The organism is Nocardia sp. FDAARGOS_372, assembly GCF_002554515.1.
Classification (GTDB): Bacteria; Actinomycetota; Actinomycetes; order Mycobacteriales; family Mycobacteriaceae; genus Nocardia; species Nocardia farcinica.
Genome location: NZ_PDDW01000001.1, coordinates 386,747 through 444,417 on the forward strand (window position 1 = coordinate 386,747; position 57,671 = coordinate 444,417).

43 protein-coding genes, 3 rRNA genes, 1 pseudogene and 1 riboswitch (1 of these 48 cut by a window edge) are annotated in these 57,671 nt (G+C 70.3%); of the genes and pseudogenes, 22 read left to right on the forward strand and 25 right to left on the reverse strand.

Features of this window, described 5'->3' with window-relative positions; translation table 11 throughout:
• Window positions 1-2,941 carry the 3' portion of an arabinosyltransferase domain-containing protein gene (locus tag CRM89_RS02045; protein WP_172964607.1) on the forward strand. Its footprint begins 314 nt before the window's first position, so only the last 2,941 of its 3,255 coding nucleotides appear in the window; its start codon lies beyond the left edge, outside the window; it ends in the stop codon at window positions 2,939-2,941.
• 64 nt (window positions 2,942-3,005) lie between these two features.
• On the opposite strand, the gene CRM89_RS02050 is transcribed toward CRM89_RS02045, so the two are convergent.
• A complete protein-coding gene (locus tag CRM89_RS02050; protein ID WP_098083095.1) occupies window positions 3,006-3,941 on the reverse strand; it encodes an ADP-ribosylglycohydrolase family protein in 936 nt (311 codons plus the stop codon).
• 70 nt (window positions 3,942-4,011) lie between these two features.
• Window positions 4,012-4,944: an EamA family transporter RarD gene (gene rarD, locus CRM89_RS02055; RefSeq protein ID WP_041560824.1), complete on the reverse strand. Its 933-nt coding sequence runs from the start codon at window positions 4,942-4,944 to the stop codon at window positions 4,012-4,014.
• Between the two features lie 83 nt (window positions 4,945-5,027).
• On the opposite strand from rarD, the gene CRM89_RS02060 reads away from it, so the two are divergent.
• A complete protein-coding gene (locus CRM89_RS02060) occupies window positions 5,028-7,448 on the forward strand; it encodes an HAD-IC family P-type ATPase (RefSeq protein ID WP_098083096.1) in 2,421 nt (806 codons plus the stop codon).
• 98 nt (window positions 7,449-7,546) lie between these two features.
• Entirely contained in the window at window positions 7,547-8,365 is an 819-nt protein-coding gene (locus tag CRM89_RS02065) for a PhzF family phenazine biosynthesis protein (protein ID WP_086842492.1), read from the forward strand.
• A gap of 10 nt (window positions 8,366-8,375) precedes the next feature.
• Here the strand turns inward: CRM89_RS02065 and CRM89_RS02070 are convergent, their stop codons facing one another.
• Genes CRM89_RS02070 through lspA form a run of 3 tightly spaced genes read right to left on the reverse strand, consistent with a single transcriptional unit; the run spans window position 8,376 to window position 10,708 of the window.
• On the reverse strand, window positions 8,376-9,080 hold the full coding sequence (locus CRM89_RS02070; protein ID WP_098083097.1) for a hypothetical protein: 705 nt from the start codon (window positions 9,078-9,080) through the stop codon (window positions 8,376-8,378).
• A gap of 36 nt (window positions 9,081-9,116) precedes the next feature.
• Entirely contained in the window at window positions 9,117-10,043 is a 927-nt protein-coding gene (locus CRM89_RS02075) for an RluA family pseudouridine synthase (RefSeq protein WP_011208318.1), read from the reverse strand.
• Complete coding sequence (gene lspA / locus CRM89_RS02080) at window positions 10,040-10,708, reverse strand: signal peptidase II (protein ID WP_228821994.1); 669 nt, start codon at window positions 10,706-10,708, stop codon at window positions 10,040-10,042. The genes CRM89_RS02075 and lspA overlap by 4 nt, the downstream gene beginning before the upstream one ends.
• A gap of 122 nt (window positions 10,709-10,830) precedes the next feature.
• On the opposite strand from lspA, the gene CRM89_RS02085 reads away from it, so the two are divergent.
• The 3 genes from CRM89_RS02085 to CRM89_RS02095 all read left to right on the forward strand — a co-directional run bounded on the left by CRM89_RS02085 (window position 10,831) and on the right by CRM89_RS02095 (window position 13,051).
• Window positions 10,831-11,775, forward strand: coding sequence for a hypothetical protein (locus CRM89_RS02085; protein WP_011208320.1), 945 nt, complete (start codon window positions 10,831-10,833; stop codon window positions 11,773-11,775).
• Window positions 11,772-12,494: a hypothetical protein gene (locus tag CRM89_RS02090; protein ID WP_041560013.1), complete on the forward strand. Its 723-nt coding sequence runs from the start codon at window positions 11,772-11,774 to the stop codon at window positions 12,492-12,494. The genes CRM89_RS02085 and CRM89_RS02090 overlap by 4 nt, the downstream gene beginning before the upstream one ends.
• A gap of 89 nt (window positions 12,495-12,583) precedes the next feature.
• Entirely contained in the window at window positions 12,584-13,051 is a 468-nt protein-coding gene (locus CRM89_RS02095; RefSeq protein ID WP_098083099.1) for a VOC family protein, read from the forward strand.
• Window positions 13,052-13,143: 92 nt separating this feature from the next.
• Here the strand turns inward: CRM89_RS02095 and acs are convergent.
• From acs to CRM89_RS02135, 8 genes and pseudogenes are all read right to left on the reverse strand, one after another.
• Window positions 13,144-15,097 (reverse strand): annotated as a pseudogene (gene acs, locus CRM89_RS02100) (acetate--CoA ligase).
• A gap of 83 nt (window positions 15,098-15,180) precedes the next feature.
• Complete coding sequence (locus CRM89_RS02105; RefSeq protein ID WP_011208324.1) at window positions 15,181-16,815, reverse strand: cation acetate symporter; 1,635 nt, start codon at window positions 16,813-16,815, stop codon at window positions 15,181-15,183.
• On the reverse strand, window positions 16,812-17,168 hold the full coding sequence (locus CRM89_RS02110; protein WP_011208325.1) for a DUF485 domain-containing protein: 357 nt from the start codon (window positions 17,166-17,168) through the stop codon (window positions 16,812-16,814). The genes CRM89_RS02105 and CRM89_RS02110 overlap by 4 nt, the downstream gene beginning before the upstream one ends.
• A gap of 136 nt (window positions 17,169-17,304) precedes the next feature.
• Window positions 17,305-19,050 (reverse strand): cation acetate symporter, encoded by a 1,746-nt coding sequence (locus tag CRM89_RS02115; protein WP_086838738.1) that lies wholly within the window; start codon window positions 19,048-19,050, stop codon window positions 17,305-17,307.
• 1 nt (window position 19,051) lies between these two features.
• Window positions 19,052-19,417 (reverse strand): hypothetical protein, encoded by a 366-nt coding sequence (locus CRM89_RS02120; RefSeq protein ID WP_086838736.1) that lies wholly within the window; start codon window positions 19,415-19,417, stop codon window positions 19,052-19,054.
• On the reverse strand, window positions 19,414-20,205 hold the full coding sequence (locus tag CRM89_RS02125; RefSeq protein ID WP_041560015.1) for a LytTR family DNA-binding domain-containing protein: 792 nt from the start codon (window positions 20,203-20,205) through the stop codon (window positions 19,414-19,416). The genes CRM89_RS02120 and CRM89_RS02125 overlap by 4 nt, the downstream gene beginning before the upstream one ends.
• Before the next feature lie 47 nt (window positions 20,206-20,252).
• Window positions 20,253-21,443 carry a sensor histidine kinase gene (locus CRM89_RS02130; RefSeq protein WP_011208329.1) on the reverse strand — a complete coding sequence of 397 codons (1,191 nt, stop codon included), beginning with the start codon at window positions 21,441-21,443 and terminating at the stop codon, window positions 20,253-20,255.
• An 82-nt stretch (window positions 21,444-21,525) separates the two neighbouring features.
• Entirely contained in the window at window positions 21,526-21,975 is a 450-nt protein-coding gene (locus tag CRM89_RS02135) for a hypothetical protein (protein ID WP_228822211.1), read from the reverse strand.
• A gap of 271 nt (window positions 21,976-22,246) precedes the next feature.
• On the opposite strand from CRM89_RS02135, the gene dnaE reads away from it, so the two are divergent.
• Window positions 22,247-25,795, forward strand: a complete 3,549-nt coding sequence (gene dnaE, locus CRM89_RS02140) for a DNA polymerase III subunit alpha (RefSeq protein WP_086838731.1) — start codon at window positions 22,247-22,249, stop codon at window positions 25,793-25,795.
• Window positions 25,796-25,877: 82 nt separating this feature from the next.
• Here dnaE and CRM89_RS02145 read toward each other — a convergent pair whose 3' ends face one another.
• Together CRM89_RS02145 and CRM89_RS02150 are read right to left on the reverse strand one after the other, a co-directional pair.
• Window positions 25,878-27,071, reverse strand: a complete 1,194-nt coding sequence (locus CRM89_RS02145) for a Cmx/CmrA family chloramphenicol efflux MFS transporter (protein WP_098083101.1) — start codon at window positions 27,069-27,071, stop codon at window positions 25,878-25,880.
• Window positions 27,072-27,150: 79 nt separating this feature from the next.
• Complete coding sequence (locus tag CRM89_RS02150; protein WP_098083102.1) at window positions 27,151-27,723, reverse strand: TetR/AcrR family transcriptional regulator; 573 nt, start codon at window positions 27,721-27,723, stop codon at window positions 27,151-27,153.
• A 176-nt stretch (window positions 27,724-27,899) separates the two neighbouring features.
• Between CRM89_RS02150 and CRM89_RS02155 the strand changes: the two genes are divergently transcribed.
• The gene (locus CRM89_RS02155) at window positions 27,900-28,292 is read left to right on the forward strand and encodes a hypothetical protein (protein ID WP_060592499.1); all 393 of its coding nucleotides are present in this window, start codon (window positions 27,900-27,902) and stop codon (window positions 28,290-28,292) included.
• Window positions 28,293-28,325: 33 nt separating this feature from the next.
• On the opposite strand, the gene CRM89_RS02160 is transcribed toward CRM89_RS02155, so the two are convergent.
• A complete protein-coding gene (locus CRM89_RS02160; RefSeq protein WP_060592497.1) occupies window positions 28,326-28,940 on the reverse strand; it encodes a class I SAM-dependent methyltransferase in 615 nt (204 codons plus the stop codon).
• Between the two features lie 99 nt (window positions 28,941-29,039).
• Between CRM89_RS02160 and treZ the strand changes: the two genes are divergently transcribed.
• Entirely contained in the window at window positions 29,040-30,779 is a 1,740-nt protein-coding gene (gene treZ, locus CRM89_RS02165) for a malto-oligosyltrehalose trehalohydrolase (protein WP_060592495.1), read from the forward strand.
• 63 nt (window positions 30,780-30,842) lie between these two features.
• Window positions 30,843-32,060, forward strand: a complete 1,218-nt coding sequence (locus CRM89_RS02170; RefSeq protein WP_060592494.1) for a serine hydrolase domain-containing protein — start codon at window positions 30,843-30,845, stop codon at window positions 32,058-32,060.
• Between the two features lie 22 nt (window positions 32,061-32,082).
• Here CRM89_RS02170 and ilvA read toward each other — a convergent pair whose 3' ends face one another.
• A complete protein-coding gene (gene ilvA / locus CRM89_RS02175) occupies window positions 32,083-33,438 on the reverse strand; it encodes a threonine ammonia-lyase IlvA (RefSeq protein ID WP_098086857.1) in 1,356 nt (451 codons plus the stop codon).
• A gap of 63 nt (window positions 33,439-33,501) precedes the next feature.
• The gene (locus tag CRM89_RS02180) at window positions 33,502-33,936 is read right to left on the reverse strand and encodes a nitroreductase family deazaflavin-dependent oxidoreductase (RefSeq protein ID WP_011208339.1); all 435 of its coding nucleotides are present in this window, start codon (window positions 33,934-33,936) and stop codon (window positions 33,502-33,504) included.
• Window positions 33,937-34,023: 87 nt separating this feature from the next.
• Between CRM89_RS02180 and CRM89_RS02185 the strand changes: the two genes are divergently transcribed.
• Window positions 34,024-34,263, forward strand: a complete 240-nt coding sequence (locus CRM89_RS02185; protein WP_041560019.1) for a hypothetical protein — start codon at window positions 34,024-34,026, stop codon at window positions 34,261-34,263.
• Here CRM89_RS02185 and CRM89_RS02190 read toward each other — a convergent pair.
• Entirely contained in the window at window positions 34,249-36,933 is a 2,685-nt protein-coding gene (locus tag CRM89_RS02190) for an AAA family ATPase (RefSeq protein WP_098083103.1), read from the reverse strand. The genes CRM89_RS02185 and CRM89_RS02190 overlap by 15 nt on opposite strands.
• Before the next feature lie 147 nt (window positions 36,934-37,080).
• Here CRM89_RS02190 and CRM89_RS02195 point away from each other — a divergent pair, with 147 nt between their 5' ends.
• From CRM89_RS02195 to CRM89_RS02205, 3 genes are all read left to right on the forward strand, one after another.
• Window positions 37,081-37,437, forward strand: a complete 357-nt coding sequence (locus CRM89_RS02195) for a nuclear transport factor 2 family protein (protein ID WP_011208342.1) — start codon at window positions 37,081-37,083, stop codon at window positions 37,435-37,437.
• A gap of 31 nt (window positions 37,438-37,468) precedes the next feature.
• On the forward strand, window positions 37,469-37,891 hold the full coding sequence (locus CRM89_RS02200) for a hypothetical protein (protein WP_098083104.1): 423 nt from the start codon (window positions 37,469-37,471) through the stop codon (window positions 37,889-37,891).
• A 217-nt stretch (window positions 37,892-38,108) separates the two neighbouring features.
• Window positions 38,109-39,299, forward strand: coding sequence for a DUF2235 domain-containing protein (locus tag CRM89_RS02205; protein ID WP_060592486.1), 1,191 nt, complete (start codon window positions 38,109-38,111; stop codon window positions 39,297-39,299).
• Window positions 39,300-39,392: 93 nt separating this feature from the next.
• Here CRM89_RS02205 and treY read toward each other — a convergent pair whose 3' ends face one another.
• From treY to CRM89_RS02220, 3 genes are all read right to left on the reverse strand, one after another.
• Window positions 39,393-41,819, reverse strand: a complete 2,427-nt coding sequence (gene treY, locus CRM89_RS02210; protein ID WP_228791466.1) for a malto-oligosyltrehalose synthase — start codon at window positions 41,817-41,819, stop codon at window positions 39,393-39,395.
• A gap of 8 nt (window positions 41,820-41,827) precedes the next feature.
• Window positions 41,828-43,948 carry a glycogen debranching protein GlgX gene (gene glgX / locus CRM89_RS02215; RefSeq protein WP_011208346.1) on the reverse strand — a complete coding sequence of 707 codons (2,121 nt, stop codon included), beginning with the start codon at window positions 43,946-43,948 and terminating at the stop codon, window positions 41,828-41,830.
• 63 nt (window positions 43,949-44,011) lie between these two features.
• Window positions 44,012-44,545 carry a cupin domain-containing protein gene (locus CRM89_RS02220; RefSeq protein ID WP_060592483.1) on the reverse strand — a complete coding sequence of 178 codons (534 nt, stop codon included), beginning with the start codon at window positions 44,543-44,545 and terminating at the stop codon, window positions 44,012-44,014.
• A gap of 29 nt (window positions 44,546-44,574) precedes the next feature.
• Here CRM89_RS02220 and CRM89_RS02225 point away from each other — a divergent pair, with 29 nt between their 5' ends.
• From CRM89_RS02225 to CRM89_RS02260, 8 genes are all read left to right on the forward strand, one after another.
• Window positions 44,575-45,018 carry a MarR family winged helix-turn-helix transcriptional regulator gene (locus tag CRM89_RS02225; protein WP_098083105.1) on the forward strand — a complete coding sequence of 148 codons (444 nt, stop codon included), beginning with the start codon at window positions 44,575-44,577 and terminating at the stop codon, window positions 45,016-45,018.
• A gap of 97 nt (window positions 45,019-45,115) precedes the next feature.
• Window positions 45,116-46,399: an adenosylmethionine--8-amino-7-oxononanoate transaminase gene (locus CRM89_RS02230; protein ID WP_098083106.1), complete on the forward strand. Its 1,284-nt coding sequence runs from the start codon at window positions 45,116-45,118 to the stop codon at window positions 46,397-46,399.
• A 26-nt stretch (window positions 46,400-46,425) separates the two neighbouring features.
• Window positions 46,426-47,580, forward strand: a complete 1,155-nt coding sequence (locus CRM89_RS02235; RefSeq protein WP_098083107.1) for an 8-amino-7-oxononanoate synthase — start codon at window positions 46,426-46,428, stop codon at window positions 47,578-47,580.
• Window positions 47,577-48,308, forward strand: coding sequence for a dethiobiotin synthase (gene bioD / locus CRM89_RS02240; RefSeq protein WP_098083108.1), 732 nt, complete (start codon window positions 47,577-47,579; stop codon window positions 48,306-48,308). The genes CRM89_RS02235 and bioD overlap by 4 nt, the downstream gene beginning before the upstream one ends.
• A gap of 422 nt (window positions 48,309-48,730) precedes the next feature.
• A 16S ribosomal RNA gene (locus tag CRM89_RS02245) occupies window positions 48,731-50,245 on the forward strand.
• Window positions 50,246-50,567: 322 nt separating this feature from the next.
• Window positions 50,568-53,693 (forward strand): 23S ribosomal RNA (locus CRM89_RS02250).
• 118 nt (window positions 53,694-53,811) lie between these two features.
• Window positions 53,812-53,928 (forward strand): 5S ribosomal RNA (gene rrf, locus CRM89_RS02255).
• The 16S, 23S and 5S rRNA genes sit together here, the layout of an rRNA operon.
• A 190-nt stretch (window positions 53,929-54,118) precedes the next feature.
• Window positions 54,119-54,586: an SRPBCC family protein gene (locus CRM89_RS02260; protein WP_098083109.1), complete on the forward strand. Its 468-nt coding sequence runs from the start codon at window positions 54,119-54,121 to the stop codon at window positions 54,584-54,586.
• 8 nt (window positions 54,587-54,594) lie between these two features.
• Here the strand turns inward: CRM89_RS02260 and CRM89_RS02265 are convergent, their stop codons facing one another.
• The 3 genes from CRM89_RS02265 to CRM89_RS02275 are packed head-to-tail and all read right to left on the reverse strand — an operon-like array spanning window position 54,595 to window position 57,448.
• A complete protein-coding gene (locus CRM89_RS02265) occupies window positions 54,595-55,623 on the reverse strand; it encodes an ABC transporter substrate-binding protein (RefSeq protein ID WP_172964429.1) in 1,029 nt (342 codons plus the stop codon).
• A complete protein-coding gene (locus CRM89_RS02270; RefSeq protein ID WP_098083110.1) occupies window positions 55,620-56,420 on the reverse strand; it encodes an ABC transporter ATP-binding protein in 801 nt (266 codons plus the stop codon). Before CRM89_RS02270 ends, CRM89_RS02265 begins: the two co-directional genes overlap by 4 nt.
• Window positions 56,417-57,448: an iron ABC transporter permease gene (locus tag CRM89_RS02275; RefSeq protein WP_098083111.1), complete on the reverse strand. Its 1,032-nt coding sequence runs from the start codon at window positions 57,446-57,448 to the stop codon at window positions 56,417-56,419. The genes CRM89_RS02270 and CRM89_RS02275 overlap by 4 nt, the downstream gene beginning before the upstream one ends.
• A gap of 54 nt (window positions 57,449-57,502) precedes the next feature.
• A riboswitch (cobalamin riboswitch) is annotated at window positions 57,503-57,565 on the reverse strand.
• Window positions 57,566-57,671 lie beyond the last annotated feature (106 nt).

Genomic DNA, 57,671 nt, shown 5'->3' on the forward strand with positions numbered 1-57,671 from the left:
CGCGCCCGATCTCGAGCGCTACGGCTTCCTGGCCAGGGTCACCACCGCCACCGCCGACGAGCGGGCCCGCCTGGACGTGGTGCTGCGCAACAACGCCCTGTTCAGCGTCCCCGTCGAGCAACTGGCACCCGGCTGTGCACTGCGCGTGCACGCCGACGCCACCGCCGCCACCGCGGAGCTGACCGGCTACACCGGCGGTGCGAGCACCGTCCGCCTCGACGGGGACTACCGCCCGCAGCTGGTCGGCATCTACAGCGAACTCGCCACCCCCGACGGCACCGTCGTCACCGCCGAGATCGACTCCCGCTTCTCCTCCACGCCGACACCGCTCAAGCGCGCCGCCATCTGGCTGGCGCTGCTGGCCACCGCCGTGGCACTGGTGGCCCTGCACCGCATCGACCGCGAGGACGGCAGGCGCAACCGCAGGCTGCTGCCGCGGCTGCGCAGCCTCTCGGTGGTCGACGGCGTCGTGCTCGGCGTGCTGGTGCTGTGGCACTTCATCGGCGCCACCACCTCCGACGACGGCTACCAGTTCGGCATGGCGCGGGTATCCGGCGTCTCCGGCTACATGGCCAACTACTTCGCCTACTTCGGCGTGCCGGAGAACCCGATCGGCACCCCCTACTACGACCTCATCCGGATCATGACCGAGGTCAGCACGGCCAGCCCGTGGGTGCGGCTGCCCGCGCTGCTCGCCGGAATGCTGGTGTGGCTGCTGCTGAGCCGGGAGGTGGTGCCGCGGCTGGGCGTCCTGGTGCGCCACAACCGGCTGGCGCTGTGGACGGGTGCGCTGGCCTTCCTGGCCGTCTGGCTGCCCTACAACAACGGCCTGCGCCCGGAGCCCCCGGTGGCTCTCGGCCTGCTGCTGACCTGGTGCTCGATGGAGCGCGCGGTCGCCACCCGGCGGCTGCTGCCCGCGGCGGTGGCGATCCTGGTGGCCGCGTTCACCATCACCGCGGGGCCCTCCGGCGTGATCTGCCTCGCCGCGCTGCTGGCCGGCCTGCGCCCGGTGGCGCGGACGATCATGGCCCGGGTGACGGCGACGGCGACCGGCACCCGGCAGCGGGTGCTCGGCTACGCCACCCTGCTGGCGCCGCTGGCCGCGGCGGGCGTGCTGGTGCTCGCGGTGTCCTTCGCCGACCAGCCGCTCAGCGCCGCGCTCGAGATGCAGCGGGTGCACCACGCCATCGGGCCGGACGTGCCCTGGTATCAGGAGTATCTGCGCTACCAGTACCTGTTCCAGCCCGAGGTCGACGGGTCCATCGGACGCCGGATCGGCATCTTCCTGATGTTCGCCGGACTGTTCGTGAGCGTGGCGGTGCTGCTGCGCCGCGGTGGGCGCATCCCGCTCACCGCGCCGGGGCCCGCCCGCAGGCTGCTCGGCACCACCGCGGGTGCGCTGCTGCTGATCATGATCACCCCGACCAAGTGGACCCACCACTTCGGCGTCTACGCCGGGCTCGCCGGCGGCGTCGCGGTGCTGGCGGCGATGGCGGTGAGCCCGCGGGTGCTGCGCGCGCCGCGCAACCGCGCGCTGTTCGCCGCCGGGATCGCGTTCCTGCTGGCGCTGGTCTTCTCCGGCACCAACGGCTGGTGGTACGTGTCCTCCTACGGCATGCCGTGGTGGGACAAGTCGCCCGCGGTGGCGGGCATCGGGCTGAACCGGATGTTCCTGGCGCTGGCCGTGCTGTTGCTGGCCGTGGCCGCGTGGTGGCATGTGCGCACACCGGATTCCGGCGTGCCGCACCGGATCTCACGCCGCCTCTGGCGGGCCTCGGCGCTGCCGCCGTTGACCCTCGCCCTCGCGCTCGCGCTGGTCTGGGACCTCGGCTCGTTCGCCAAAGCCGCGGTCGCGCAAGGGGAGTCGTTCTCGCTGGCGCGCGCCAACATCGAAGCCGTCACCGGCAAGCCGTTCGGGCTGGCCGGGCACGTGCTGGTCGAGCAGGACCCCAACCGTGGCATGCTCGAACCGCTCACCGGCGACGCGGTGACCACCCTGGCGGGCACCGGCACCGGGTTCACGCCGGCGGGTGTCGCCGAGGATCTGCGCGCCGACGCCGAGGACAACACCTCGGGCAGCATCGCCGACGCGTTGACCACCAAGACCTCCGCCGAGGACAAGGCGGGCACCGCCACCGCGGCCCTGCCGTTCGGCCTCGATCCCGCCCGGGTGCCGGTGCTGGGCAGCTACCGGTCCGGTGACAGCGGCCCGGCCGAACTCACCACCGGCTGGTACCGGCTGCCTCGCCCCGAAGACCGGGCGGGCATCATCGCGCTGAGCGCGGCGGGCCGCATCCGCTCGGTGGACGCCGACGGCGTGGTCACCCCCGGCCAGTCCGTGGAGATCGAATACGGCGTCACCGAATCCGGCGAGACCGCGCGGCCGCTGGGCCGGGTCACCCCGATCGACATCGGGCCCGCGCCGTCGTGGCGCAACCTGCGGGTGCCTTTCGCCGACATCCCCGCCCAGGCCGACGTCATCCGGATCGTCGCCGCCGACCGCGACCGCAACCCCAAACAGTGGCTGGCCGTCACCCCGCCGCGGGTGCCGCAGACCGTGACGTTGGACGAACTGGTCGGCGCCGAACAGCCCGCGCTGGTGGACTGGATGGTCGGGCTGCAGTTCCCGCACCAGCGGCCCTTCGACCACCGCCACGGCATCGCCGAGATCCCCGCCTACCGCATCCTGCCCGATCGCGGCGGCGCGGCGGTGACGAACCTGTGGCAGAGCCACGACAGCGGCGGCCCGCTGGGCTGGACCGGCATGCTGCTGCACGCGCGCACCCTGGCCACCTATCTGAACGGTGACTGGGACCGCGACTGGGGCGAACTCCAGCAGTTCACCCGCATCGACGACACCGCCGTCGCGGCCCGACCCGACATCACCGAACGCGATCACTCCGGGCTGTGGTCGCCCGGGCACATCAACACCGCGTACTGAGACGGCACGGCGTACCGAGACCGACCGGTGACAGCCGCGCGGGACGGCTGTCATCGGTCCGAGTTCAGCCGCTCGTCGGCTGGCGGCGGTCGGCGCGCGTGATCCGCAGCGCCAGGTCCACCAGGTCCTCGCCGGTGAGCCCCGGGTAGCCGTGCAACATCGCGCGCCACTCGGCGGGCACCGCCGACGCGCCCCAGCGCGCGCCGAGCAGCCCACCCGCGATGGCGGCGGTGGTGTCGGTGTCGCCACCGGCGCGCACGCACAGCTCCAGCGCGGCGGGCAGATGCTCGGGACCGGTCGCGGGCGCGTGCGTGATCGCCCACCAGGCGGTCTGCAGCGCGTGCACCACCCAGCCGTTGTTCGGAAAATGCTGTGGCGAGAGCGTTTCCGCCTCGTCCAGCAGCCGGTGCCAGGTGTCGGCGGTGTCCAGGGTCGCGACCGCGGCGCGCACGCCCTGGAAATCGCCCGCGTGCACGGCGTGCCGGATGGCCAGGGACCAGATCCGGCAGGCCTGCTCGGCCTGCGGGTCGCGGTGGGTCAGCATGCTGACCTGCCCGGCGACGCGCGCGCAGTCGGCCGCGCTGTCCAGGTGCACCAGCGCGACCGGCGCGGTGCGCATGAGCGAGCCGTTGCCGCCGGTGCGCCCCTCGATCGCCATCGACTGCCGCCACATCGCCTCGGCCGATTCCGGACGCACCGAGAGCACCTTCGCGGTCTGCACCCCGATGTCCGGCGGCTGCGAGTCGTACCAGCGCACGAAGTTGGCCGCGACCACGTCCAGGTCGAGGCCGGGTGGGTTGGTGTCGGCGGCCAGCGCGATCGCCAGCGCCATCGATGTGTCGTCGGTCCATTCGCCCGGTGCGAAATTGCCGAGCCCGCCGCCGATCATCTCGATCGGCCGGTCCGGGCCGGGATGGGTGAATTCGTACCCGGCGCCCAGCGCGTCACCGGCCGCGGTGCCCAGCAGCACGCCGGCGATTCTGTCTTCGAATTCGTTCACGATCCCCCCTGTTCGCCTGTGCGGGGCTTCCCCGCGCCCACCGGTCAATCTACCGCCACCGGCGACGCCGTCAACCGGCCGGTCCCGCAACACCTTCCGGATCCTCGGCCCGGCTGCGGGCGGCCCGGCGCGTGCGGCGACCGCGAACCAGGGCATCGGCGGTGAACACGGCCAGCGCGAGCCAGATCAGGGCGAACCCGGCCCACCGCGAGGCGGGCATGGGCTCGTGCGCCACGCCGACCCCCCACGCCATCTGCAACGCCGGGGTCAGATACTGCAGCAGGCCCATCGTCGACAGCGGCACCCGCTGGGCGGCGACCGCGAACAGCAGCAGCGGCACCAGGGTGACGGGTCCGGTCGCGATCAGCAGAGCGGCGTGCGCGGGCCCGGTCAGCAGCGCGCTCGTGCCGGTGAGCAGCCCGGCGATCACGTAGGCCAGCGCGAACGGCGCCGACAGCAGGCCCTCGGCGGCGATACCGCGCAGCGCGTCGAGCCGGATCACCTTCTTCACCAGCCCGTACAGCGCGAACGAGCAGGCCAGCGTCAGCGCGATCACCGGCGGCCTGCCGTAGTCGACGGTGAGCACGGCCACCGCCAGCGCGCCCAGCCCCAGCGCCACCCACTGCGCCACGGCCAGCCGCTCGCGGAAGATCAGCACCCCGAACGCCACGGTGACCAGCGGATTGACGAAGTAGCCGAGCGCGCACTCCACCACGTGCCCGGAGGTGACGCCGTAGACGTAGACCCCCCAGTTGATCGAGATCGCGGCCGAGGCCAGCCCGGCCAGCCGCCACGTGCGGGCGTCGATACCGCGCAACTCACGCAGCCGGCCGGCCAGCGTGAGCACCACAAGCACCACCACCAGCGTCCACAGGATCCGCTGCGCCAGCACCTCGACCGCGCCGGTGAAGGCCAGCAGACCGAAGAAGGCGGGGAACAGTCCCCAGGCGAGGTAGGCGCTCGTCCCGAACACCACCCCCGGAACCGCCGTGACCGTTCGCACGCCCCCGACGGTACCCACCCGCGCCGACACGACCGGCGCGGGCCGGTTCGGCCGCCCGCGCCACCGGGCTTAGGCTGGCGATCATGACCACAACCGAGCAGCTGTCGGGGTCCGCCGGACTGTCCGCGGCGCAGGTCGAGCAGCGTCGTCGCGACGGGCTCACCAACGATGTCCCCGACCGGGCCAGCCGCTCGGTGCGCGACATCGTGCGCGCCAACGTCTTCACCCGCATCAACGCCATCCTCGGCGTGCTGTTCCTGCTGGTGCTGAGCACCGGCTCGCTCATCGACGGGATGTTCGGGCTGCTCATCGTCGCCAACAGCGCCGTCGGCATCATCCAGGAGGTGCGGGCCAAGCGCACCCTGGACCAGCTGGCGATCGTCAGCCAGGCCAAGCCCACGGTGCGCCGCGACGGGGTGGCGACCCAGATCTCGCCCAAGGACGTGGTGCTCGACGATCTGATCGAGCTCGGCCCCGGCGACCAGATCGTGGTCGACGGCGTGGTCGAGGAGTCCGAGCTGCTCGAGGTCGACGAGTCGCTGCTCACCGGCGAGGCCGATCCCATCGACAAACCGGTCGGCGCGCAGGTGATGTCGGGCAGCTACGTGGTCTCCGGTTCCGGCTGCTATCGGGCCACCAAGGTGGGCCGCGACGCCTACGCCGCGCGGCTGGCCGAGGAGGCCAGCAAGTTCACCCTGGTGCACTCGGAGCTGCGCAGCGGCATCGACCGCATCCTCAAGTTCATCACCGTGCTGCTCGTGCCCGCGGGCCTGCTCAGCATCTACAACCAGCTGTTCTCCAGCGGCGAGTCGTGGCGGCCCGCGGTCACCGGGATGGTGGCCGCGCTGGTGCCGATGGTGCCCGAGGGCCTGGTGCTGATGACCTCCATCGCGTTCGCCGTCGGCGTGGTGCGGCTGGGCCGGCGCAAGTGCCTGGTGCAGGAACTGCCCGCCATCGAGGGCTTGGCCCGGGTGGACGTGGTGTGCGCGGACAAGACCGGCACGCTCACCGAGAACGGCATGCGGCTGGCCGAGGTGCGGGTGCTCGACGACGAGGACGAGGCGCAGGTGCGCGCCGCCCTGGCCGCGATGGCCGCCGACGACCCGCGCCCGAACGCCAGCGTGCAGGCCATCGCCGAGGCGCTGCCGGACGCGCCCGGCTGGACGCACACCGCGGTCGCGCCGTTCTCCTCGGCCAAGAAGTGGAGCGGGCTGTCCTTCGGCGAGCACGGCGACTGGCTGCTCGGCGCCCCCGACGTGCTGCTCGACCGCGAGTCCGAGCACGCGCGGGCCGCCGAGGAACTGGGCGCGCAGGGGCTGCGGGTGCTGTTGCTGGCGCGCAGCGACCGGCCGGTGGACGCCCCCGACGCGCCCGGCGTGGTGCGGCCCGCCGCCCTGGTCGTGCTGGAGCAGAAGGTGCGCCCGGACGCGCGCGACACCCTCGACTACTTCGCCAGGCAGGACGTGGCGATCAAGGTGATCTCCGGCGACAACGCCGTCTCGGTGGGCGCGGTGGCCTCCTCGCTCGCCCTGCCCGGCGGTGAGCACGCCGTGGACGCCCGCACGCTGCCCGACGACCGGGACGAACTGGCCGACGTGCTCGAGCGCGAAACCACGTTCGGCCGGGTGCGCCCGGACCAGAAGCGTGCCATGGTGGGCGCGTTGCAATCGCGGGGGCACACCGTCGCGATGACCGGCGACGGCGTGAACGACGTCCTGGCGCTGAAGGATTCCGACATCGGGGTGGCGATGGGCTCGGGCAGCCCGGCCACTCGCGCGGTCGCCCAGATCGTGTTGCTGGACAACAAGTTCGCCACCCTGCCGTACGTGGTGGGCGAGGGCCGCCGGGTGATCGGCAACATCGAGCGGGTCTCCAACCTGTTCCTCACCAAGACGGTCTATTCGGTGCTGTTGGCCTTCCTGGTCGGCTTGGCCGGGGTCGGCTCGCAGGTGTTCGGCTACGAACCGATCGGCTACCCGTTCCTGCCTCGGCACGTCACCATCGCGGCGTGGTTCACCATCGGTATTCCCGCGTTCATCCTGTCGCTGGCACCGAACAACGAGCGCGCCCGTACCGGTTTCGTCTCCCGGGTGATGCGCCAGGCCATCCCCTCCGGCGTCGTGATCGGCGCGGCGACGTTCGTGGCGTACCTGATCGCCTACGCCGGGCCACAGGCCAGCGAGCAGCAGAAGGTGCAGGCGGGCACCACCGCGCTGATCACCCTCATCATGATCGCGGTGTGGGTGCTGGCGATCGTGGCGCGGCCCTATGTGTGGTGGAAGGTCGTGCTGATCGCGGTGTCGGTGCTCGCCTACGTTGTGCTGTTCACGGTGCCGTTCACCCGGGAGTTCTTCGCGCTCGATCCCTCGAACCTCGCGCTGACCGGGGCGGCGTTCGCCTGTGGTGCGGTGGGCATCGTGCTGGTGGAGATCGCGTGGTGGTTCGGCGCGGCCGAGGACGGGCGGCGCAGGCTGATCCCCGCCTCGCCCGGCGGCAGCGCCTGACCGGGCCGGCGCGGCGGCAAAGTGGTCGTTCGACCCGCCGCGCCGCGAGAAGCCTTGTGCGCGGCGGGCATTCGGTCGTGGAGTACCTTCTGGAGATCATGGAGGTCCTGCTGCACCAGATCGACGCGTTCGCCGACGCACCGTTCTCCGGCAACCCGGCCGCGGTCATGCCGCTGCTGTCCTGGTTGCCCGACGAGCTGCTGCAAAACCTGGCCGAGGAGAACAACCTCGCCGAAACCGCCTTCTACACCTCGCAATTACCGCCCGAGGCGGTCGCGCCGCCGCCGGATCGGCCGGTGTTCCACCTGCGCTGGTTCACCCCGCGCGCCGAGGTGGACATGTGCGGGCACGCGACACTCGCCGCGGCGGCGCAGATCCTCGCGGACATCCACCCCGGCGAGGATCGGGTCAGCTTCTTCACCCGCAGCGGCTGGCTGCACGTCGACCGCACCGACGACGACGAGTTCGTGCTCGACCTGCCCGCGGTGACCTCCGTCGAGATCGACCCCGACCCCGCCCTCGTCGCCGCGCTCGGCGTCCGTCCCGCGCGCGCCTACACCGGCACCGACGAGGTGCTCGTCGTCGAGTCGGAACGTGAAGTGCGGCAGGTGAATCCGCTGTTCGGTTCGTTTCCGCCGCTGGCGCGCGCGGTGATCGTCACCGCGCCGGGCGAGCAGGCCGATTTCGTCTCGCGGGTGTTCGCGCCCGCGGTCGGCATCCCGGAGGACCCGGTCACCGGATCGGCGCACGCGCAACTGGTCCCGCTGTGGGCGGCGCGCCTGGGCGGCACGAATTTCGTGGCGCGCCAGCTCTCCCGGCGCGGCGGCACACTGCGCTGCGAACTCGTCGGGGACCGGGTGCTGCTGCTGGGGCGCTGCCGCCGGTACCTGGACGGTGTGGTGACACTGCCGGAATGAGCCTGCGGCGCTACCGGTCCGGTACCGGCCCGTCGTCGGGGCCGGGGGCGACGACGTCGACGTGCTCGGGCAGCAACGGGACCACCCCGAAGCGTCCCGCGATCGCGTCGGCGGGCAGCGCTTCCACGGCACGAACGGCGGGATTCTCGGCGAGGGTGCGCAGCCGGTCCAGCGGCCCGCGCACGACCACCCCGACGGCGCAGGCGCAGCCGTCGGTCAACCGCTGCGCGGCGACGCCGAGGACGCGACGATAGCGCTCGTCGGCGGTGTTCCGGTCGATGGTGTCGGGGTCGAGGGCGTTGGGGTCGAGGGCGTTGGGGTCGAGGGCGTCGCGCAGCTGGGAGGCGGCGGCCTCGGCCGAGGCGAGCACCGCCGCCGCACCCGCCGGGACCGGCACCACGGTCAGTGGCGTGCGCACGCGCGGCATCGGCACCTGGTAGAGCACCTGCGCGATGCGCAGGCCGGCGCCGAGCCCGGTGAGCTGTCCCGGCGGCAGCGGCGCGGTGAACGAGACCAGTGCCCACCGCTCGGCGGTGTCCGCGCCGTCGAGTGACTGCCGGGCCCGGGCACGGTAGTCCGCGACCGCCTCGCCGTGCTCCGGCCCGAGGCGATCGGTCCCGACGCCGGCCTCACGCGGCGGCACCAGCACGCCGAGCACCGCGAAGAAGCCCACCAGCAGCGCGGCCGACACGACCACGCCGAACCCGCGCAGCATTGGCGCTACCGCCCACTCGCATGCCCGGCGGGGTGCTCACGCATCGCGCAGCACGTCCAAGGCATGACGCAGATCGTCCGGGTACTCGCTGGTGATCTCGAGCCAGCGCCCGTCGGCCGGGTGGTGGAAGCCGAGTGTGCGCGCGTGCAGCCACTGCCGTTGCAGGCCGAGCCGCTCGGCCAGGCGCGGGTCGGCGCCGTAGGTGAGATCACCGCAGCAGGGGTGGCGGATGGCCGAGAAGTGCACCCGGATCTGGTGCGTGCGGCCGGTCTCCAGGTGGATGTCGAGCAGGCTGGCGGCCTGGAAGGCCTCGATCGTGTCGTAATGCGTGACGCTCGGGCGGCCGTCGGCGGTCACCGCGAACTTCCAGTCGTTGCCGCGGGCGCGGCCGATCGGCGCGTCGATGGTGCCGCTGCTGGGGTCGGGATGGCCCTGCACCAGCGCGTGGTACCGCTTGGACACGGTGCGCTGCTTGAACGCGCGCTTGAGCACGGTGTAGGCGTGCTCGGACTGGGCGACCACCATCACCCCGGAGGTGCCGACGTCGAGCCGGTGCACGATGCCCTGGCGTTCGTGCGCACCGGAGGTGGAGATGCGGTACCCCGCCGCCGCCAGCCCGCCCACCACGGTCGGCCCGGACCAGCCGACGCCGGTGTGCGCGGCCACCCCGACCGGCTTGTCGACGGCGACGATGTCGTCGTCGGCGTAGAGGATCTTCATCCCCTCCACCGGCGCGGCCTCCACGGTCAGCTCGCGTTTGGGCTCGGGGAACTCGACCTCGAGCCAGGCACCCGCGGTGAGCCGGTCGGACTTGCCCGCGGGCACACCGTCCAACTGCACCGAGCCCTCGGCGGTCAGCGCCGCGACCGCGGTGCGGGAGAGCCCGAGCAGCCGGGACAACCCGGCGTCCACCCGCATCCCGTCGAGTCCGTCGGGGACCGGCATGGCTCTGGTCTCTCTCACGCGGCGTTCTCCTCTCCCTTGCTCTCGGATCCCTTGCTCTCGGAATCGGTGGGCGGCGGGCTCGGCCGGTCGGGCTCGGGGGCGGTGCCGTCCTCGCCCGCGGTGGCGGTGTCGGTGCCGTCCTCGTTCGCGGCGTCATCGTTCTCGTCGTCACGGCCGACCCGCGTCCCGTCCGGCTCGAATCCGAACACCGTGGCCACCACCAGCAGCGTGGCGCCGCACACGATCGCGGAGTCGGCGACGTTGAAGACCGGGAAATCGCCGACGGCGACGAAATCGACCACGTGCCCCTGCAGCGGGCCGGGGGAGCGGAACAGCCGGTCGGTCAGGTTGCCCAGCGCGCCGCCGAGCACCATGCCGAGGCCGATCGCCCACCACAGCGAGCGCAGCGTGCGGCCGATGCGGATCACCCCGATCACCACCGCGGTGGCGATCAGCGTCAGCAACCAGGTCATCCCGGTGGCCATCGAGAAGGCCGCGCCCGGATTGCGCACCAGCGCCAACCGGGCGAAATCACCGATGACGGGCACCGGCTCGCCCGGGTCGATCAATGCGACGGCGAGGCACTTGGTGAGCAGATCCAGCGCGTACAGACAGAACGCGATGATCAGCAGGGTGCGCAGGCGCAGCGGCGGCCGCTGGTCGTCATTCACGCCGATCATCATCTCTCGAGCGGACCGCGGCCCGTGCCGCGCCTCCGTTCCCGGCGTGTGCGGCACGCCGCGGCGGTGGCGGCGGACGTCCCAGCTGACACTCAGGAAGCGGTCGTACCCTGTTGCTCGTGACGGTGTTGTCTTCTCCCCACCTGCCCCGGATCGCGCGGCCGGGCGCGCTGCTCGTCGCGCTCGCGGTCGGCCTGTCCGCGTTCGGCGTCGGCTGTGCCGCCGACGACGTCGAGGCGCCCGTGAGCACCGACGGCACCGAGCCGCTCGGCATCGGCAAGGAGGTGACGGTGCCCATCTCGGTGGCCGCTGCCACGCTGGTCTCCCCGGGCGCGGAGCCGCGGGCCGTGCTGCGGCCCACCTTCGCTCCCGGCACCGAGCAGCAGGTGACGCTGCGCACCGATCACCGCATCCAGCAGCAGATCAACGACCAGCCCTCGCGCGACTTCTCCGCGCCCGCGCTGACCATCCCGATGACCGCGCACACCAGCGCCGACGGCGTCGACCTGACCCTCGGCGAGGTCACCACCCCCGACCCGCTGCTGAGCAAGGCGCTCACCGCCGCCGACGGCTCGCACGCGGGCTTCGACTTCAGCGACGACGGTGCGATCACCGCGCTGCGTCTCGCGCCCGGCCCGGACACCCCGAACGCGGCCCGCGCCGCCCTGGAGAACGCCTTCTACCAGGCGGTGTACCGCTCGATCATGTTCCCCGACGAGCCGGTCGGCGAGGGCGCGGTCTGGCGGGTGCACCAGGAGGTGACCGGCGGGGTGACCCTGGACCAGGTGACCACCGCGACGCTCACCCGCCGCGAGGGCGACCGGCTCACCATCGAGCTGGCCGTCACCCAGACGCCGAAATCCACGTCCTGGACGCTGCCCAACGACGCGGGCACGCTCGACATCGAGGACTACGTGATGGAGGGCAACGGCACCATCACCGTGGATCTGGGGCTGCCGCTGCCGGTGGCCGGGTCGATCACCGTCGGCGGGCACCAGTCCTACCGTGACCCGCGCAGCGTGAGCTTGCTGCGCCAGAGCATCACCACGCAGGTCTCGTGGGCCGAGTGAGGATCGGCGTCGCCGCGCTGGCCGTGGCGGGCGCGCTGCTGGTGACCGCGTGCGGCTCCGACACCGAGGACGCCGCCGCGCCGCCGCCTGCCGCCCCGCTCGGTACGGTCGTCCCCGCCGCGCCGGCGACCGGTGAGCCGTTCACCAGTCCCGACGCGCTGGCGCTCCGGCTGCTCGCCGACACCGAGTTGCCCGCGGGGATGACCGCCGCCTACGACCCGAGCACCGACGCCCCCGGACAGCAGGCGGGCGTGCCCGCACCGACCACCCCGCCCGGCTGCGGCAAGGTGCTCATGGAACTCGGCCACCAGCGGCCCGAGGCGCTGGCCTGGACCGCCGTGGCCTACAACGGCCCGGATTTCGCCAGCATCGACATCGACGCGGCCAGCTACCGGCCCGAGGCCGTCGGTCCGGCGTTCACCGCCGTGCAGGAGACGCTGCGCGGCTGCACCGAGTACTTCGGCGAGGACGCCGACGACGCCCGCATCGATTACCGCCTCGGTGCGCTGGCACAGCCGCCCGCGGGCGACGCCGCCACCGCGTTCGAACTGCGGATGACCAGCGAGGGATTGACGCTGGTCGCGCACGTGGCGCTGGTGCAGGTCGGCACCACCCTGGCGCAGATCTCGGTGACGGCGCCGGAATCCTCGGACCCGGCGCTGCTGGCCGAACTGACCGCCGCGCAGGTGCGCAAGCTGCGCGGCGTCACCGAACCGTAGCCTGCCCGGCGGGCCGATCCGGGGTCGCGGCCGGCGCGGCGGGCATAGGCTCGCCGTGTCCGACGAAACGCCTCGACCGGAGGTCTGTCATGTCCGATGTCAAACCCGTACCCGACGGATACCCGGCGGTGTCGCCGGGACTGGCGATCGACGGCGCGGCGGCCGCGATCGACTTCTACAAACAGGTGCTCGGCGCGACGGAGCGCATGCGCATGCCGCGCCCCGACGGCAAGATCGCCCACTGCGAACTGCTGGTCGGGGAATCGGTGGTCATGCTCGGTGACCCGGCCCCGGACATGGGGTTCTTCGACCCGAAAGCGGTCGGCGGGACACCGGTGAACCTGCACGTCTACGTCCGCGACGTCGACGAGGCGTTCCGCCAGGCGATGGAGGCGGGCGCCAAGGAGATCGCCCCGGTCGGCAATCAGTTCTACGGCGACCGCACCGGCTCCTTCGAGGACCCGTGGGGACACCGCTGGACGGTCGCCACCCATGTCGAGGACGTCCCACCCGACGAGATGGACCGGCGCATGGCCGAACTGTTCGGCGAATCTTGAATCCGCACAGCCGAATCGCCGCGGGCGGCGGACCCGATCCCCCTCATGAGACCGGGTACGCCGCCCGCGGCGGTTTCCTCGACCGACGTGTCTCAGCGCTTGGCGATCGCTTCGAAGACGGTGGGGTCGACGAGGGTGCTGGTGTCGCCGAGGGGGCGGCCTTCGGCGATGTCGCGGAGGAGTCGGCGCATGATTTTGCCGCTGCGGGTTTTGGGGAGTTCGGGGACGATGTGGATGTCGCGGGGGCGGGCGATGGGGCTGATTTCTTGGGCGACTTGGGTTTTGAGGTCGGTGATGAGTTGGTCGGGGGTGGTGTGGGGGTTGGTGGTGGTGTTGGTGATGACGAAGGCGACGATGCCTTGGCCGGTGGTGGGGTCGGTGGCGCCGACGACGGCGGCTTCGGCGACGGCGGGGTGGGCGACGAGGGCGGATTCGACTTCGGCGGTGGAGATGCGGTGGCCGGAGACGTTCATGACGTCGTCGACGCGGCCGAGGACCCAGAGGGCGCCGTCGGTGTCGATTTTGGCGCCGTCGCCGGCGAAGTACCAGCCGTGGGTGTGGTAGCGGTTCCAGTAGGTGTCGCGGTAGCGGTCGGGGTCGCCCCAGATGCCGCGGAGCATGGCGGGCCAGGGTTGGTCGAGGACGAGGTAGCCGTTGGCTTCGGTTTCGCCTGGGGTGACGGGGTTGGCGTCGTCGTCGACGACTTGGGCGCTGATGCCGGGTAGGGGGGTCATGGCGGCGCCGGGTTTGGTGTGGGTGATGCCGGGGAGGGGGGAGATCATGATGGCGCCGGTTTCGGTTTGCCACCAGGTGTCGACGATGGGGGTGGTGTCGCGGCCGATGACGTGGCGGTACCAGCGCCAGGCTTCGGGGTTGATGGGTTCGCCGACCGAGCCGAGTAGGCGCAGGCTGGTCAGGTTGTGGGCGTCGGGGATGTGGCGGCCCCATTTCATGAAGGTGCGGATGAGGGTGGGGGCGGTGTAGTAGATGGTGACGCCGTATTTTTCGATGATGTGGAAGTGGCGGTGTTCGTCGGGGGTGTTGGGGGTGCCTTCGTAGAGGATTTGGGTGGCGCGGTTGGCCAGGGGGCCGTAGACGATGTAGGAGTGGCCGGTGACCCAGCCGATGTCGGCGGTGCACCAGTAGATGTCGTGGCCGGGTTTGTGGTCGAAGACGTAGTGGTGGGTGTAGGCGGCTTGGGTGAGGTAGCCGCCGCTGGTGTGCAGGATGCCTTTGGGTTTTCCGGTGGTGCCGGAGGTGTAGAGGATGAACAGGGGGTGTTCGGCGGGTAGGGGTTGGGCGGTGTGTTGGGTGGGGGCGTGGGCGATGGTGTCGTGCCACCACAGGTCGCGGCCGGGGGTGAGGGGGATGTCGAGGTTGCAGCGGTTGACGATCAGGACGTGTTCGACGGTGTGGCCGGGTTCGGTGAGGGCTTCGTCGACGGCGGTTTTGAGGGGGTGGGGTGCCGCGGCGGTATTGGCCGTCGCTGGTGATGATCAGGCGGGCGGCGGCGTCGTCGACGCGTTGGCGCAGGGCGGCGGGGGAGAAGCCGGCGAAGACGACCGAGTGGGGCAGGCCCAGGCGGGCGCAGGCGAGCATGGCGATGATGGCTTCGGGGATCATCGGCAGGTAGATCGCGACGCGGTCGCCGGTGTTCAGGCCCAGTTCGGTGAGGTAGTTGGCGGTTTTGGAGACCTCGGTGAGCAGTTGGGCGTAGGTCAGGGTGCGGGTGTCGCCGGGTTCGCCTTCCCACAGGATGGCCGGTTGGTCGCCGTGGCCGTCGAGGACGTGGCGGTCCAGGCAGTTGTAGGCGACGTTGAGTCGGCCGTCGGCGAACCAGCGCGCCACCGGCGCCTGGGACCAGTCCAGCACCTCGGTGAAGGGGGTGTGCCAGTACAAGCGGCGGGCCTGCTCGGCCCAGAACCCCAACCGATCAGCCTGCGCCCGCTCATACAACGACCCATCAGCATTGGCCCCGGCAACAAACTCCGGCGACGGCGGGTAACTGTCGAGGGTGGGGATGTCGTGGTCGGTGGTGCTGGTCAACGTCGATCTCCTATCGGGTAGTCACGGTGTCGTCCCGGGCCCGGCGGGGTGCCGGGCCCGGGACAGCTCGGGTGGATGGACCGTCAGTGCACGACGGCCTTCTCCGCGCCCACACCGGTGAGCGAGCGAACTTCCATCTCCGCGGCCTTGGCCGGGTCCTCGGGCCTGCCGCCACCGACCAGGGTGCCGACGATGCCGAGGCCGAAAGCCAAGGGGATGGAGACGATTCCGGGGTTGGACAGCGGGAACCAGTCGAAGTCCATGCCCGGGAGCATGGCCGACTTGCTGCCGGACACGGCCGGGGAGAACACGATCAGCACGATGGTCGAGATCAGACCGCCGTACATGCTCCACAGCGCGCCGGTGGTGTTGAACCGCCGCCAGAACAGGGAGTACACGATGGTCGGCAGGTTCGCGGCCGCCGCGACGGCGAACGCGAGCGCCACCAGGAAGGCGATGTTCTGGCCGTTGGCCAGGATGCCAAGGCCGATGGCGAGCAGACCGATCACCACGGCGGTGATCCGCGAGACCCGCACCTGCGCGTTCTCCTCGACCTTGCCGCGCTTGATCACGCTGGCGTAGATGTCGTGCGCGAACGAGGCCGACGCGGTGATCGTGAGGCCGGCGACCACGGCGAGGATGGTCGCGAACGCGACCGCCGAGATGATGCCGAGCAGCAGCACACCGCCGAGTTCGAAGGCCAGCAGCGGAGCCGCCGAGTTCTGTCCGCCCGCCGCGGCCAGAATGCGGTCCGGGCCGACGATGGCGGCCGCGCCGTAGCCGAGCACCAGGGTGAACAGGTAGAACGCGCCGATCAGGGCGATCGCCCAGACCACCGAGCGGCGGGCCTCCTTGGCGGTGGGCACGGTGTAGAAGCGCATCAGCACGTGCGGCAGGCCCGCGGTGCCGAGCACCAGCGCCAGGCCGAGGGACAGGAAGTTCAGCTTGGAGGTCTCGTTCGCGCCGTACTGCGCGCCGGGGGCGAGCACGTCCCGGGAGGCGACGGCGTCGTTGGCCGAGCCGGAGACCATCTGCTGGGCCGAGCCGAGGATCTCGGAGAGGTTGAAACCGAACTTGGCCAGCACCAGCACCGTCATGAACGCCGCACCGGCGATCAGCAGCACGGCCTTGATGATCTGCACCCACGTGGTGCCCTTCATGCCGCCGACCAGCACGTAGACGATCATCAGCACGCCGACCACCGCGATCACCAGCGACTGCCCCGCGCGGCTGTCGATGTCGAGCAGCAGCGCCACCAGGCCGCCCGCGCCCGCCATCTGCGCCAGCAGGTAGAACAGCGAGACGGTCAGCGTGGACAGCGCCGCGGCGGTGCGCACCGGCCGCTCGCGCAGCCGGAAGCTGAGCACGTCGGCCATGGTGAATTTGCCGGTGTTGCGCAGCATTTCGGCCACCAGCAGCAGCGCCACCAGCCAGGCGACGAGGAAGCCGATGGAGTAGAGGAAACCGTCGTAGCCGTAGACCGCGATGGCGCCGGCGATGCCGAGGAAGCTGGCCGCCGACAGGTAGTCGCCGGCGATGGCGATGCCGTTCTGCGGACCGGAGAAGCCGCGGCCGCCGGTGAAATAGTCACTGGCGGTGGCGTTGTTGCGGCTGGCGCGGATCACCACCACCATCGTCACCACCACGAACAGGGCGAAGATGGCGATGTTGGCGGCGGGGTTGCCGACGGTACCCGCGGCGAGCAGGGACGTGGTCACGCGCGCACCCCTTCCAGCTGCTCACGGATGGCGGCCGCGCGCGGGTCCAGCTCGCGGTTGGCGAAGCGCACGTAGGCGGCGGTGATGGCGAACGTGGTCAGGAACTGCCCGAGACCGAGCAGCAGGCCGACATTGATGTTCCCGAACACCTTGGTGGCCATGAAGTCGTGCGCGTAGGCGCCGAGCAACACGTAGCCGACGTACCAGAGCAGGAACACCGCGGTCATCGGGAAGACGAAGCGGCGCAGTCGGTTACGCAACTCCTGGAATTGCGGGCTCGCCTGTACCTGGGCGAACTCCTCGGCGCTCGGCGTGCGCTGTGGCGCGGTGCCGTCGAGGTCGGTACTGGTCATCGGAGTTCCTGACGTGTGATGTGGATTACTGTGCTGAAGGTAACGGCGAAAACGGCCGCGGCCGAGACTGTGTCTGCGGTCACTCCGTGAAGGTGCGGATCTGTGCGGTGAACGGTCGGCTGCGCGCGACGAGCGGTCAGGCGGTCCGCAGGCCCGGCTCGCGGTCGGAGCCCATGCCGAGCCGCTCCGGGGCGTGCATACGGACGAACACCGCGCGCACCTGGGTGGCGGGCAACCCGCGGGTGAGCTTGCTGACCGCGATCATGGTCAGGAAGGCCAGCGGCACGCTCACCGCCGCGGGGTAGCCGAGGACGGCGCCGAGCCAGCCGTCGGCCACCCGCTCGGAGACCCCGCCCAGCACCGACACCGCGGTGGCCGTTCCGGCCAGCAGTCCGCCCGCGGTCAACCCCGCCGCGGCGCCCTTGGCGGTGAGTCCGCGCCACCAGATGCCGAGCACCAGCAGCGGGCACAGCGTCGAGGCCGCGACCGCGAACGCCAACCCGACCGTGCGGGACAGGTCGAGGGAGACCACCGTCAGCGACAGCGCCAGCGGTACCGCCCCCGCCACCAGTGCGGCCAGCCGGAAATCGCGCACCCGCCCCCGCAGCATGTCGGTGCTGAGCACGCCCGCGATGCTGACCAGCAGTCCCGAGGAGGTGGACAGGAAGGCCGCGATGGCCCCCGCGGCGACCAGGGCCGCGATCAACTGCCCACCCAGCCCGCCGAGCACCGAGCCGGGCAGCAGCAGCACCGCCGCGTCCGAGGCGCCGGTGATAAGCAGCTGCGGTACCCACAGGCGCGCGAAGACCCCGAGCAGGATCGGGAACAGATAGAACACCCCGACCAGCCCGATCACGGCGAACGCGGTCGCGCGGGCGGCGCGGCCGTCCGGGTTGGTGTAGAAGCGCACCAGCACGTGCGGCAGGCCCATCGTGCCCAGGAAGGTCGCGATGATCAGCGAGTACACCTGGTAGGTGGGATGCGGCTCGCCGAACCCGCCGCCCGGGCGCAGCCAGCCCGCGTCGTCGGCGGGAGCGCCCGCGACCACCGGGACGGCCGCTCCGGCGGGCAGCGTCAGGTCGGTGCCCGCGGCCAGTTCGTGCCTGCCCGGGGCGAGCACCACCGCACCGTCCACCGGCCGGTCGTCGAGCCTGCCCGCGATCGTCACCTCCTGCGGCGCGGACACCTGCACCAGCACGTCGGTGGTGATCTCGACCGTCGTCTGCTCGGCCACCACCGGCGGCGCCGCGGTGCCCAGATCCCGGTGGGCGCCGAGGAAATGACCGAACAGCACCAGCGCGGGCAGCGCCACCGCGGTGAGCTTGAGCCAGTACTGGAACGCCTGCACCAGCGTGATCGAGCGCATCCCGCCACCGACCACGTTGGCGATCACGATCGCCCCCACCGCCAGCGCGCCCACCCAGCTCGGTACCCCGAGCAGGATGCGCAGGGTCAGGCCCGCGCCCTGGAACTGCGGGATCAGGTACACCGCGCAGACCAGCACCACGACCACCGCGGCCAGCCGCCGCAACGGCACCGAGCCGAGCCGGAATTCGGCGAAGTCGGGCACCGTGTAGGCGCCCGAACGGCGCAGCGGCGCCGCCACGAACATCAGCAGCCCGAGATAGCCCGCGGTGAAACCCACCGGATACCACAGCGCGTCGGCGCCGTACTTGGCGATCAGCCCCGCCACACCCAGAAACGAGGCCGCCGAAAGGTATTCACCGGAGATGGCGGCGGCGTTCCAGCGCGGGCCGACGCTGCGCGAGGCGACCAGGAAATCGGAGGTGGTGCGGGCCAGTCGCACACCGTAGGCGCCGATCGCCACCGTCGCGAGGGCCGCGAGCAGCAGCGCCGCCAGGGTGAGCGCGGGCGCCTGCACGTCAATCCCTCGTCACGTCGAGGAAATCGGCCTCGTTGCGTTCGGCCAGCGCGACATAGAGCCGTCCGATGAGGAACAGCGCCGGATACACCGCCACCCCCAGCAGCAGCCACGGCAACCGGATGCCGAACACGTGCGCGGTACCCAGCTCGGCGACCGTGAACAGCAGCGGCAGCGACCCAAGCACCAGCACGGTCACCAGCGCCATGCGCACGGCCAGGCCCAGTTGCGCGCGGATCAGCCCGCCGATCAGCGCCTCGCCGATCTCGGTCTGCTCGACCACCTCGCCGCGGGTGAGCACGCGGCGGGCGCCGCGCCGCTGCGCCAGTACCACCCGCTCCCGCTGCGGCCGCTGCGGCGCGGTCATCGCTGCGTCCAGGTCTGGCGCGGCCCGTGCACGAGCCGCTGCTTGAGTTCGCGCACCTGCCGCCTGCTCACCGGCAGCTCCACCGCCGCCGCGTCCCCCTCGCCGCGCAGGCACACCACCGTGCCGTTGCCGACCGTGCGCAGGCCGGTCACCAGCCGCAGCGCCACCAGATACGAGCGGTGCACGCGCAGGAATCCGGCGTTCTCCCAGCGGGATTCGAGGGCGGAGAGCGGGATGCGCACCAGGTGGGAACCGGCCGCGGTGTGCAACCGGGCGTAGTCGCCGTCGGCCTCCACCCAGCTGACCGTGCTGCGGTGCACCAGCGTGGTGACACCGCCCAGTTCCACCGGGATCACCTCGTTGGGATCCTGGCGGGGCGCGGCCGCCTGCGCGGGGGTGGCACGCGCCTGGCTGATCCGGCGCACGGCCTCGGCCAGCCGCGCCTCCCGCAACGGCTTGAGCAGATAGTCCACCGCGCCCAGGTCGAAGGCGCTCACCGCGCGGTCGTCGTGCGCGGTCACGAACACCACCGCGGGCGGGTTGGCGAACTCCGAGAGGATGCCCGCCAGCTCCATGCCGTCCAGCCCCGGCATGTTGATGTCGAGGAAGACCGCGTCGACGGCGTGGGTGCGCAGCAGCCGCAGCGCGCTGGTGGCGTCGGCGGCGGCATGGATCTCGCCGATCTCGGGCCGGGTGCGCAGCAGGTACACCAGCTCGTCCAGAGCGGGCTTCTCGTCGTCCACGGCGAGCACGCGCAGGGCGGCCGCCGCACCGGTGTGCTGCGTCACAGTTCGTCCATCGTAGGGGCCGCCCGTGGCGGCGGGCGCCGCACCCGTCACGCCCGCACTCCCGCCCGGAACTTCGGCACCCGCAGGCTGACCTTGGTGCCCGCGCCCGGCGCCGTCTCCACGACCAGGCCGTAGTCGTTGCCGAACGCCGCCCGCAGCCGGTCGTCGACGTTGGCCAGCCCGACATGCGCCGACTCGCCCGCACCGGCCGGACCGTCGGCGACCGCGTCCAGCGCGCCCGAGCGCAGCAGCTCCGGGTCCATGCCCGCGCCGTCGTCCTCCACGCTGATCAGGCAGTCGGTGCCCGCGTCGCTCGCCTCGATGGTGATCACACCGCCGCCGGGACGCCCGGCGATGCCGTGCCGCACCGCGTTCTCCACCAGCGGTTGCAGCGCCAGGAACGGCAGCACCACGCCGAGCACCTCGGGTGCGATGCGCAGCCGCACCTGCAGGGCGTCGCCGAAACGGGCCCGTTCCAGCGCCAGATAGCGCTCGATGTTGCGCAATTCGTCCGAGAGCACGGTGTATTCGCCGGCGGCGCGGAAGGAGTAGCGGGTGAAATCGGCGAACTCCAGGATCAGTTCCCTGGCCCGGCCGGGATCGGTGCGCACGAAGGAGGCGATGGTGTTGAGCGCGTTGTAGATGAAGTGGGGGCTGATCTGCGCGCGCAGGGCCCGCACCTCGGCCCGGTCCAGCCGGGCGCGGGAGGCGTCGAGCTCGGCCAGCTCCAGCTGCCCGCAGGCATAGCGCGCCACCTCCGCCAGCGCGCCCAGCATGCCTGGTCCCGGCCTGCCGCCGGTCACCACGCCCAGCGCGCCGACCACGCCGTTGTTCTCGATGATCAACGGTTGCGCGACGAGCGTGCGCGCGCCGTGCTCCGCCGGGCTGGGATTGCTCACCAGCACCGGCCGCTGCTCGGCGATCGCCCGCCGGGCCACCTCGGTGAACTCACCGGCGAGGTCGCCGTGCGTGCCGTCCCAGGCCAGCACCGCACCCTCGGCGTCGGCGACGCCGAGGGCCGACGCGCCGGTGAGCGCGCGCAGGTGCGGTGCGGCCTCCTGCGCGGAGTCCTCGGTGAGGCCGCGGCGCAGCGGCACCGCCGCCAGCGAGGCGGTGTGCAGCGCCGAATGCACCGCCCGCTCGGCGGGGGTGGTGACCACCCGGCGGGTGCGCAGCCACACCAGCAGCGCCGCGGCCAGTGCCGCGAGCACGGCCACGGCCACCGCGCCGGCCGTCATCGCGTGCTCCCGCGTCGCCCGATCATGGTCCGATTATCACCACCGCCCGGCGACCGGGCCCGGCGGCGAGCGGCCCGCGGGCTCAGCCCTGGTACTGCGGGACGTCGAACTGGATCTCGCCCGAGGCGCCGACCGAGGGCGCGTTCACGCTCACCCACCCGGTGAACGACCCCACGCCCGGCCCGAAGATCGCTCCCGGCCCGCTGTTGCTCCAGTGGCCGGGCCCGTGCGCGGTGACCGCGAACTCGCCGGTCTGCCCGGTCTGCACATTGCGCCAGTGCAGGGTGACGGTCAGCTCGCACGAACCGACCCCGAGCATGGTGGTGTTCACCGTGAAGGCGGCCTGGTTGGGGTAGGCGTTGCCGTTGACGGAACTGGCGACCATCGCCACGCAGGGCCCCTGGGTGAGCGAGTACAGCGGTGCGAACGCACCACCGGGCCCGGCGTGGGCGGCGGGTGCGGTGGCGACGAGCAGGGCGGTCAGCGCCGAACCGGCGACGGCGGCGGTGCGGACGGGACGGGCAGAGCTCATCGATGACCTCACTGGATGACCTCCTGGGGGGAGTCGGGACGATCATGACGGTCGTGCTGCGAGGTAACCGTACGCACCACCGGGCCGGGATCGGCGGTTTTCGGACGTCGACCGCCGGACTTTCGGGCAGCTCCGCCCGACGCGCCGTGATCTTTCTCGCGACGCGCCGAAGATCGCCAGGGCGGCGCGTGGCGGTGGGAAAAGCTGTCGTCGCGGCGGCATACACTCGGTGCGCCAACCCCCGTCGAGACACTTGGGAGGAAGGACCGTCTTGGCCGCCTCGTCCGGATCGTTCGTTCACCTGCACAACCACACCGAGTACTCGATGCTCGACGGCGCGGCGAAGATCTCTCCGCTGTTCACGGAGGCCAAGCGACTGGGCATGACCGCGGTCGGCATGACCGACCACGGCAACATGTACGGCGCGAGCGAGTTCTACAACTCGGCCAAGAAGCACGGGCTCAAGCCGATCATCGGCATCGAGGCCTACATCGCGCCCGGCTCCCGGTTCGACACCAAGCGCGTGCAGTGGGGCGACCCCAGCCAGAAGGGCGACGACGTCTCCGGCTCCGGCGCCTACACCCACATGACGATGGTCGCCGAGAACGCGACCGGCCTGCGCAACCTGTTCAAGCTGTCCAGCCTGGCCTCCATCGAGGGCCAGCTCGGCAAGTGGGCGCGCATGGACGCCGAGATCATCGCCCAGCACGCCGAGGGCATCATCGCCACCACCGGCTGCCCCTCGGGCGAGGTGCAGACCCGGCTGCGCCTCGGTCACGAGCGCGAGGCGCTGGAGGCGGCGGCCAAGTGGCAGGAGATCTTCGGTCCCGACAACTTCTTCCTCGAGGTGATGGACCACGGGCTGTCCATCGAGCGCCGGGTGCGCGAGGGCCTGCTCGACATCGGGCGCAAGCTCGGCATCCCGCCGCTGGCCACCAACGACTGCCATTACGTCTACGAGTCCGACGCCGCCAACCACGAGGCGCTGCTGTGTGTGCAGACCGGCAAGACGCTGTCGGACCCGACCCGCTTCAAGTTCGACGGCTCCGGCTACTACCTCAAGTCCGGCGACGAGATGCGCGCCATCTGGGACGCGGAAGTGCCCGGCGCGTGCGACAACACGCTGCTGATCGGTGAGCGCGTCCAGTCCTACGACGCGGTGTGGGAGCACCGCGACCGGATGCCGATCTTCCCGGTGCCCGAGGGCGAGACCCAGGCCAGCTGGCTGCACAAGGAGGTCATGCGCGGGCTGGAGCGGCGCTTCCCGAACGGGGTGCCCGAGGAGTACCTGCGCCGCGCCGAGTACGAGCTCGGCGTCATCTGCGAGATGGGCTTCCCCGCCTACTTCCTCGTCGTCGGCGACCTGATCAACCATGCCCGCGAGGTCGGCATCCGGGTCGGTCCCGGCCGCGGATCGGCGGCCGGTTCGCTGGTCGCCTACGCGATGGGCATCACCAACATCGACCCGATCCCGCACGGGCTGCTGTTCGAGCGCTTCCTCAACCCCGAGCGCGTCTCGATGCCCGACATCGATATCGACTTCGACGATCGCCGCCGCGGTGAGATGGTCCGCTACGCCACCGAGAAGTGGGGCAGCGACCGGGTCGCCCAGGTGATCACCTTCGGCACCATCAAGACCAAGGCCGCCATCAAGGACTCGGCCCGTGTGCAGTTCGGCCAGCCGGGCTTCGCCATCGCCGACCAGATCTCCAAGGCGCTGCCGCCGCCGATCATGGCCAAGGACATCCCGCTCTCGGGCATCATGGACCCCGAGCACGAGCGGTACAAGGAGGCCGCCGAGGTCCGCGAGCTCATCGCGAACAACCCCGACGTCGCCAAGATCTACGAGACCGCGCGCGGTCTGGAGGGCCTGATCCGCAACGCGGGCGTGCACGCCTGCGCGGTGATCATGTCCTCCGAGCCGCTGATGGACGCGATCCCGCTGTGGAAGCGCGCCCAGGACGGCGCCATCATCACCGGCTGGGACTACCCGTCGTGTGAGGCCATCGGCCTGCTCAAGATGGACTTCCTCGGCCTGCGCAACCTCACCGTCATCGGCGACGCGCTCGACAACATCAAGGCCAACCGCGGCATCGACCTCGACATGGACAACCTGCCGCTGGACGATCCCGCCACCTACGAACTGCTCTCGCGCGGTGACACCCTCGGCGTGTTCCAGCTCGACGGCAGCGCCATGCGCGATCTGCTGCGGCGCATGCAGCCCACCGGCTTCGAGGACATCGTCGCCGTGCTCGCCCTCTACCGCCCCGGTCCGATGGGCATGAACGCCCACAACGACTACGCCGACCGCAAGAACGGGCGCCAAGAGGTCAAACCGATCCACCCCGAGCTCGAGGAGCCGCTGAAGGACATCCTGGCCGACACCTACGGGTTGATCGTGTACCAGGAGCAGATCATGCAGATCGCGCAGAAGGTGGCCGGGTACTCGCTCGGCCGAGCAGACATCCTGCGCCGCGCGATGGGCAAGAAGAAGGCCGAGGTGCTCGAGGCCGAGTTCGAGGGCTTCGAGGCGGGCATGCTGGAGAACGGATTCTCCAAGCCCGCGATCAAGGCGTTGTGGGACACCATCCTCCCGTTCGCCGGCTACGCGTTCAACAAGTCGCACGCGGCGGGCTACGGCCTGGTCTCGTTCTGGACCGCCTATCTCAAGGCCAACTATCCGGCCGAGTACATGGCGGGCCTGCTCACCTCCGTCGGCGACGACAAGGACAAGGCCGCGGTCTACCTCTCGGACTGCCGCAGGCTCGGCATCACCGTGCTGCCGCCGGACGTCAACGAATCCGAGCAGAACTTCGCCTCGGTGGGCAAGGACATCCGCTTCGGCCTCGGCGCGGTGCGCAACGTCGGCGCGAACGTGGTGGCCTCGATCATCCAGGCGCGCAAGGAGAAGTCGAAGTTCACCGACTTCTCCGACTACCTGAACAAGATCGACGCCATCGCCTGTACCAAGAAGGTCACCGAATCCCTCATCAAGGCTGGCGCTTTCGATTCGCTCGGGCATCCGCGCAAGGGCCTGATGCTGATCCACTCCGACGCCATCGACGCGGTGATGGCGACGAAGAAGGCCGAGGCCATCGGCCAGTTCGACCTGTTCGGCGGCATGGACGCCGACGAGTCGGTGACCAGCGTGTTCAACGTGAAGGTGCCCGACGAGGAATGGGAGACCAAGCACAAGCTCGCCCTGGAGCGGGAGATGCTGGGCCTCTACGTCTCCGGGCATCCGCTCAACGGCGTGGAGCACGTGCTCGCCGCCCAGGCCGACACCCAGATCCCCGCCATCCTCGAAGGCGACGTCAAGGACGGCGCGCAGGTGACCATCGGCGGCATCCTCGCCTCGGTGAACCGCCGGATCAACAAGAACGGCCTGGCCTGGGCCTCGGCGCAGCTGGAGGACCTCACCGGCGGCATCGAGGTGCTGTTCTTCCCGCAGGCGTACTCGGTCTACGGCGCCGACGTGGTGGAGGACGCGGTGGTGCTGGTGAAGGCCAGGGTCTCGGTGCGTGACGACCGGATCTCGTTGATCGCCAACGATCTCGCCGTCCCGGACCTGTCCGCGATCGGCGTGGCCAAACCGCTCGCGGTCACCATCACCAGCCGCATGTGCACGCCCGACAAGATCGGCGAGCTCAAGCGGGTGCTCACCCGCCACCCCGGCACCTCCGACGTGCACGTCCGCTATGTCGGCGCACGGGACAAGACCACGATGCTCAAACTCTCCGACAGCCTGCGGGTGTCGCCCTCGTCGGCGCTGTTCGGTGATCTCAAGGCGCTGCTCGGCCCCAGCTGCTTGACCAGCTGAGCCCGTCCCCGGGTGCGGCCTCGACGAGGGGCCGGTACGTGCGCCGCGCATGCCGAACGGTTCGGCATGCGCGGCGGTCGCGTCATCCGACCGGTTCCGGCAGCGGGTCGGCGGTCGGGGCGGCCGGGCGAACGGCTTTGCGCTCCAACACATCCGCCCACCCGACGGTCACGATCATGGCCACCCCCAGCGCGGCGCCGAGCCACGCCACCGCCGGGTACCCCAGTCCCGCCCCGAGCGCGAGCCCGCCGATCCACGGTCCGACGGTGATGCCGACGTTGAAGGCCGAGAAGTTCGTGGCCGCGGCCAGGGTCGGCGCCGACGCGGCCACGCCGAACACCCGGGTGTTCAGTGCCGGGTTGGTGGCGAAGCCGAACGCGCCGAGCAGGAACGCCAGCGCGACGACGACCGCGGCGTGGTCGAGCGCGAGCGCCAGCGCCGCCGCGGTGGCGGTCATGCCCGCACCGCCCACGTACAGGGTGGCGAAGGGGTGGGCATCGGCGGTGCGGCCGCCGAGGGTGATCCCGAGCAGCCCGCCCACGCCGTAGAGCGCGAGCACCGCGGGCACCCAGTTCGCCGGCAGGCCGGTGTGATCGGTCAGCGCCGCGCCGAGGTAGCCGAACACGGCGAACACCGATCCGGTGGACAGCGCGGTCGAGCCGTAGGCCAGCCACAGCCGCGGCTGCGCCATCGCCCGCAGCTCCCGGCGCAGCCGCGGTTCGGCGGCGGGCCGCGCCGACGGCACCACCGCGAGGACGCCGATCGCGGCCGCGGCCGAGAGGGCGGCCACCGCCCAGAACGCCGCCCGCCAGCCGAGCTGCTGGCCGATCACGGTGCCGGCGGGCAGCCCGACGATGGTGGCGACGGTGAGCCCGCCCGCCACGATGCTCATGGCCCGCCCGCGCGCGGCGGCGGGCACCAGGTCCACGACGGTGGCGGCCGAGAGCGCCCAGAAGCCCGCGTAGACGAACGCGGCCACCACGCGGGTGCCGAACAGCACCGCGTAGTCGGCGGTGAGCGCGCCGACGACGTGGGCGGCCACGAAGATCGCGAGGAAGGCGAGCAGGGTGTCGCGGCGCGGCAGCCGCAGTGTGGCGACCGCGAGCACCGGTGCGCCCACGAGCATGCCGAGCGCGAACGCCGAGATGAGCAGGCCCGCCCGCGGAATGCTGATGGCGAGATCGGCGGACACCTCGGTGAGCAGCCCGGCGAGCAGGAGTTCGGAGGTGCCCTGGGCGAAGATGGCCAGGCCGAGGACGTAGACGGCGGGTGGCATGTGACTCCTCGTTTTGGGTTGATCAGTACAAAACTCTGGCAGGGGTGTACCCCCGCCGTTTGGTCCGGTCGGTGCGAGGTCAGAGGCAGCGCAGCGCGGTGTCGGCGATGGCGGCGAGTGTCGCCCGATCGGCGCCGCCCCGGGCGGCGACGCGCAGTCCGCCGATGGTGGCGACGACGAAATGGGCCAGGGCGCGCGCATCGCGCCCGGCCTCGATCTCACCGTCGCGCTGCGCCCGCTCGATGGTGGCGACGAGGGCGTCGAGCCGCCTGGTCTCGTCCGCCCGCAGGGTGGCGGCGATCTCGGCATCCCGCGGGGCGAGTTCGACGAGCGAGTTCACCACCAGGCAGCCCGCGGGATCGTCCGCGGGCGGGTCGGCGGCGCGGCGCACCAGGGTGTGCAGCTTCTCCCTGGCCGGGCCCGGTTCCGCCAGCAGTGCGAACAGATCGGCGTTCTTGACCGCCATGTAGCGGCGCAGCGCCCGGTCGAACAGCTCGCGCTTGCTGACGAAGGTGTTGTAGATGCTGCTGCGGCCCAATCCCGTTGCCGCGCAGAGATCCTGGGTGGAGGTGGCTTCGTAGCCCGCGGTCCAGAACGCGCGCATCGCCGCGTCGACCGCGCGGTCCTCGTCGAACTGTCTCGGTCGCGCCATGGGCACGAGGATACCATGTTTTGAACTGTTCGATCCAATACGCGGTGATCGAATACCGGGTGATCGAATGCGGGGTGATCCAATGCGGCGTCGTAGGCGACTGTTAAGCGCGCGCCAAGCCCGCCCACGCATGCTTGCCGCGTTCGACACACCTTTCCCACTCATGGAGTTCGACGATGACCACGCTCCCGCGCCCCCTCCGCACCGCCTTCACCGCTGTCGCCGCCGCCGCGCTCATCGGCCTCGCCGGGGCCGGCGCCGCGCACGCGGGCGTCTACACCCAGCTGCACTTCCCGCCCGGCACCAGCAGCACCGGCGTGGGCGGCGCGATCGTGCGCGGCGAGGTGGACACCTACATCATCGAGGCCAGGGCCGGGCAGCTGTTCAGCGCCGCCGTCGGTTCCGTCGAGGACAACGCCACCTACAGCCTGATCGCCCCGGACGGCACCTTCCTGGTCCTGGACGCGCTCTACGACGAGGTCGTGCTGCCCGAGGACGGCAACTACGTGCTCGACATCGCGCCCACCCGTGGCAACACCGAGTACTGGCTGCAAGTCTCGATCGTCTGATCGGGACGGGTCCGGCGATGCCGCCGCTCGCGGTCAGGGAGCGGCGGCGACGCCGAGGGTGAGCGCGGTGAGGAATTTCGGTCCCTCGCCGTAACAGGTCTCCAACTCCTGGATCCGCAGGCCGCTGTCGCGCACCAGGGCGGCGATGTCGCGGTCCAGGTGGCAGCCCCCCGCGATGGTCTTCTGCACCGGATTCAGCCGGTGCTGCCAGACCCGCACCGCCGGATCGGGTGCCAGCCCGTGCTCCACGAAATGCAGCGTGCCGCCGGGCACCAGCACCCGCCGCAGCTCGGCCAGCGCACCGGCGACATCGGGGATCGTGCACATCGTCCAGGTGGACAGCGCCGAGTCGAAGCTGTTGTCCGGGAACGGCAGCGCGCTGCCGTCCAAACCCGCCCGTTCGATCGGCACGCGGGCCCGCGCCACCCGCGGCGCCGCCAACCGCCAGCCCAGATCCGCCGGTTCCACCGCCGTCACCGAGGCCACGGTGTCCGGGTAGAACGGCACGTTCAGACCCGATCCGAAGCCGATCTCCACCACCCGGCCCCGCAGCCCCGCGCACACCCGCGCCCGGTACGGCTCGTTGACCCGCATTCCGCAGGCGCAATTCACCATTCGCGGCACCACGTGGTCTCCGTACCAGCCCATGGGCCCACTCTGGCAGGTCGCCGCGACGCCCGCCAGCCCCCGACGCACGGGATCGTCGCCGCGGATGAAGCGGCCGCCCGCGCGTGGGATGCTGGCGCGGTGACTGTGTTCGAGGTGTGGGCGCCGCTGCCGAGAACGGTGCGGGTGGAGGTCGACGGGGTCGGGCACGCGATGACGCGGTCGCCGGACGGGTGGTGGCGGGCCGAGGTGGCGGCGGGGGAGGGCGCCCGCTACGGCTTTCTGCTCGACGACGATCCCACGGTGCTGCCCGACCCGCGCTCACCCCGGCAGCCCGACGGTGTGCACGGGCGCTCGGCGGTGCACGCACTGGATCCGGCCGCCTGGACCGACGCGGACTGGACGGGCCGTCCGCTGGCCGGTGCGGTGTTCTACGAGCTGCACATCGGCACCTTCACCCCGCAGGGCACCTTCGACGCGGCGATCGATCGGCTGGACCATCTGGTCGACCTCGGCGTCACCGTCGTGGAGATCATGCCCGTGAACGCCTTCGACGGCACCCACAACTGGGGCTACGACGGGGTGCTCTGGTACGCGGTGCACGAGGGCTACGGCGGGCCGGACGGCCTGCAGCGGTTCGTGAACGCCTGCCACGCCCGCGGCCTGGCGGTGTGCCTGGACGTGGTCTACAACCATCTCGGTCCGTCGGGCAACTACCTGCCCCGCTTCGGCCCGTACCTCGCCTCCGGCCGCAACACCTGGGGGCAGAGCCTCAACCTGGACGGCGCGGGCTCGGACCACGTGCGCCGCTACATCCTCGACAACGCGCTGCGCTGGCTGCGCGACTTCCACATCGACGCGCTGCGGCTGGACGCGGTGCACGCCCTGGTCGACCGCACCGCCACCCATCTGCTGGCCGAGCTGGCCGCCGAGACCGAGCGGCTCTCGGCGCACGTGCGCAGGCCACTGTCGCTGATCGCCGAGAGCGACCTGAACGACCCGCGCCTGATCACGCCGCGCGCCGCGGGCGGCTACGGCCTGACCGGCCAGTGGAACGACGACCTGCACCACGCCGTGCACACCGCGGTCTCCGGCGAACGCCAGGGCTACTACGCGGATTTCGGCACCCTTGCCTGTCTGGCCGAAACGCTGACCAGCGGCTTCTTCCACGCCGGAACCTATTCCAGCTTCCGCGGCCGCACCCATGGCCGGCCCCTCGACCGGGACCTGATCCCGGGCTTCCGCCTGCTCGGCTACACCTGCACACACGACCAGATCGGCAACCGCGCCCTCGGCGACCGGCCCGGCGCGTACCTCACCGACGGCCAGCTCGCGGTCAAGGCGGCCCTGGTGCTCTGTTCGCCGTTCACGCCGATGCTGTTCATGGGCGAGGAATGGGGCGCACGCACGCCCTTCCAGTTCTTCACCTCGCACACCGACCCGCAGATCGGCGCCGCGACCGCCGCCGGACGCAAGGCCGAGTTCGCCGAGCACGGCTGGACCGCCGAGGAGGTGCCCGATCCGCAGGATCCGGCAACCTTCGAACGCTCCGGACTGGACTGGTCCGACCTCGACGACCCGGATCGGGCGCGCCTGCTGGCCTGCTATCGCGCGCTGCTGGCGCTGCGTCGCCGCCGCCCCGAACTCACCGATCCGTCGTTGCGGCACGTCGGCGTCGACTACGACGAGCAGGCCCGCTGGCTCGTGCTGCATCGCGGCAGTCTGCACCTGGTGTGCAACCTGTCCGAGGACCCGGTGACCGTGCCGGTGACCGGCCGCAGCCTGCTGTACTGGGAGCCGCCGACGCTGGGCCCCACCGCCACCACCGTCCCGGCTCACTCGTTCACCCTGCTCGAGGACCGTCCGGTGGGGGAACGGTAACAACTGGTCCACTGTCCGGAAACGGTCGTTGCCGTGACCGAACGACACGATTACCGTGGAGCGATGAGCAACGACGCTTCGGTGCACGGCAGCGCGCCCCCGGAATTCGGGCAGCTCGTGCGCGTTTTCGGCCGCACATTCGGCCGCCGCCCCGGTGCGGGCGCGGCATTGGCCATTCACGTGCACGGCGAGCCGCTGGTCGACATCTGGACCGGCGAGGCCGGCACCGAGGCGTGGACCCGCGAGCACGGGACCCTCATCTTCTCCGCGACCAAGGGGGTCGCCGCCACCGCGATGCACCGGCTCGCCGACCGCGGCCTGCTCGACTACAACGCGCCGGTGGCCGAGTACTGGCCGGAGTTCGCCGCCAACGGCAAATCCCGCATCACCGTGCGGCAGGTGATGACCCACAGCGCCGGCCTGTCGGCGCTGTCACCGCTGGTGGAGGGCTTCGCCGACGTCCTCGATCACGAGCTGATGGAGGAGCGGCTGGCCGCGGCCAAGCCGGACCGGCTGCTCGGCGTGCCCACCTATCACGCGCTCACCTACGGCTGGCTGCTCGCGGGCCTGGCGCGGCGGATCACCGGCAAGAGCATGTCCGAGCTGCTGCGCACCGAAGTGTCCGAGCCGCTGGGTATCGACGGCCCGCACCTCGGGCATCCGCCCGCCGAGGCGACCACCCGATACGCCCCACTGGCGGGCAACCAGCTCGGCTTGCTCGGCACCCCGCTCGGCAACGCGGTGATGGGCCGTGGGCATCTGCTGCCCGGCCCGCTCGGCGCGGCCGTGCGCTGCCTGTTCCTGCCCGGCGTGCACACCATCCTGGAGGGCGAGCACCCGCCGATCCTGCGCACCGAACTGGCCGCGGGCAACGGCGTCGCCACCGCCTCGGCCCTTGCCAGGGTGTACGACGTGCTGGCCTGCGGCGGCGTGGTGGACGGCAAGCGCTACCTGTCGGCGGCGACCATGCGCGAGATCGCCAAGGTGCGCACCTACCGTCTCGACCACGCGCTGTTCTACCTGCCGATGATGTGGCACCTGGGCTACCACTCGCTGCCGATGCCCGGCGCCCGGTCCGGCCTCGGCCACATCGGTCTCGGCGGGTCCTTCGGCTGGGCGGACCCGAGGCTGGGCCTGTCGGTCGGCTTCGTGCACAACCGCCTGTCGGCCAGCCAGCTCGGGCCCGACCAGCTCATCGCCGTGTGGTTGCTGCCGCTGATCCTCACCGGCCTGCGTGGCGTGCGGCGCGGTACCGCACCGCAGCTGCGCCGGGCGGCGTGACCGGCGGCGCGGCGTCGGCGGATCAGGTCAGGTAGCGGTAGGCGGGCGAGCCCGGCTCCAGCCGTTCGCATTGGATGGGCGAGGCCGCGATGCGTTCGAGCAGCGCGTCCAGCCCGTCGGCCGCGCCGAGTTCGATGCCGACCAGCGCCGCCCCGGTCTCCCGGTTGTTGCGCTTGACGTACTCGAACAGGGTGATGTCGTCGTCCGGGCCGAGTACCTCGTCCAGGAACCGGCGCAGCGCGCCCGGCTCCTGCGGGAAATCGACCAGGAAGTAGTGCTTGAGACCCTGGTGCACCAGGGAGCGCTCGATGATCTCGCCGTAGCGGGAGACGTCGTTGTTGCCGCCGGAGATCAGGCACACCACCGTCGAACCGGGTTCGACGTCGACCTCGGCCAGGGCGGCCACCGCCAGCGCGCCCGCAGGCTCGGCGATGATGCCCTCGTTCTGGTAGAGCTCGAGCATCGTCGTGCAGATGGCGCCCTCGTCGACCTGGAGCAACCGGAACGCGCCGTGTCCCTGCGGTGAGTCGACGGCGGTGAGCAGCGGCAGCGAGGCGTGCGTGACGACCCGGCCGCCGAAGCCGACCGCCGCGGCATAGGGCAGCGCGCCGACGCGGCGCACCGCCGCGCCGTCGACGAAGGGATCGATCTCGGGCAGGGTCACCGGCCCGCCCGCGATCAGCGCCGCCGTCATGGAGGCCGCCCCGGCGGGCTCGGCCGCCAGGATGCCGGTGGCGGGGGAGCGGTCGCGCAGGTAGGTGCCGATACCGGCCAGGCAGCCGCCGCCGCCCACCGGCACCACGACCAAATCGGGCGCCGCGCCGAGCTGTTCGAGGACCTCCACCGCGATGGTGCCCTGACCGGCGGCGGTGCGCGGGTCGTCGAAGGGAGCGACCATCGTCGCGCCGGTGCGTTCCACGTCGGCGGCCGCGGCGGCCGCGGCGGCGTCGTAGGTGTCGCCGACGGCGATCAGCTCCACGAACTCCCCGCCGTGTACCCGGATCCGGTCGCGCTTCTGCTTCGGCGTCGTGGTCGGCACGTAGATGCGTCCCTGGATGCCCATCGCCTGGCAGGCGAACGCCACGCCCTGGGCGTGATTGCCGGCACTGGCCGCGACCACGCCCGCCGCGCGCTCGCGCTCGTCGAGCTGCACGATCAGGTTGTAGGCCCCGCGCAGCTTGTAGGAGCGCACGGCGGTGAGGTCCTCGCGCTTGAGGTAGACGCGGGCGCCGGTGGCGGCGGACAGGCGGGGGCTGAGCTGGAGGGGGGTGGGCTCGATGATGTCGGAAATTCGCTTGGCCGCGGCGTCGATCTCGTCGGCGTTGAGCGCGCGACGAGACGGGGACAGGTCATCGATCAGTTCCAGCGGATTGGCCACCTCGTCAATGCTGCCACCCGCCGCGCCGGTCGGCTGCGGCGGGTGGCAGGGCAACGGCCGTGGTCAGCGGGGCGTGAGGACGAAAACGGGGATCTCGCGGGTGGTCTTGGTCTGGTACTCGGCGTAGTCGGGCCAGACCTCGACGGCCCGCTCCCACCACACCCGCTTCTCCTCGCCGGTCACCTCGCGGGCGGTGTAGTCACCGACTTCGGTGCCGTCGCGCAGTTCGACGTGCGGTTCGGCCTTGATGTTGTGGTACCAGACCGGGTGCTTGGGGGCGCCGCCGAGCGAGGCGACCACCGCGTACTCGCCGTTGTGCTCGACACGCATGAGCGGCGTCTTGCGCAGCTTGCCGGTCTTGGCGCCCTTGGTGGTGAGCACGACGACCGGCTTGCCCTGCAGGGTCGTGCCTTCGGTACCGCCGGAATTCTCGTAGGTTTCCACCTGCTTGCGGGCCCAGTCGGACGGGCTGGGTTCGTATTCTCCGGTGAGTGGCATACGAGCACCAACGATCCGCGACCCCGACGTGTTCCCCGCCACATGAGTTCGGTGGCCCGAACATTGTTCCGCGCGTATCCTGAACACATGGCTACGGTTCACCATCCCACCGTCGACCTCGCGGGCTCCGCGTGGCCGGTGTACAAGCTCGAGGCGCTGGCCGCCGCGCTGGTGACCGCACTGCTGCTCGGCGTGCTCACCGGCTCGGCCCAGGTGGCGGTGCTGGCCGCCGCCGTCGCGGCAGCGGTACGGGTGGCCTTCGCCTCGACCGCGGCCCGTCGGCTCACCGATCGCCGACCGGTGCGCCATCCCTCACTCCAGGGGTAGCTCCGCCAGTTCCGCGCGCGACACCACACCCAGCTTGGGATACGCCTTGTACAGGTGATGCCCGACGGTGCGCGGGCTGAGGAACAGCTGCGCGGCGATGTCGCGATTGGACAGGCCCTGCGCCGCGAGCCGCACGATCTGTAGTTCCTGCGGGGTCAGGGTGGCCAGCGGCCCGCCGGCCGGCCGCGGCGTCGTGGCCGCGCCGAGCGCGCGGAGTTCGACTTCGGCCCGATCGGCCCACGGACGCGCGCCCAGCCGCTCGAAGATCTCGTGCGCGACCCGCAGCTGGGCGCGCGCGTCGCTCTTGCGCCGCCCGCGCCGCAACCATTCCCCGTACACCAATCGGGTACGGGCCTCCTCGAACGGACGCGGCCGCGCGGCCAGCGCGGCGGTGAAGCCGTCCTCGGCCGCCGCGCCCTCGGCGAGCAGCGCACCAGCGCGGGCGGCCAGGGACCGTACCCACGGCTGTCCGCAACTGTCGGCCCATGCGGCGAGCCGGTCCTGCGCCCGCGCGGCCAGGTCGTGGTCGCCCAGCCGGACCGCGGCCTCGACGAGATCCGGGAGCGAGCGCAGCCCGACGACCTGGTGCCTCGCCGGTTCCTCGGTGAGCGCGGTGAACCGGCCGACCGCCTCCTCCACCTGACCGAGCCCGAGCGCCAGCAGGCCGAGCGCCGCCTGGCACCAGGTGGCGCCGGGCGCCTGCGCGCCGCCGAGTTCCTCGGCCAGCGCGCGGTCCACGGCCGCCCGGCAGTCCTCGGCCGCGCCGCCCAGCGCGGCCAGGTAGGCCAGGAAGGCGTCGAGCTGGCTCACCCAGTGCCCCTGCCCGATGTCGGCGGCGATGCGGGCGCCCTCGCTCGCGATCACCAGGCCCTCCCGGGGACGGCCGAGAAAGGTCTCGGCTTCGGCCCGGAAGAACAGCAGCGGCGGCAGCAACCCGATGCGGCCCCGCTCGCGGCACCGGGCGACGAGGTCGGCCGCCAGCTCGCCGACCTGCTCGTCCTGCCCGACCACGAGCCCCGTGCCGCACAGCTGGACCAGCTCGCGCGGGGTCGCCGCGGTGTCGATCCCGGCGGCCTCGGCGACGTCCCGCAGCTCCGCGCCCGCCCGGGCATGCAGGCCGCCGAGCAGATAGGCCACGATCGGTGCGCTGGGATCGTCGGCGGGCAGCCGCAGCGCCGCCAGCCGGTCGGAGACCTGCGCCAGTTCGGTGTCCCCGAGGTACCAGGCCGCGTGCACGGCCTGGGTGAGGATGCGCGCGGCGGCGCGGGGATGCCCGGCGGCGACGCTGTCCGCGGCGGCCAGCAGCCGGTGGTGGGCGGCGAGGTGCTTACCGGTCCCGAACTCTGCGGTGCCGCGCACCAACTCCAGGCGGGCGCTCAGCAGCGGGTCGGTGGTCTGCGCGGCCGCACGGGCCGCGAGATCGCCGGAGCGGTCGAAAAGCCCTGCCTCGGCCGCGGTTTCGGCCGCGAGGACCAGCCTGCGCACCCGCGCGGCCGGGTCCTGGCTGAGTGCGGCCGCCCGTTCGTAGGCGGCGACCGAACCGTGGTGGCCGCTGCGCCTGCGCGCCCGCTCGGCGGTCTCCTCCAGCGCCGCGGCGGCCTCCTCGTCGGGGCCGGTGGCCGCGCCGGCCAGCTGCCAGGCCCGCAGGTCGGCCTGCTCCGGGCCGGTCAGCGTGTCGGCCAGGGCACGGTGCGCGGCGAGCCGGGCACTCAGCGGCGCGCCGTTGTAGATCGCCGAGCGCAGCAGCGGATGCCGCAGTCGCAGTTCCGCGCCGTCGGTGCCCAGCAGTCCGAGTTCCTCGGCGGGGCGCAGATCGCCGGCGTGCGCACCGAGGCGTTCGGCGGCGGCCAGCACCGGCCCGAGGGCGGTGGTGCCCGCGGCCGCCGCGACCAACAGCAGTGTCCTGGTGTCCGCGGGCAGCCTGCTGACCTGCCCGTGGAAGGCGACGTGCAGGCGCTGGGTCAACGGCAGCGGACTCGGCCCGTCGTGCACCGCCTCGGTGGCCAGCACCGCGGGTAGTTCGCGCAGTGCCAGGGGATTGCCCGCCGACTCGGCCAGCAGCCGCATCCGCGCGTCCGGGGCGAGCCCGGCCACCTGGTCGTCCACCAGCGCCGCGGCCGCCTCCGGCCGCAGCGGCGGTACCACCAGCTCGGGCAGGCCGGGTGCGGGGAAGTCGTCCGGGCCGGAGCGGGTGGCGAAGACGATCGCCACCCCTTCGGCGTCGAGCCGCCGCGCCGCGAACAGCAGCGTCTCGGCGGTCGCGCGGTCGAGCCAGTGCGCGTCGTCGATCAGGCACAGCAGCGGCTGCTCGGCCGCCTCCTCGGCCAGCAGCGAGAGCACCGCCAGCCCGATGAGCATCCGGTCGCCCGGCACGGCGTCACCGAGACCGAACGCACCGCGCAGCGCCGCCCGTTGCCGCTCGGGCAGCCCGTCGACCAGTGCCATGCCCGGCCGCACCAGCAGGTGCAGGCCCGCGAACGGCAGCTCGGCCTCCGATTCCACGCCCGCGCTGCGCACCGTCGGAAGTCCTTGCGCCGCTGCGTAATCCAGCAACGCGGTCTTGCCGATACCCGGCTCGCCCCGCAGGACCAGTGCGCCGCTGCGCCCGGCCCGCGCGTCGGCGAGCAGCCGATCGATGCGGGCCTGCTCGGCCTGACGTCCGTACAGCATTCGTTCACCGTAGCCGGTACCGCCTGACCGATACCGGCCTCCGGGTCGACCCGTACCGGGTCGAAAGTACTTATGCGCGACTGATTCGGCGACCCACGCCCCGGCCATACCGTTCTTCCCATCACCACCGCACCGAAGGAGAACATCATGAACGAGCTGGTCGCGCAGTACCTGGAGATCTGGAACACCACCGACGCGGCGGCCCGCCGGGCGGCCATCGCGCGGGTCTTCACCGACGAGCCCCGCTACGTCGACCCGCTGATGGCCGTCACCGGCCGCGACGCCCTCGACGCCGGCATCGCCGCGGTGCAGGCCCAGTTCCCCGACCTGGTGTTCCGCCTGGCCGGACCGGTCGACGGCCATCACGACCAGGTGCGCTTCACCTGGGAGCTGGGCCCGGCCGACGGTCCCGCGCTGGTCGTCGGTTTCGACGTCGCGGTGCTCGAGCAGGGCCGCATCGCCGACGTCTACGGCTTCCTCGACAAGGTTCCCGCCGCCGCCTGACCGCCCATTCCCCCGAAGGAGACGATTCGCCATGACCGCACTCACCCCCACCGGACGGTTCTCGGCACTGCTCGCCCCCGGCGACCGCCTGCTGCGGCTGTCCCTGCGCACCGACGCCCTGGTCACCGGCGTCAACGGACTCGCCTACCTGGCCCTGTCGGGGCCCCTCGAGTCGCTGCTCGGCCTGGACCGCACCGTCGCCCTCGGCATCGGCGCGTTCCTGACCGTCTACGCGATCGGTGTCGCGCTGGTCGGGCTACCGGCCCGGATCAGCCAGGCCGCCGCGGGCGTCGTCGTCGCGGTCAACCTCGCGTGGGTCCTCGCCAGCCTCGCCGCGGCGATCACCGGGGTTCTCGACCTCACCGCGATCGGCACCGTGTGGGCGGTGCTGCAGGCCGTGACCGTCGGCGGCTTCGCCGCCCTGCAGTACCTGGGCCTGCGCAAGGCGCGCTGATCGTCGCGCCGCCCCCGGCGACCCGGCTCGCACCCTCGGTGCCCGCCGGGTCGCCGGCGTGCGTACCGGCCGCGCCCGGCCGCCGCCGCGTTCGGGGCCGAGGGGGTTCACGCAGGTAGGAGCCGGTCGGCGGCGCGCATCCGGCGGCGGCGCGGCACGCCGGAACGAGTAGTCCGATACGCGCGTGCCACACCCCGTCGGGCGGGAGACTACAACCATGAAACGCCTGGTGGTGTGCTGCGACGGCACCTGGAAGGCCGAGAACAGCAGCACCGTGTCGAACATCGTGAAAATCGCGCAGACCGTGCGCATGGAGGCTCCGGGCCCCGACGGCTCGCCCATCCGGCAGCAGGTCATCTACGTCTCCGGGCCCGGCGCCCGAGGCTTCACCGCAGACCGCCTCATCGGCGGCGCCTTCGGGCTCGGCCTGGAGGCCAACCTTTCCGCCGCCTACTGGCAGCTGGCCGTCAACTGGGAACCCGGCGACGAGATCTTCGTCTTCGGCTTCAGCCGCGGCGCCTACACCGCCCGCAGCCTGGTCGGCCTGATCGACCGCATCGGGATCATGCGCCCGGATTCGATGATCGGCGGCCACTACCCGACGGCACTGGCGATGTACCGCAGGCTCGGCGGCTCGCGGTTGTCGAACTGGGGCCCGCCCCCGACCGAGGACGACTGGGCGGCCTTCCGCGCCGAGCACAGTCGCATGGTCCCGGTGGACTTCCTCGGTGTCTTCGACACCGTCGGGGCGCTCGGCGTTCCGGGGATCACGTCGTGGCGGCACAGCTTCCACAACGTCAACCTCTCCGAGCGGGTGCTGTGCGCGCGGCAGGCGCTGGCCGTCGACGAACGCCGGCGCAATTTCGAGCCCTGCCTGTGGACGGTGCCGGTGGCGCTGAACATCAAGTACCGCAGGATCAAACACCGTGCCGGGCGCGAGCGGGTCAAGCAGGTCTGGTTCCGCGGCGTGCACAGCGACATCGGCGGCGGATACGAGGAGTGCGGGCTCTCCGATGCCACGTTCCGCTGGATGGTCGCCGAGGCCGAAGCCGAGGGCCTGGCCTTCGACCGCGCGCTCGTCGAGTGCCTGGCCGGCCGCTGCGTGAACCGCCCCGAGCACGACAAGCTGCACGATTCACTCGGCCTGGGGTACCGGATCCTCAACGTGGTGCGCGCCGCGCGGTCGGTGCGGGCCCGGCACGGCAGGTTCTACTGGAACTCCTGGCGCAAACTGCACGTCGAGGGCGACCACGGCGTGCGGCTGGCCTCGACGGCGGCGGCCGACCGCGACGACCTGCCGACGAATCTGCGCCGCTGGCTCGACGAACTCGGCGGCAGCTGCCCCGAGACCTTGATCGAACCCGTGCCACCCGCCGCGGCCGGACAGCGCCCGCGGGCGGTGGCGTAGCCGCACCATCGCAGGCAGCCGGCGCCGACGCGGCAACGGAGCCGCACCGGCACCGGCAGGGGCCACATCGACGGCCGACGGTGGCCGCGCCGCTCAGCGGACCAGGAGTGCCACCGGCAGCCGGGCGAAGATCTGCTCGACCCGAGTGCGCCCCTGGAAGGTGTGCCCGGTCAGCCGGTCCGTCCACGAGCCCTGGGGCAGATCCAACGCCGTATCGCCCCAACCCGTTTCACCCAGCCCGACGCTGTGCCGGGTGACCACGACCACCACCTCCGGTGTCTCGCCGACCCGGCCGCGGGCGTAACTCACCACCCGCCCGGCCTGCTCACCGGTGGCGAACAACGGCAGATAGGCACCGCCCACGAAACACTCCGGCCGCTCGCGCCGCAGCCACAGCGCGTAGGCCACGACCCACATCTTCGCCGCCCCCGAGGTGTCCAACGCCGGTGTGCCGGTGAGCGATTGCAGCATGCCGGTGCGGGCGGGGAAATCCACCGGGCGGCGGTTGTCCGGGTCGACCAGGGAGTCCTCCCACAGCTCACAGCCCTGGTAGACGTCGGGGATGCCCGGCCCGCACAACTGCAACAGCTTCTGCGCCAGCGAATCCGACCACGCGTGCGGGGCGAGATCGTGGACGAGGTCGCCGAGTTCGGCACCGACCGGGCCGTCCACCACCGCGTCCAGCCAGCCGTGCACGGCCGCCTCGAACTCGCCGTCCGGCTCCTCCCAGGACGTGCGCAGCCCGGCCTCGCGCATCGCCTTCTCCGCGTACCGGTGCAGCCGCTCGCGCAGGCCGGGCACCGACGAGGCGGGACGGCCGTCGGCGGGCCACACGCCGAACATGTTCTGCAACAGGAACAGTGCGGTCGCCCCGTCCGGCGGCGGCGTCTTCTCCAGCCACGACTCCACCGACCGCGCCCACACGCTCGCCACCTGGGAGAGCACTCCGATGCGTGCCCGGACGTCCTCGCCGCGCTTGGTGTCGTGGGTCGACAGGGTGGTCATCGTCGCGGGCCAGCGCTGGGCCCGTTCGATGTTGGCGAGGTGGAACTCGTTGACCGAGTGCCCGAACCGGGCCGGGTTGCCGCCCACCTCCTGCAGCGAGACCAGCCGCACCGCGCGGTAGAACATGGTGTCCTCCACGGCTTTCGCGGTCATCGCCCCGCACACCTGCTCGAACCGCATGGCGGCCTCCCCGCCCACGGCCAAGGCGGCGACCAGCACGTTCAGCGGGGCGGTCAGCTCGCTGTTGCGCCGCTCCACCTCCGCGATCACCGCTCCGGTCATCCCGGCCAGCGGCGCGTAGTCGGCGCGGTAGACCGGCATGAACGCCAGCACCTCGATGGTGGCGTTGGTCAGCGCGAGGGTGTCGAACGATTCGGCGGCCGCGTCGCGCTTGATCGCGGCCACCAACCGCCGCAGCTCCGGCGCGAGAATGCTCTCGGCGACAGCGCGTTTGATGCGGTGCTCGGTCTCGCCGATCCAGGCCCGGTCGCTGCCGTGCCCGGCCACCCGGCGCGAGAGTTCGGTGAGCGCGTGCTCCCCGTCGGGATCGATGAGCACCCCGCCGACTCCGGCCAGCGCGTCGTAGCCGGTGGTGCCGTCGATCGGCAGGGTGGGGTCCAGCGGCTCCCGGTTTGCCAGGATCTTCTCCACCAGCAGCAGCCGGTGCGGGCCGATCAGCTGCCGCAGCCGGGTGAGGTACGCGGCGGGATAGGACAGCCCGTCCGGATGGTCGACGCGCACGCCGTCGATGAGGTCGTGCTCGCACCAGGCGGCCAGCTCCCGGTGGGTCAGCTCGAAGACCTCCGGATCCTCCTGTCGCAGCGCCGCCAGCGTGCTCACCGCGAAGAACCGCCGGTAGGTGCACACGCCGGCCTTCCAGCTGACCAGCCGGTAGTGCTGCTTGTCGTGGATGCGCAGCGCGTTGTCGCCGTCGGTGCCCGGCGCGATCGGGAAGCGCAGGTCGTGCAACGCCAGCATCGGTTCGGGACCGGAACGGTCCACGGTCAGCGCGGCCGGGTCGTTCTCGTTGGCCAGCACCGGCAGCGCCAGCCTGCCGCCGGCGCCGTTGCCGGGGCTCCAATCGATGTCGAAGAACCGGGCGTAGCGGGAGTCGCGGCCGTTCCGCAGCACGTCCCACCACCAGGGATTCTGCCGCGGGTCGGCGACGCCGACATGGTTGGGCACCAGGTCCACGATCAACCCCATGCCGCGGGTGCGGACCTCGTCGGCGAGCGCTTTCAGCCCGAGCGGCCCGCCCAGCGCCGCGGACACGGTGGTCGGATCGGTGACGTCGTAGCCGTGCGTCGACCCGTGCGTGGCGGTGAGGATCGGCGACAGGTACAGGTGCGAGATGCCCAGCTGCTGGAGGTATTCCGCGATGGCGCGGGCATCGGCGAAGGTCAAGGCGTCCGGGCGCAGCTGCAGCCGGTAGGTGCTGCGGACCGGCGTCTGCCGGGTCACGGCGCGGCCGCGGACGATCGGGTCGGTGTGGTGCAAGGGGTCGGGTGCGGTCATCGTCTCGGTCACTCGGGGCAGCGGAGCACGAGCAGGCAGCGGGCGGGCACGGTCACGGTGGCGGCGGCGTCGTACTGCGCCTCGGCCCGGCCGTCGGGCGCCGAGCAGTCCAGCGCCACCAGCCACGGCCCGCCGTAGCCGGGGCCGGGCAGGACGAAGTCCATGGGGTCGTGGTGGGCGTTGAAGCACAGCAGGAACGAGTCGTCGGTGATACGTTCGCCGCGCGGTCCCGGCTCGGGAATGCCCTGACCGTTGAGGTAGACCGCCAGCGACTTGCCGAAGCCGCTGTCCCAGTCGGCCGGGGTCATCTCCTCGCCGCCGGGGGTGAGCCAGGCGATGTCGCGGGCCGCCCCGGCGGAGCGGATCGGCCTGCCCGCCAGGAAGCGCCTGCGCCGGAACACCGGGTGCTCGGTGCGCAGCCCGATCACCCTACGGGTGAACTCCAGCAGGTCGGCGTTGGTCTCGGCCAGCGACCAGTCCATCCACGACAGCGGCGAGTCCTGGCAGTAGACGTTGTTGTTGCCCTGCTGGGTGCGGCCCATCTCGTCGCCGTGCGCCAGCATCGGCGTGCCCTGGCTCAGGATCAGGGTGGCCAGCAGGTTCCGGGACTGCTTGGCGCGCAACGCCAGGATCTCCGGATCGTCGGTGGGGCCTTCCACACCGCAGTTCCACGACCGGTTGTGGCTCTCGCCGTCGCGGTTGTCCTCGCCGTTGGCCTCGTTGTGTTTCTCGTTGTAGGACACCAGGTCCCGCAACGTGAAACCGTCATGGGCGGTGATGAAGTTGATGCTGGCGCTCGGCCGCCGCCCGGTCGCCTCGTACAGGTCCGAGGAGCCGGTCAACCGGGAGGCGAACTCGCCCAGCGTCGCGGGCTCGCCGCGCCAGTAGTCGCGGACGGTGTCGCGGTACTTGCCGTTCCACTCGGTCCATAGGCCGGGGAAGTTGCCGACCTGGTAACCGCCCTCGCCGACGTCCCAGGGCTCGGCGATCAGCTTCACCTGGCTCACCACCGGATCCTGCTGCACCAGGTCGAAGAACGTCGAGAGCCGGTCCACGTCGTGCAGTTCCCTGGCCAGGGTGGCGGCCAGGTCGAACCGGAAGCCGTCGACGTGCATGTCCAGGATCCAGTACCGCAGCGAATCCATGATCAGCTGCAGGGTGTGCGGGTGCCGGACGTTGAGGCTGTTGCCGGTGCCGGTGTAGTCCATGTACTTCGACGGATCGTCCTCGACCAGCCGGTAGTAGGCCGCGTTGTCGATGCCGCGGAAGGCGATGGTCGGGCCGAGGTGGTTGCCCTCGGCGGTGTGGTTGTACACCACGTCGAGGATCACCTCGATGCCCTCGGCGTGCAGCGCGCGCACCATCGCCTTGAACTCCGTGACCGCGGCCCCACCGCGCGGGCTGGCCGCGTAACCGTTGTGCGGGGCGAGGTAGCCGAAACTGTTGTAGCCCCAGTAGTTTCGCAGACCTTGATCCAGCAGCACGCGGTCGTGCAGGAACTGGTGCACCGGCATCAGCTCGATCGCGGTGATGCCCAGGCTCTTCAGATGTTCCACCACCGCGGGGTGCGCGATGCCCGCGTAGGTGCCGCGCAATTCCTCGGGCACGTCGGGATGGGTCATCGTCATGCCCTTGACGTGGGCTTCGTAGATCACCGTCTCGTGGTAGGGCCGGTTCGGCGCGCGGTCGGCGCCCCAGTCGAAGAACGGATTGATGACCACGCCGGTCATGGTGTGCCCGAGTGAATCCAGGCCGAAGGTGTAGAGCGAGGGATCGTCGTCGAAGTCGCCGTCGAAGGCCTTGCCGTAGGGATCGAGCAGTAGTTTGCTCGGATCGCAGCGCAGTCCGCGCTCGGGATCGTAGGGGCCGTGCACCCGGAATCCGTAGCGCTGGCCGGGCCCGATGGTGGGCAGATAGGCGTGCCAGACATAGCCGTCGACCTCGTCGAGCCGCACCCGCGTCTCGGCGCCGTCGCGGTCGATCAGGCACAGGTCGACCGCCTCGGCGACCTCGGAGAACAGCGAGAAGTTCGTGCCTGCCCCGTCGTAGGTCGCGCCGAGGGGATAGGCGTTCCCCGGCCATACCCCCAGGGGCGTCACGTCGCTCGGCGAGTGGTCGGGCTGAACCATGGTGACGACAGTAGCGCCGAACCGGTGGTGCGTCGGAGCGGCGGCGGTTTCGGGTCGTCTCGATCACACCTCGGCGGGCGGGCGCGGATACCCGACGCGGCGGGCGATCCGGGCCAGGCCGCCCAGCACGACACGCTGCGCCCACGCGGGCACGCCCGCCAGGTATCCGTCCTGGTACTCCCACAGCAACGCCAGCGCCAGCGGGTTCCGCGGGATGCGGCCCGCGGTCGTCCGGCCCGCCAGATCCAGTGCCGACCAGAGCTCGAACATCTGCCAGTGCCGCAGCGGCGGCCGGATCTCGTGGTCGAACTCGGTTCCCGGCTCCTCGCAGCGGAACTGGTGCACCGCGCGGGGCGGCGCGCTCACCGTGACACCCGGGCCTGCCACGATCTCGGTGCCGTCGACCTCGAACCACAGCCTGCCCGCCCGCACCGTCCAGCTCTCGGCGAGCTCGGGATGCCAGTGCGGGCCCGCCTGCCTGCCCGGCTGCGGCAGGTGGTGATGCAGCTTCAGGTAGGGGCCGCGCTCGTCGACACCGCGGTCGACCAGGGTGACGCGGTGGCCGTTGCGGAACGTGACGGCGCGCTGCTCGCTCATACTCCAGATATAAAGGTACCCTTCCTATTGTGTCAACCGAAACCGCGACCACGCTGTTGAAACTGCTCGTCCACGCCACCCGGTCCTACGAACACACACTCGAGCAAGCTCTGCGCCCCGCCCTCGACGAGCGGCTGCGCCCCGCCCACTTCGCGGTCTTCCGCTATCTCGATCCGGAAGGCTCGCGGATCACCGCACTCGCCGAGGCGGCGGGGATGACGCAGCAGTCCATGGGGGAACTGGTCACGCACCTGGAGGCGTGCGGGTACGTCGAACGCCGGGTCGACCCGGCCGACCGCCGGGCGCGGCTCGTGGTGGCCACCCCCGCGGGGCGGTCCGCGCTGCGGCGGGCCCGGCGGGAGATCGAGGCGATCGAGCGCGCGTTGGCCGCGCGGCTGGGGGAGTCCACGGTGGCCGGGTTGCGGGCGGCGCTGGCCGGCGTGGCCGACGTCCTCGGCGAGGGCGCCCGGTGACCGGCCGGGTGTGAGCCGGGCCGCCCCGCGCTGCTAACTTGAACACCGTTCAAGTCGCCCGGCGGACCGGGCGCACCGACCGGCGAGGGACTCGACTGTGGCATTGACTCCGGACCAGATCACCGCCATCGACGCCGCACACGTCTGGCACCCCTACGGCGGCTTCCCCGCCACCACCGAGCCGCTCGTGGTGGCGAGCGCGTCGGGCGTGCGCTTGACGCTGGCCGACGGGCGGGAGCTGGTCGACGGCATGAGCTCCTGGTGGGCGGCCGTGCACGGCTACCGGCACCCCGTGCTCGACGCCGCGCTGGTCGCGCAGTCGCAGCGGATGAGTCACGTGATGTTCGGCGGACTCACCCACGAACCGGCCGCCCGGCTGACCGAGTTGCTGGTTCAGCTCACGCCCGAGGGGCTGGACAAGGTGTTCCTCTGTGACTCCGGCTCGGTCTCGGTGGAGGTCGCGGTCAAGATGTGCCTGCAGTACTGGCGCAGTCTCGGCAAGCCGGGCAAACGGCGGCTGCTCACCTGGCGCGGCGGCTACCACGGCGACACCTTCACCCCGATGAGCGTGTGCGACCCGGAGGGTGGCATGCACGCGTTGTGGACCGACGTGCTCGCCGAACAGGTCTTCGTCGGGATGCCGCCGGCGGAGTACCGGCCCGGCTACGTGGCCGAACTCGAGGCCGCGCTGGCCGCCCACGCGGACGAACTGGCGGCCGTCGTCGTGGAGCCGGTGGTGCAGGGCGCGGGCGGTATGCGGTTCCACGATCCCCGCTACCTCGCCGACCTGCGCAGGCTCTGCGACGCCCACGACGTGCTGCTGGTCTTCGACGAGATCGCCACCGGATTCGGGCGCACCGGGGAGCTGTTCGCCGCCGAACACGCCGGGGTGCGCCCCGACGTGATGTGCGTGGGCAAGGCGCTCACCGGCGGTTACCTCACCCTCGCGGCCGCCCTGTGCACCACCCGGATCGCCGAGACCATCAGCGCCGCGCACGGCGGGCTCATGCACGGGCCCACCTTCATGGGCAACCCGTTGGCGTGCGCCGTGGCCGTCGCGTCGGTGGAGCTGCTGCTCGCCCGTGACTGGCGCGGCGAGGTCCGCGGCATCGAGGACGGGTTGCGCGCGGGACTGGCGCCGGTGCGGGACCTGCCGGGCGTGGTCGACGTGCGGGTGCTCGGCGCGATCGGCGTCGTCGAACTCGACCGACCCGTCGACATGCGTGCCGCGACCGCGGCCGCGGTGGCCGCCGGTGTCTGGCTACGGCCGTTCCGCAACCTCGTCTACACGATGCCGCCGTTCATCAGCACCGCCGCCGACGTCGCGGCCATCACCCGCGGTATCGCAGCGGCCGTCGCGGCCGGTGAGGTGCCGTCCTGAACGGTGTTCAAGTATGCTGCTCAGCTGTGACTACCGATCCGCTGAGTTGGTTGGACGAACGGGCCGATGCGCGCGTGAGCGCCGGATTGCGCCGAGAACTACGGCCGCGGGCCCCGCGGTCGCCGTCGATCGACCTGGCCTCCAACGACTATCTCGGGCTCACCCGGCACCCGGAGGTCGTCGAGGGCGCCGTCGCGGCCGTCCGCCGCTGGGGGGCGGGCTCGACCGGATCGCGACTGGTCACCGGCACCACCACCGAGCACGAACAGCTCGAAGCCGAGCTCGCCGACTTCGTCGGCGCCGAGGCCGGGTTGGTGTTCGCCTCGGGCTATGCGGCCAATCTCGGCGCGGTCACCGCATTGGCCGGGCGCGGTTCGCTCGTCGTCTCCGACGCGGGCTCACACGCCTCGCTGGTGGATGCCTGCCGCCTGTCCCGCGCGCGCGTCGAGATCGCCCCGCACCGCGACGTGGCCGCGGTGGACCGGGTGCTCGCCGCGCGCACCGAGGAACGCGCGCTGGTACTCACCGACTCGGTGTTCAGCGCCGACGGCGATCTCGCGCCGCTGGCCGACCTGCACCGGGTCACCCGCGCCAACGGCGCGGTGCTCGTCGTCGACGAGGCGCACGGGCTCGGGGTACGCGGTACCGGCGGCCGCGGGCTGGTGCACGAGACCGGCTTGGCCGGCGAGCCCGATCTCGTCGTCACGGCCACGCTGTCCAAGGCGCTGGCCGCGCAGGGCGGCGCCGTGCTGTGCAGCGAACGCGTGCGTGCCCACCTCATCGACACGGCCCGCACCTTCATCTTCGACACCGGCTTGGCGCCCGCCGCCGTCGGTGCCGCCCGCGCCGCGCTGGCACTGCTGCGCCGTGACCCCGGCATGGCGGGGCGGGTGCTGAGCAATGCGGCGGCCATCGCGCGGATCGCGGGTGTCGGCACCCCGGAGTCGGCGGTCGTCTCGGTGGTGCTCGGCCAGGCCCAGGTCGCCCACGATGCCGCGCAGGCCTGTCGCGCCCGCGGCCTCGAGGTCGGCTGCTTCCGCCCGCCGTCCGTCCCCGAAGGAACGTCCCGCCTGCGCCTGACCGCCCGCGCGGACCTCACCGCCGCCGACCTCGACACCATCGCGACCGTGCTCGGCGAGGTCCTCGCCGAGGCACGCGGCCGGGAGGTGGTGCCCGCGTGAACACCCTGCTCGTCACCGGCACCTCCACCGACGTCGGCAAGACCGTCGTCACCGCGGCGCTGACCGCGCTCGCCCGTGCCGAGGGCCTCGCGGTCGCGGTCTGCAAACCCGCCCAGACGGGTGTGGCGCCCGGCGAACCCGGCGACCTCGCCGAGGTCCGGCGGCTCGCGGGCCCGGTCCCGACCCTGGAACTCGCGCGCTATCCCGAGCCACTGGCGCCCGACACCGCCGCGCGCCGCTGCGGCGCGCCCCTGCTCACCCTCGACGAGACGGCCACCGCCGTCCGCGGCCTCGACGCCGAGCTGACCGTCGTGGAAGGCGCAGGCGGACTCCTCGTCCGGGTCGGCGAGTTCACCCTGCTGGATCTGGCCCGCGAACTCGACGCGCCGGTCCTCGTCGTCGCCGCCGCCGGCCTGGGCACCCTCAACCACACCGAGCTCACCATCCGCGCGCTCGACGCCGCGGGCGTGCGCTGCGCGGGAGTGGTGATCGGCGCCTGGCCGGCCGAGCCGGATCTGGCGTCCCTGTGCAATCGCGAGGATCTGCCGCGCCTGACCGGCGTGCCGATCGTCGGGGCCGTGCCCGCAGGAGTCGGCGCCTGGGACCACGATCGGTTCACCGCCGCGGTCCCCGGGTGGTTCGCCCCGGGGTGGTCGCCGCGTCTGCCGTTCAACTCCGATTCACCCCCATCTACCTGGGGATTTGACACCTCGCAATCGGGTACGTAACTTATTCCAGGTCAGAGCGACACGGACGCCAACCCGGAGCGGAAACGCTGAGCCGAGACGCCGAGCCGAGAGGCTGAGCGTGGCACGGGAAACGAGGTCGGACGAGGAGCGCCTGACGATCACACTAGCTCGGCTGTGAGTCCGGATTTTGATTCGGGCGAATGGCCGCGCTAAGCTGTAAAAGTTGCCTCACCGACGGACGGGGAAACCCGCGAGATGGTGTGTGCGTGTGTTCTTTGAGAACTCAATAGTGTGTCGATGAATGTCAGTGCCAAATATTTTTTGGTTCCGGTTCCTCATACCCCCGTGTGAGGGTCGGACATTTTTTGTCAGCTAATTTCCGGCTGGCGATTGTTTTGCTGGGTTTTCGGACTCTAGTTTTGTACTTTTGATTGCGCCCTGTGGGGTGTGATTGTGAGTCTTCAACGGAGAGTTTGATCCTGGCTCAGGACGAACGCTGGCGGCGTGCTTAACACATGCAAGTCGAGCGGTAAGGCCCTTCGGGGTACACGAGCGGCGAACGGGTGAGTAACACGTGGGTGATCTGCCCTGTACTTCGGGATAAGCCTGGGAAACTGGGTCTAATACCGGATATGACCTTACATCGCATGGTGTTTGGTGGAAAGATTTATCGGTACAGGATGGGCCCGCGGCCTATCAGCTTGTTGGTGGGGTAATGGCCTACCAAGGCGACGACGGGTAGCCGGCCTGAGAGGGCGACCGGCCACACTGGGACTGAGACACGGCCCAGACTCCTACGGGAGGCAGCAGTGGGGAATATTGCACAATGGGCGAAAGCCTGATGCAGCGACGCCGCGTGAGGGATGACGGCCTTCGGGTTGTAAACCTCTTTCGACAGGGACGAAGCGCAAGTGACGGTACCTGTAGAAGAAGCACCGGCCAACTACGTGCCAGCAGCCGCGGTAATACGTAGGGTGCGAGCGTTGTCCGGAATTACTGGGCGTAAAGAGCTTGTAGGCGGTTTGTCGCGTCGTCCGTGAAAACTTGGGGCTCAACCCCAAGCTTGCGGGCGATACGGGCAGACTTGAGTACTGCAGGGGAGACTGGAATTCCTGGTGTAGCGGTGAAATGCGCAGATATCAGGAGGAACACCGGTGGCGAAGGCGGGTCTCTGGGCAGTAACTGACGCTGAGAAGCGAAAGCGTGGGTAGCGAACAGGATTAGATACCCTGGTAGTCCACGCCGTAAACGGTGGGCGCTAGGTGTGGGTTTCCTTCCACGGGATCCGTGCCGTAGCTAACGCATTAAGCGCCCCGCCTGGGAGTACGGCCGCAAGGCTAAAACTCAAAGGAATTGACGGGGCCCGCACAAGCGGCGGAGCATGTGGATTAATTCGATGCAACGCGAAGAACCTTACCTGGGTTTGACATACACCGGAAACCTGCAGAGATGTAGGCCCCTTGTGGTCGGTGTACAGGTGGTGCATGGCTGTCGTCAGCTCGTGTCGTGAGATGTTGGGTTAAGTCCCGCAACGAGCGCAACCCTTGTCCTGTGTTGCCAGCGCGTTATGGCGGGACTCGCAGGAGACTGCCGGGGTCAACTCGGAGGAAGGTGGGGACGACGTCAAGTCATCATGCCCCTTATGTCCAGGGCTTCACACATGCTACAATGGCCGGTACAGAGGGCTGCGATACCGTGAGGTGGAGCGAATCCCTTAAAGCCGGTCTCAGTTCGGATCGGGGTCTGCAACTCGACCCCGTGAAGTTGGAGTCGCTAGTAATCGCAGATCAGCAACGCTGCGGTGAATACGTTCCCGGGCCTTGTACACACCGCCCGTCACGTCATGAAAGTCGGTAACACCCGAAGCCGGTGGCCTAACCCCTTGTGGGAGGGAGCCGTCGAAGGTGGGATCGGCGATTGGGACGAAGTCGTAACAAGGTAGCCGTACCGGAAGGTGCGGCTGGATCACCTCCTTTCTAAGGAGCATCTGCTCGGTCGTCTCGAAGAGTCGAGGTCGGTCGTGCCAGAGCCGCTGATGTCCCCGAATGCGGGACTGCGGAGCTCATGGGTGGAACGCTGACAGCTTCCGTCATGGATGGTCAGGCCTCAGTTCCTGATCGTGGTGGATATATCGACACACTGTTGGGTCCTGAGAGAACACGCGAGTGACTCTCTAGGCGAATACATGATCCGGAGGGGTCTCCTGTGATACCGCTGGCTGTCGGTCGGTTGGTCCAGGGTTGGGGTTTCTTCGGGTGTGTTGTTTGAGAACTGCACAGTGGACGCGAGCATCTTTGTTTGTAAGTGTTTAAGAGCGTTCGGTGGATGCCTTGGCACCAGGAGCCGATGAAGGACGTAGGAGGCTGCGATAAGCCTCGGGGAGCTGTCAACCGAGCTGAGATCCGAGGATTTCCGAATGGGGAAACCCAGCACGAGTGATGTCGTGTTACCCGCGCCTGAATATATAGGGTGTGTGGAGGGAACGTGGGGAAGTGAAACATCTCAGTACCCACAGGAAGAGAAAACAAGAGTGATTCCGTGAGTAGTGGCGAGCGAAAGCGGATGAGGCTAAACCATGTAGATGTGATAGCCGGCAGGCGTTGTCTATGTGGGGTTGTGGGGTTGCTCTTCCCGGTTCTGCCGAGCTGGGCGTGAGTCAGAAACCGTTGTGTTAGCTGAAGTGGTCTGGGACGGCCTACCGTAGACGGTGAGAGTCCGGTAAGTGAAAACATGACGGCTCATGTGAGTGATACCCGAGTAGCAGCGGGCCCGTGAAATCTGCTGTGAATCTGCCGGGACCACCCGGTAAGCCTGAATACTCCCTGGTGACCGATAGCGGACTAGTACCGTGAGGGAAAGGTGAAAAGTACCCCGGGAGGGGAGTGAAATAGTACCTGAAACCGTGCGCTTACAATCCGTCAGAGCCTGCGAGTGACTTTGTTGCTGTGGGTGATGGCGTGCCTTTTGAAGAATGAGCCTGCGAGTTAGTGGCATGTGGCGAGGTTAACCCGTGTGGGGTAGCCGTAGCGAAAGCGAGTCCGAATAGGGCGTTGAGTCGCGTGTTCTAGACCCGAAGCGGAGTGATCTACCCATGGCCAGGGTGAAGCGACGGTAAGACGTCGTGGAGGCCCGAACCCACTTAGGTTGAAAACTGAGGGGATGAGCTGTGGGTAGGGGTGAAAGGCCAATCAAACTCCGTGATAGCTGGTTCTCCCCGAAATGCATTTAGGTGCAGCGTCACGTGTTTCACGCCGGAGGTAGAGCTACTGGATGGCCTAGGGGGCCTACAAGCTTACCGAAGTCAGCCAAACTCCGAATGCCGGTGTGTGAGAGCGTGGCAGTGAGACTGCGGGGGATAAGCTTCGTAGTCGAGAGGGAAACAGCCCAGATCGCCGGCTAAGGCCCCTAAGCGTGTACTAAGTGGAAAAGGATGTGGGGTCGCGAAGACAACCAGGAGGTTGGCTTAGAAGCAGCCACCCTTGAAAGAGTGCGTAATAGCTCACTGGTCAAGTGATCCTGCGCCGACAATGTAGCGGGGCTCAAGTACACCGCCGAAGCCGCGGCACTCCAACATGACATCCGCATCGGGTTACGGTCCGGTGCGCAGTGGTTGGGTGGGTAGGGAGCGTCGTGCAGCCAGGGAAGCAGCAGTGTGAACTAGTTGTGGAGGCTGTGCGAGTGAGAATGCAGGCATGAGTAGCGAAAGACGAGTGAGAAACTCGTCCGCCGAATGACCAAGGGTTCCTGGGCCAGGTTAATCCGCCCAGGGTGAGTCGGGACCTAAGGCGAGGCCGACAGGCGTAGTCGATGGACAACGGGTTGATATTCCCGTACCCGTGTATCCGCGCCCAATGGCGAATCAGTGGTGCTAAGTGCCCAAAAGCGGATGGACCTCCTTCGGGAGGCCGGAAGTGGCTGCGCACGACCCTGCTGTAGTAGTCAAGCGATGGGGTGACGCAGGAAGGTAGCTGGGCCAGTGAGTGGTTGTACTGGTGTAAGCCTGTAGGGCGTTGTGTAGGCAAATCCGCACAACATGAGCCTGAGAGGTGATGCGTAGCCGATTGAGGTGAATTCAGTGATCCTATGCTGCCGAGAAAAGCCTCTAGTGAGTTGGTACACGGCCCGTACCCCAAACCGACACAGGTGGTCAGGTAGAGAATACCGAGGCGATCGAGAGAACTGTGGTTAAGGAACTCGGCAAAATGCCCCCGTAACTTCGGGAGAAGGGGACCTGATCTGGTGACCGGTCTTGCACCGTGAGCTGGGTTGGGTCGCAGAGACCAGAGAGAAGCGACTGTTTACTAAAAACACAGGTCCGTGCGAAGTCGTAAGACGATGTATACGGACTGACGCCTGCCCGGTGCCGGAAGGTTAAGAGGACCGGTTAGCGCTTCGGCGCGAAGCTGAGAATTTAAGCCCCGGTAAACGGCGGTGGTAACTATAACCATCCTAAGGTAGCGAAATTCCTTGTCGGGTAAGTTCCGACCTGCACGAATGGCGTAACGACTTCTCTGCTGTCTCAACCACAGACTCGGCGAAATTGCATTACGAGTAAAGATGCTCGTTACGCGCGGCAGGACGAAAAGACCCCGGGACCTTCACTATAGCTTGGTATTGGTGTTCGGTACGGTTTGTGTAGGATAGGTGGGAGACTGTGAAAGCCACACGCCAGTGTGGTGGGAGTCGTCGTTGAAATACCACTCTGATCGTATTGGACTTCTAACCTCGGGCCATGATCTGGTTCAGGGACAGTGCCTGGTGGGTAGTTTAACTGGGGCGGTTGCCTCCTAAAATGTAACGGAGGCGCCCAAAGGTTCCCTCAGCCTGGTTGGCAATCAGGTGTCGAGTGCAAGTGCACAAGGGAGCTTGACTGTGAGACTGACGGGTCGAGCAGGGACGAAAGTCGGGACTAGTGATCCGGCACCGGCATGTGGAAGCGGTGTCGCTCAACGGATAAAAGGTACCCCGGGGATAACAGGCTGATCTTCCCCAAGAGTCCATATCGACGGGATGGTTTGGCACCTCGATGTCGGCTCGTCGCATCCTGGGGCTGGAGTAGGTCCCAAGGGTTGGGCTGTTCGCCCATTAAAGCGGCACGCGAGCTGGGTTTAGAACGTCGTGAGACAGTTCGGTCTCTATCCGCCGCGCGCGTCAGAAACTTGAGGAAGGCTGTCCCTAGTACGAGAGGACCGGGACGGACGAACCTCTGGTGTGCCAGTTGTCCTGCCAAGGGCACTGCTGGTTAGCTACGTTCGGAAGGGATAACCGCTGAAAGCATCTAAGCGGGAAGCCTGTTCCAAGATGAGGTTTCTCACCCCCTCGAGGGGGTAAGGCCCCCCACAGACCATGGGGTTGATAGGCCAGAACTGGAAGCGCGGTAACGTGTGGAGGTGACTGGTACTAATCGGCCGAGGACTTACCAACAACGATGTTACGCGTCCACTGTGCGGTATCTGAAACAACACACAACCCACCGTTGGCACCCGCCCCACCACCGAAAGGGTGTGGGGTGTGTGCGGGGGTGTGGATAGTTTCATAGAGTTACGGCGGTCATAGCGGTGGGGAAACGCCCGGTCCCATTCCGAACCCGGAAGCTAAGCCTGCCAGCGCCGATGGTACTGCACTCGACAGGGTGTGGGAGAGTAGGACACCGCCGGAACATCCTTTCCTGATAGGGGACCCACTCGTGGGTCCCCTATCGGCATTTCCGGACCCACCCACACCCCAGACACCGACTATTCATTCAGAAGGCCCCAACGCAATTGGGGCCTTCCGTGTTTTCCGGCATCGTTTCCTGGCCGACATTTCTTCCACCCGAGTGACCGGTCCTCGGCGGTTACCGTGGTCGCATGACCGCGACACGCATCGGCAAGCACATCGACGCACCTCGGGAGACGGTCTACCGGCTGCTACTCGACGGCGAGGCGGTGGCCCGGTGGATGGTGCCCGACGGCATGACCAGCCGGGTGCACGAATTCGACGCCCGCGAGGGCGGCGCCTTCCACATCACGCTCACCTACGACGACCCCACCGACACCGGCAAGACCACCGACCACACCGACAGCTACCGTGGCCGCTTCCTGATGCTGGTCCCGAACGAGCAGGTGGTGCAGCTCGTCGAGTTCGACACCGAGGATCCGGATGTGCAGGGCGAGATGACGATCAGCTACACCCTCAGCGAGGCCGACGGCGGCACCGACCTGATCGCTCTGCACGACAAGCTGCCCAGCGGACTGGACCCGCACGACAACGAGATCGGCTGGCGGATCTCGCTGGCGAAGCTCGCCGCCCTCGCCGAGCGCGGCACCCTCGATTGACCGGCGCCTCAGCGCACTTCGTCGTCGGCGCGCGGCCGGATCCCGGAAGGGGGCAGCAGCTCCCACTGCTCCAACCGGGCGCGGATCTGCTCGGCGGCGTCGATGTTCAGCGGTCCGCTGGTCCACAGCACATACGGCAGGTTGAGGAACCGGCCCTCCCGGACGGCACGCAGCTCGTCGATGCCGGGCTTGCCGCGCAGCAGCTCGACCTTCTGCTCGAAGGTCTGGCCGGGGTAATCGACGAACATGATCGCGTCGGGGTCGGCGGAGGCGAGGCGTTCCCAGGAGACCTTCGTCCACGTGTCGGCGACGTCGTCGAGGATGTTGCGTGCGCCCGCCGAATCCAGGATGGCTTGCGGCGCACCGAACTTCCCGCTGGAGAAGATCGTGTCGCTGCCGCTGTCGAACAGGAAGACGGCGGGCTTGCGCGGCGCCTGCGGTGCGGCGTGCAGGGCGGCCAGGCGGGTGTCGAGATCGGCGACGAGGTCGGCGGCGCGCTCGGTGCGGCCGGTGATGGCGCCGAGATTGGTGAGATCGGTGCGCAGGGCCGTCCACGGTTCGACCACCCCGCGGGCGCGTTCACCGGCTCGCTGACGGCAGCTCTCGGTGAGGATGTAGGCGGCGATGCCGTCCTTGCGCAGCGAATCGGGGGTGAGGTTCGCGGCCTCGGTGTAGCCGTAGTTCCAGCCGGCGACCATGACGTCGGGGCGCTGGGCCAGCACGGTCTCGCGCGAGGGCGAGTGCGGCGCGACATCGGACAACCCGTCGACGGCGGCGGGGCCGTAGTGCTTGCGCAGGGTGTCGGCGTCGCGTTGCAGACTCGACACCGCGATCACCTGGTCCTGGGCGCCCAGCGCCAGCAGCATCGAGACCATGTTGCTGTCGTTGACGAACAGGCGGTGCGCGGGCGCGGGAAAGCTCGCCTCGGCACCGCAGTTGGTGAGCACGAGGTCACTCGCGGTGGGGTGCGCGGTACCGCAGGCGGCCAGGGTGGCCGCCAGCGCGGCCGCGGCGAGTATCCGGACGGGTCGGTTCATGCCTTCGCCTCTCGCGGGGTGATCAACAGGTGGGGTGCGCCGGTGTCGGGGTGGGGGACCCGCACGGCGCGGATGCCGAAGACCTCCGCGAGTACCTCGGGGGTCAACGCCACCGCGGGGTCGGCCGGGGGGTGCGCGGTACCGCCGTGCAGCACCAGGACCCGGTCGCAGTAGCGATCGGCGAGGGTGAGGTCGTGTAGCGCGGTGACCACCGTGCGACCGAGGCCGCGGGCCAGCGCGAGCAGGTCGAGCTGGTGGGTGATGTCGAGATGGTTGGTCGGCTCGTCGAGGATCAGGACGGGCGTGTCCTGGGCGAGTGCTCGGGCCAGCAGGACGCGCCGGCGCTCACCGCCGGAGAGCTTGTGCACGGGGCGGGCGGCGAGACCCGCGAGGTCGACCGCGGCCAGTGCGTCGGTGACGACCTGTCGCTCGGCGGGTGAGCCCGCGCCCCAGGGCGGCAGATACGGGGTGCGCCCGAGCGCGACCACCTCGCCGACGAGCAGATCCGCGGGCGGCCGCTCGTCCTGCGCCACCAGCGCCACCGTCCGGGCGCGCTGCCGCGCCGGAAGTTCGTGCAGCGGTTGCCCGTCCACCGTGACCCGGCCCCGGCGCGGCCGCCGCACCCCCGCGAGCACGTGCAGCAGCGTGGTCTTCCCGCTGCCGTTCGGCCCGACCACCCCGATCATCTCCCCGGGCGCCACCTCGAAGCTCACCCCGGTGAGCACCGGGCGTCGTCCCACCTCGCAGCTCACCTCGGTCACCGACAACCGTCCCCCGGGCGCGGTATCGCGGGTCATGATTCCCCGAACCGGTAGGTGCGGCGGCCCAGCAGCAGCAGGAAGGCGGGGGCGCCGATCAGGCCGGTCAGCACGCCCACCGGGATCTCGGTGGGCCGCACCAGGATCCGGGTGGCGGCGTCGGCCACGACGAGGAACAACGCGCCGCAGAGCGCGCAGACCGGTAACAGGTCGCGGTGGCGGGGGCCGACCAGCAACCGGGCCGCGTGCGGCACCACCAGGCCGACGAAGCCGATCCCGCCGGACACCGCGACCAGCACCCCGACCAGCACCGCCAGCAGCACGAACAGCGCGATGCGCAGCTGCCGCACCGGAACGCCGACCGAGGCCGCGGTGTCGGCGCCGACGAGCAGCGCGTCCAGCCAGCCCGCGGCCGCCAGCAGCGCCACACCCGCCAGCACCACGACCGTCAGCGGCAGCGCGATCCGGGTCCAGTCGGCGCCGGCCAGGCTGCCGAGCAGCCAGAACAGCACCGATTGCGCCGCCGCCGGATCGGCGCTGCGGAACACCAGGAAACTGCTGAACGCCGCGAACGCCGAACCGAGCACGGTGCCGGTGAGCACCAGCCGCAGCGGGGTGAGGCCGCCCTGGGCGGAGGCGATGAGGAACACCAGCGTCGCGGCCAGGAACGCGCCGGCCAACGCACCGCCGGACAACGCCCAGACGCCCGCGCCGGCGAAGAACCCCGAGGTGATCACCGCGGCCGCGCCGACACCGGCACCGGAGGAGACGCCGAGCAGGAAGGGATCGGCCAGCGGATTGCGCACCAGGGTCTGCATCGCGGCCCCGGCCAGCGCCAGCCCGGCGCCGACGATCGCGGCGAGCACGGTACGCGGCACCCGCAGCTGCCAGACGATGGTGTCGAGACCGAGATCGGCGGGCGCGGTGCCGGTGATCCGGTCCCGCAGCACGTGCCAGACCGATCCGACGGGCAGTGTCTCGGCGCCGAGACCGGTGGCGAACACCATGGCGGCGGACACGGCGACGCTCAGCACGCCGAGGGTGATCGATGTCCGGACGCGGATCATCGGCGATACTCCACAGGCAAGTCGCGGCCTTTCCAGAAGCGACCCGGTGGGGGAGGTCTGACTCTCGCCGAAGGCGATCACAGTGGCGCGACCGTTCCGGATTCTCACCGGATTCCCGCACCCGCCGGGGGTTGACGGGCAGTACTCTACCGCCCGGTCTGCTCGCGGCGGGTGGTCGGGTCGGCACGTGGCAGGCTCCGGCGTCCGTCGTTACCGTGGAGTG

Coding starts and splice junctions, on each gene's coding strand:
- CRM89_RS02185 (WP_041560019.1), top strand. CDS start 34,024: ATGGCTACGGTTCACCATCCCACCGTCGACCTCGCGGGCTCCGCGTGG.
- treY (WP_228791466.1), bottom strand. CDS start 41,819: ATGACCGCACCCGACCCCTTGCACCACACCGACCCGATCGTCCGCGGC.
- CRM89_RS02220 (WP_060592483.1), bottom strand. CDS start 44,545: ATGAGCGAGCAGCGCGCCGTCACGTTCCGCAACGGCCACCGCGTCACC.
- CRM89_RS02155 (WP_060592499.1), top strand. CDS start 27,900: ATGACCACGCTCCCGCGCCCCCTCCGCACCGCCTTCACCGCTGTCGCC.
- CRM89_RS02145 (WP_098083101.1), bottom strand. CDS start 27,071: ATGCCACCCGCCGTCTACGTCCTCGGCCTGGCCATCTTCGCCCAGGGC.
- CRM89_RS02070 (WP_098083097.1), bottom strand. CDS start 9,080: ATGCTGCGCGGGTTCGGCGTGGTCGTGTCGGCCGCGCTGCTGGTGGGC.
- CRM89_RS02265 (WP_172964429.1), bottom strand. CDS start 55,623: ATGAACCGACCCGTCCGGATACTCGCCGCGGCCGCGCTGGCGGCCACC.
- CRM89_RS02275 (WP_098083111.1), bottom strand. CDS start 57,448: ATGATCCGCGTCCGGACATCGATCACCCTCGGCGTGCTGAGCGTCGCC.
- CRM89_RS02110 (WP_011208325.1), bottom strand. CDS start 17,168: ATGACCAGTACCGACCTCGACGGCACCGCGCCACAGCGCACGCCGAGC.
- CRM89_RS02195 (WP_011208342.1), top strand. CDS start 37,081: ATGAACGAGCTGGTCGCGCAGTACCTGGAGATCTGGAACACCACCGAC.
- CRM89_RS02160 (WP_060592497.1), bottom strand. CDS start 28,940: ATGGGCTGGTACGGAGACCACGTGGTGCCGCGAATGGTGAATTGCGCC.
- CRM89_RS02060 (WP_098083096.1), top strand. CDS start 5,028: ATGACCACAACCGAGCAGCTGTCGGGGTCCGCCGGACTGTCCGCGGCG.
- CRM89_RS02260 (WP_098083109.1), top strand. CDS start 54,119: ATGACCGCGACACGCATCGGCAAGCACATCGACGCACCTCGGGAGACG.
- lspA (WP_228821994.1), bottom strand. CDS start 10,708: ATGATGATCGGCGTGAATGACGACCAGCGGCCGCCGCTGCGCCTGCGC.
- CRM89_RS02135 (WP_228822211.1), bottom strand. CDS start 21,975: ATGAGCTCTGCCCGTCCCGTCCGCACCGCCGCCGTCGCCGGTTCGGCG.
- CRM89_RS02270 (WP_098083110.1), bottom strand. CDS start 56,420: ATGACCCGCGATACCGCGCCCGGGGGACGGTTGTCGGTGACCGAGGTG.
- CRM89_RS02150 (WP_098083102.1), bottom strand. CDS start 27,723: ATGGCGCGACCGAGACAGTTCGACGAGGACCGCGCGGTCGACGCGGCG.
- CRM89_RS02120 (WP_086838736.1), bottom strand. CDS start 19,417: ATGACCGCGCCGCAGCGGCCGCAGCGGGAGCGGGTGGTACTGGCGCAG.
- CRM89_RS02130 (WP_011208329.1), bottom strand. CDS start 21,443: ATGACGGCCGGCGCGGTGGCCGTGGCCGTGCTCGCGGCACTGGCCGCG.
- CRM89_RS02190 (WP_098083103.1), bottom strand. CDS start 36,933: ATGCTGTACGGACGTCAGGCCGAGCAGGCCCGCATCGATCGGCTGCTC.
- CRM89_RS02205 (WP_060592486.1), top strand. CDS start 38,109: ATGAAACGCCTGGTGGTGTGCTGCGACGGCACCTGGAAGGCCGAGAAC.
- CRM89_RS02095 (WP_098083099.1), top strand. CDS start 12,584: ATGTCCGATGTCAAACCCGTACCCGACGGATACCCGGCGGTGTCGCCG.
- CRM89_RS02170 (WP_060592494.1), top strand. CDS start 30,843: ATGAGCAACGACGCTTCGGTGCACGGCAGCGCGCCCCCGGAATTCGGG.
- CRM89_RS02200 (WP_098083104.1), top strand. CDS start 37,469: ATGACCGCACTCACCCCCACCGGACGGTTCTCGGCACTGCTCGCCCCC.
- glgX (WP_011208346.1), bottom strand. CDS start 43,948: ATGGTTCAGCCCGACCACTCGCCGAGCGACGTGACGCCCCTGGGGGTA.
- CRM89_RS02065 (WP_086842492.1), top strand. CDS start 7,547: ATGGAGGTCCTGCTGCACCAGATCGACGCGTTCGCCGACGCACCGTTC.
- CRM89_RS02180 (WP_011208339.1), bottom strand. CDS start 33,936: ATGCCACTCACCGGAGAATACGAACCCAGCCCGTCCGACTGGGCCCGC.